The organism is Methylophaga frappieri (genome assembly GCF_000260965.1).
Classification (GTDB): domain Bacteria; phylum Pseudomonadota; class Gammaproteobacteria; order Nitrosococcales; family Methylophagaceae; genus Methylophaga; species Methylophaga frappieri.
This window is the reverse complement of sequence record NC_017856.1, coordinates 1,785,172-1,842,842: the sequence shown is the minus strand read 5'-3', so window position 1 is coordinate 1,842,842 and position 57,671 is coordinate 1,785,172. Positions and strand designations below refer to the sequence as shown.

The following is a 57,671-nucleotide window of genomic DNA, read 5'->3' as shown; positions in this document are numbered from 1 at the left end:
TGTCCAAAACCGGAAAAGGTCAGACCGGGTGAATGCAGTGCGATGCCTGCGCCTGGTTCGGTGGGCGTGGTTTCTAAATCAGGTTTTTTCAGAACGGTGACAGCGCGTGGTTGTTCTTGAAGATCTTCGCCGCGTCGGTCCGCATTAACTTCAATGGGGGGCAGTTTTATTTGGTTATTCTGAGCCGCGATCGGTCCAGGTAAGGCCATCGAAGACAGAATGAGAACAGGAAAAATCGACTGGCGAGACATTGGTGTTCCTCATAACAAGTGGGTCCCGACAGTCTATCGAGTGGCTTGAGAGGCAGCCTTTGCGTGATAGGGTTTTCTTTTGTCAAAATCAGGTTTATCTTCGATTTCTTGACTGGGAGAATGTCCAAACCGGCGCCGGTAAGCCGTTGCGAAAGCGGCGGGATTTGAAAACCCAACCCGCAGTCCGGTTTCAGTCACTGACACGCCCTCACATCTCAGAATTCGCCGCGCCGTATCCAGCCGCAGATCGCGAAAAAAAGCAAAAATAGTCTGGCCATAAGCGGCTTTGAAGTTATCAGCCAACGTGCTGGGGTTCACCCCTGCGATTTGTGATAGTTCGGTGAGAGAGGGGGTGTGATCGAGATTGTTTTGTAGATATTCGGTCACGCGTTTTACGCGGTTTCGTTCTCTTTGTTGCAGGTTTCCCCGAATACCGTCATGTTGTCTTACCTGCTCTACAGCGCGACAAATGTAAGCCATAAAGTTCATCAGCACGGCTTCCAGTTCAAGTTCACGAAAAGGGGTGTCCTGAGGAATTTGCAGTGCCTGCTCGACCAAGGCGTTCAGTGCCGGCAAGACCGGCAGTACCGTTAAATCTGCTTTACCCATAAAGTGTCTTTTCAGGAAAGCGATGGAAGCATTGAGGCTGTGTCCCAGTTCGGCAGGTAAAGCATCAAATTCAATATGCAGACCCACACCGGCACAAAACTCACCTGAGCGATAGGTGTTGGTGCACAGGGTCGGTTCTGAGAAACTGACAATAATGGGCCGACCTACGGGAATCTGGATACGGTGGTGGTGGCCACTTTGAATCGAATTTGACTGGCCAGACAGCATCAAGCCGATAAATAAACCCGGTAACTGCATCGACTTGATATGGGCATCAGCCGCATAAATCATATCGAATCCGCCAAATAGCAGCCCCTTACAAGGTTGATAAGAAAACGTGCGGTTACTTGTCCAGTTGTTGGCGGCGATGCTCATCATCTTCTCCTGCGTGGCTTGTGACGCGGGCGTGGTCATAAGGTAGATGTTAACTGATGTTAATGATAATTATTATCAGTTAAAAGATAAAGCTGTTTGGTGACAGAGATGAACAGGCCGATTATTTAGGCGACAAGGGATGGGTAATACGCAGGGTCCTTGGCACTGGAAAATACAAATAAATTCATAAATTTAATTCTTCTACCAAACGTTTCAATTGGGCAAAGTCTTGCGCTGATATCATGGCAGACTGACTGTAATCCAAGACACGTGCAGCGAGATATTGAGCTGATTGTGTCAATTGGGCGGGATGGTTTTCTGCTAACAGTGCCAGGGTTTTCAATAAACGAATCCCAACTTGGCAAACGGCGGCACCATCTCTGGCGATCGGCAAGAACAGATCTTCGAATAAGTCCTGAGTTGCCAGTGTTGACATAGATAACCGGGGGTAAAGGATGGTTAGATCCGCTTGATCCTGTTTGCCCAATGCCAATAACACGCGTCCGCCACGGCTAATAATGTCAATGGCCGTGCCAGGATCATTCACCGCAGGTGACAGTGCTCGGGATGCAATTTCTGCCATGACTGATAAGCCAAACCGGGGATCCTGATCAAAACTACGTTTATCTGCAATGCTGAAGGCATTCCGAATCGACTCAATACAGTCGGGTTCGCGACAATGACTTAGCCAGGCGAGTGGCGCGGCTGGATGACTGTATTTGCCGGCCGGAGCAAGGATCATTATTTCTGCTTGATACTGCTCGGCCAAGCAGGATAAAGATGCCATATCAACATGTTGAACATAGCCGGTTTGGTCAGTAAAAATACCAATGGCATCAACCGGCATGGTTACCTCAGTAAGGGGGTTGGCTCCCAGAGCCGGATGTGCAACCCAATCAGAAAGAGCCTTACTGGTGGCCTGTTCAACCCGCAGACTGGTTTCGCTCATGCGGCCAAGATGTGACAAATGTTCGATCCAACGTAACAACGCGATCACAATCAGGACGATCACGATGACAGTAGTGATGAACAGAATAAGGCGTCCGGTTTCGCCATAAATGTCGGTATTAAGCGCAATAATGCCAACCAGACTATAAATAAAGCTGCCCAAAAAAGTCGCCAAGACATTCTGCGAGGTGGCATCCTGTCTGAGCAGTAAGTTAGCCCTAGGAGAAATACCTGAGCTGGCACTGCCAAAGGCGGATACCATGACGCCCAATGAAAAGGTAGTGACGGCCAACATACTGGAGGCCAAAATATTGAGAATACGAATGATAGTTTCTGCGCTGATACTGAAAGGCAGCGGATTTTGAATAATATGTTCGAGTGGTACGGCCAGTAATGCGATGAGAATGGCTATCACGCCAAAGAGTGCCGATCTCACCCACATTTTGTGCAGAAACTGCACCACCAACCAGCGCCATTTAGAAAACATAAACCACTCCTTGCATAGATAACACAGCTTAGCCTAGGCAACGGCACGGTGGAAGTTGCTATTTTCAGGCACAAAAAAACCGGCCAGAGGCGCCGGTTCTTTTAGGGATATGAAATTTACGGTTTATGGTGAAAATGAGGATCCGCAACCACAGGTTGTCGTCGCATTCGGGTTACGAATAACAAATTGAGAACCTTCAATACCATCGGTGTAATCAATTTCTGCCCCGACAAGATATTGATAGCTCGCCGGATCAATCAGTAAAATCACACCGTCTTTTTCAACTTGGGTGTCTTCGTCGCTGATTTCTTCTTCAAACGTAAAGCCATATTGGAACCCTGAACAACCACCGCCGGTGATAAAGACGCGTAGTTTCAGTTGATCGTTACCTTCTTCGGCAATTAATTCACCGACTTTCGCCGCTGCCGCGTCAGTAAAAATAACTGGGCTGGGCATTTCACTGGTCATAGCTAGACTCCCTATAACACTTTAAATTATCTATGTTTTAGTATCTGATTTCTGACTAAATTAGTCAAGATTTTGGCGGTGTTTCTGGTGTATTGCCAAGGTGTAAGTTTTGCTCGTCATGGCTGTTGTCCTCATGACTCACGGTGAGGATATCGTCGTCTTGAGCGACATGAACTAGCTGCCCATTGACTTCCGCTCCCATTGCCATTTCCAACAGGTGGTAAAACACATCGCCGTTAATTTGCGCGGCCCCTGCCAACTCAATGTGCTCACTGGCATAGACATGACCACTGATACGACCATTAATGAGCTGATGTGGTACCCGAATTTCACCGGTGATCCGGCCTTTTTCACTGAGCGTCAATAATGAGGCTTCGTTTTCATCAGCGATAATATTCCCAGTTACCGCGCCATCAATGCGTAAGCCACCACTAAAATGAATATCACCTTGAATATGCGTATTTTCACCAATCAGCGTATCAATACGGGTGGCTTTAGCGGCTTTACGTTTTTTTTGTTTGCCAAACATGGCGATCCTCATCAATCAGTTGGGTTTATTTCCTGCCAGTTGAAGTCTTGGGAAAGCAGTGTTTTATCTTTTTGGGTCAGTTTAACCTGTAGTCTGGCGACGGCGGTAGCAGGCAGAGCAAAACTGCCTTCGATGATTTGCACATAACGCAAGTTTAAAGCATGTTCGCCAAGGTTAATGCTCTCGACATCGGTTGCTGCCGGTTGCAGTTGCAATAAAACCGTACCCGTCAGTGGCTCTGTCACATTACTGCCCTGCGTGATAACCAGACGATATCGTATCAACTGCGTATCGTCGTTATCCTGTCGAAGTTGTAATTCCCGTACCTGTAACGCACTGCTGACATTACCCTGAGTGATATTCTGATAAAACAGTAACTCTTTATTGAGATTAATAACGCGCGTTTGCAGTTGTTGCAATCGTGATTCAAGCTTTTCCGTTGTCGCTTTGTGCATCGCCTGTAATTGTTGCAGGTTAACGCTGGATGCAGTGACCTCCTGATATTGTTGCTGCAAGGTGTCCAAGGCGTCGTTTAAACGGACATTTTCTGTCTGCAATCGTATTTGTTGAGCACTGATGAATTGATGGTAATACCATTGCGCGGCACCGAGCAGCAAGGCGACCAAGACAATCCACAGCAGGCAGCGAAAAGGCCGTCGCTGACGAATTTCAAGATGGCCTAGTGGTGATGTCATCAGGGCAAAGCCGGAACCGTTTGTAGCCCGTAAAATTCAGGCAAGCCAAACATAATATTCATGCATTGAATTGCCTGACCAGAGGCACCTTTGACCAGATTATCAATGACCGATAAGACAACAACGGTGTCGTCGCCCTGTGGTTGATGGACGGCAAGGCGACAGGTATTTGCGCCACGCACTGTTCTGGTTTCCGGCATCGCGCCAGCTGGCATCACATCAACAAAAGGCTCATCAGCATAATGCTGCTCAAACAGCGTCTGTAAATCAGCCGATTTCAGCAACCTGCTGTAAAGCGTTGCATGGATGCCTCGGATCATGGGGGTCAGATGCGGAATGAAAGTCAGTGATACGTCGCTGCCGGCCATTTGATTCAGCGTTTGCCGAATTTCCGGTAAGTGGCGATGACCTGACACCGCATAGGCTTTCATATTTTCTGCCGATTCAGTCAGCAGGGTGCCAATAGCTGCTTTTCGACCGGCGCCGCTGGTGCCCGATTTGGCATCGGCAATCAATTGTTTTGTGTCAATCAGACCGGCTTTCAATAACGGATAAAATCCAAGTTGTATGGCAGTGGGATAACAACCCGCAACGGCGACTAATTGGGCTGTTGCGATTGCTTCACGATTTAATTCGGGCAGGCCATAAACGGCTTCTGCCGCATATTCAGGGCAAGTATGTGGTGTGTGATACCAGTCCGCCCAGGCATCGGTGTCTTTAAGACGAAAATCTGCCGACAGATCGATGACACGGACACCACGCTGCATTAGCCCGGGGACACTCTGCATAGCGACGGTATGCGGCGTCGCGAAAAATACCACATCACAAGCCGCTAATGCCGTCTCGTCAGGCTCGGTGAAGACTAAATCAACGTGACCACGTAAATTGGGATAAAGGTCCGCTACGGGTAAACCAGCCTCAGCCCGCGACGTAATAATTTGAACGTCAGCCTCAGGATGACTGGAAAGCAGCCGTAATAATTCGGCGCCGGTATAACCGGTGGCACCAACGATGGCGATTTTAATCATGGACTTTCCTGTATTGCTTTGCAGGGACATCATAAAAGAGCTGCCAGCAAAGCAAAAGGGGTAAGGTAAAACTTACCCCTCAGGAGTCCTATTCTCAATCGTGTTTAAAGCGTTTTCGCTTCGACTGACATTAATGACGGAAATGACGCATGCCGGTGAATACCATGGCAATACCGTGCTCATCGGCTGCGGCGATGACTTCGTCATCACGCATGGAACCGCCGGGTTGAATGACGGCTTTAATGCCAGCCTCGGCGGCGGCATCAAGCCCATCCCTGAATGGAAAAAAGGCATCCGATGCCATTACGGCTCCGGGTACAACAAGTCCGGCATCTTCGGCTTTGATGCCGGCAATACGACTGGAAACCACGCGGCTCATCTGGCCCGCGCCGATACCAACGGTTTGCAGATCTTTGGCATAAACAATCGCATTCGATTTCACGTACTTAGCCACGCGCCAGGCAAACAATAAGTCTTTCAATTGAGCGTCATCAGGCGCAACTTGGGTGACTACATTAAGCGCTGAGGGGCTGATGGTGGCAATATCGCGATCTTGCACCAGCAAGCCACCTGTTACCCGTTTGAAATCCCAACCAGCCGTTGGTGTTACGGGCAGTTCGCCACAAACAAGCAGGCGCACATTCGCTTTTGCCGCGATAATTTCTTTTACGCCATCGGCAACAGCGGGGGCGATAATTACTTCAACAAATTGCCTGTCGATGATGGTGCTGGCGGTTTTTTCATCAAGGATGCGGTTGAAAGCGATGATGCCGCCAAAGGCTGACGTAGGATCCGTCTGGAAGGCACGATCATAGGCTGACAGCAGGTCATCAGCACATGCCACACCACAGGGATTAGCATGTTTCACAATCACACAGGCTGGTGTGTCAAAAGCTTTGACGCATTCCAATGCGGCATCGGTATCGGCAATATTGTTATAAGAAAGTGCCTTACCTTGTAACTGCACAGCAGCGCCGATAGATCCTGACTCGGGCGTAGATTCGGTATAAAAAGCCGCAGTTTGGTGCGGGTTTTCACCATAGCGCATGTCCTGTTTTTTATGGAATTGGCTATTGAAAGTGCGAGGGAAACGCTGTTTACCCTCGCTAGCGACCGTACCCAGATAGTTAGCGATCATGCCATCGTAATTTGCCGTATGTTCAAACGTTTTCAGGGCAAGGGAGAATCGGGTGGCATCATCCGTACCGCCATGAGTTTTAATCTGGTCAATAACTGGGGCGTAATCCACTGGGTCAATTAACACCGTCACATCAGCATGGTTTTTGGCGGCAGCACGCAACATGGTGGGGCCACCGATATCAATATTTTCAATAGCATCTGGCAGAGTACAGTCTTCACGTGCGACAGTGGCTGCAAACGGGTAGAGATTCACAACAACTAAATCTATCGGGGCAATATCGTGCGTTGCCATCATCGCATCATCGGTACCACGCCGGCCAAGTAAACCGCCGTGAATTTTCGGGTGAAGCGTTTTGATACGGCCGGCCATCATTTCCGGAAACCCGGTGTGGTCAGAGACTTCCTTGACCGGTAAGCCAGCATCAGCCAGTAATTTAGCAGTGCCGCCGGTTGACAGGAGTTCAATATCAAGCGCGTGAAGCTGTTCGGCAAGGGCGACAATACCAGTTTTGTCAGAGACGCTTAATAAAGCGCGTTTAATCGGGTTCATGCAAATTCCAGAATATAGAGTGATTCAGCCGTTACAGGCCATATTGTTTAAGTTTTTTTCTAAGGGTGCCGCGGTTGATGCCAAGGATTTCTGCCGCTCGACTTTGGTTACCATGGGTATGTTGCAAAGTGGCTTTGAGTAGCGGAACTTCAACCTCGGTCATGAGCATTTCATAAAGGTTGGCCGCCGGCGCACCATTGAGTTGCTGAAAGTAATTTTTCAATGCGGTATCGACACACTCTTTCAACGGAGCCTGACGAACATCAGCTTGAACACCAAGTTCAGTACAGCCAGCCAATGATGAGTCAAGCGCTTTGTTCATGCCGCGAGCGTATCCTTTTGCTGTGCTTGTGCCAATTGCGTAAAAAACGCGGCCGTAAAGGCCAGTTGCTGTGCGGGGTCTTCCAGTTGATTCATTTCCTGCCGGAAAGCATTGCCATCACGTAAGCCCTTGCTGTACCAGGCAATATGCTTACGCGCCATGCGAACACCGGAATACTCACCATAGAAATCGTACAGTGTCTTGAGGTGTGTAATCAAGATGTCACGAACGTCATCGATGGCCGGAGCGGGTAGATGGGTACCGGTTTGCAGATAATGCAAAATTTGCTGAAAAATCCATGGATTACCTTGTGCAGCGCGGCCTATCATCAGGCCATCAGCGCCGGTTTTAGAGAGCACAAAGTGGGCTTTTTCAGGACAGTCAATATCGCCATTCGCAATCACCGGAATATGAATACGACTTTTAATTTCTGCAATCGTCTCGTATTCAGCGTCTCCTCGATACAGATCAGCACGCGTTCGGCCATGAACGGCCAATGCCTGGATACCCGCTTGTTCTGCAATCTGGGCAATGCGCACGCCATTTTTGTTTTCCCGATCTGAGCCGGTGCGAATTTTCAAGGTAACGGGCACGGATACCGCCGACACCACGGCTTCTAAAATATCTGCAACTAAGGTTTCATGAGCCAACAAAGCCGAGCCGGCCATGGCATTACAGACTTTTTTGGCGGGACAGCCCATATTGATATCGATAATATGCGCGCCTTGCGCGACATTATGCCGTGCGGCTTCAGCCATCATGTGCGGATCAGCGCCAGCGATTTGAACGCTGCGTGGTTCCGGCTCGCCATCATGGTTAGCGCGCAGTAAAGATTTTTTGCTGGTCCATAGTGCTTTATTGGCGGTAATCATTTCTGATACCGCCATGCCGGCACCTAATTTACGACACAGTTGTCGAAAAGGGCGATCCGTTACCCCGGCCATAGGTGCCAGGAATAAATTATTTGGCAGCGTATAAGGGCCGATTTGAATGGGGTTAATCACGTTGACGAACTCCGGTCAGACGCATCCACTCATCATGCTGCTGCGCGGCAAGTGTGCCAAATTTGGATTGATAAGTGGATTGGATGTCAGCCGTTTGTGTATCCAGAATACCGGACAATACCAGATCACTGCCGAGATGGGTTAGCCGGGAAAATAAGGGTGCCAGCGACATCAGTGGACCAGCCAAAATATTGGCGAGCAAGACATCAGCAGTGATATCAGGACAGGCATCGGGGAGAAAGGTCTGAATCGTGACGCCATTACGTTTGGCGTTTTCCTGCGTAGCTTCTAATGCTTGTGGATCGGTGTCGACGGCAATGATTTTGCTTGCGCCAAGCAGTGCCGCCGCAATTGCCAAAATGCCGCTGCCGCAGCCATAGTCAATCACGGTTTTCCCCGTCATTTCCTGCTTATCCAGCCAACGAAGACAAAGGGCGGTGGTGGGGTGGGTACCCGTACCAAAGGCCAAGCCGGGGTCTAATAAAATATTGACCGCTTCCGGCTGTGGTGGTGTATGCCAGCTTGGTACAATCCAGAGTCTTTCGCCAAAACATAAGGGCGAAAAATCATCCATCCAGGCTCGTTCCCAATCTTTATCTTCAACCGCTTCGATTTTAAAATCGGGTAAGGCGCCTGCATAAAATGGCTTTACCGCCAGTTGTAAGGCTTCGGCCGTTGTATTGGCATCAAATAATGCGACGACTTGTGTGGCTGACCACAATGGTGTTTCACCGATTGGCGGTTCATAGATAGGCTGATCCGCTTGATCCTGAAAGGTGACGGCTGCTGCCCCCGCATCAGTGAGCGCCTCAGAAAGAGACTCTGCCGCGTCAGGCGGCGTATTAAAAATAAATTGTACCCAAGCCATAAGAAGATCAGCCTACAGGCCGAGCTTTTTCTCTAAATAATGGATATTGGTGCCACCCGTCTGGAAATGGGTGTCATCCATAATGTCACGGTGTAACTCGACATTGGTTTGAATACCGTCGATACCAATTTCTTTAAGCGCGGTTTGCATTCGTTTGATGGCCGATTCCCGGTTATTGCCATAGGCGATCAATTTGCCAATCAAAGAGTCGTAATTCGGTGGCACGCGGTAACCGCTGTATAAATGTGAGTCCATACGAATCCCGGCACCACCCGGTGCATGGTAATGGCTGACAACACCGGGGCTTGGCATGAAAGTACGCGGGTTTTCGGCATTAATCCGGCATTCGATAGCATGGCCACGCATTTGAATGTCTTCTTGACGGACAGACAATTTATTGCCAGCAGCAATACGAATTTGTTCGGCGACTAAATCCATATCGGTCACTCTTTCGGTTACGGGATGTTCGACCTGAATACGCGTGTTCATTTCAATAAAGTAAAACTCGCCATCCTGGTACAGGAATTCGAAAGTGCCGGCCCCACGATAGCCGATACGAACACAGGCATCGGCACAGATTTTACCCATCCGATCACGCATCTCTTGGGTAATCCCTGGCGCGGGCGCTTCTTCAACCACTTTTTGATGGCGACGCTGCATAGAACAATCCCGTTCACCAAGGTGAATGGCATTACCATGCTGGTCGGCTAACACCTGAAATTCGATATGCCGCGGGTTTTCCAGGAATTTTTCCATATAAACCATATCGTTGCCGAAAGCGGCTTTAGCTTCTGACTTGGTCAGCGCAATGGCATTTAACAAGTGCGCCTCACTGTGCACTTCACGCATGCCACGGCCACCCCCGCCACCAGCGGCTTTAATGATGATCGGATAGCCAATCTCTCTTGCCAGACGCATGTTGGTTTCATCATTTGATCCAAGCGGCCCATCTGAACCCGGTACACAAGGCACACCAGCTTCTTTCATGGCCTTGATGGCAGATACTTTGTCGCCCATCAAACGGATAGTGTCTGCGCGAGGTCCGATGAAAATAAAGCCGCTTTGTTCAACACGCTCTGCAAAATCGGCATTTTCTGACAAAAAACCATAGCCAGGGTGAATCGCCGTGGCATCGGTTATCTCGGCAGCACTAATCAGCGCTGGAATATTCAGATAGCTTTGATTAGACGGGGCGGGACCAATACAAACCGTCTCATCCGCAAGCAAAACATGTTTTAAATCACGATCTACGTCGGAGTGAACGGCAACAGTCTTAATACCTAACTCCCAACAGGCTCGCAAAATACGCAGGGCGATTTCGCCCCGGTTGGCAATAACAATTTTATCAATCATGGTGTGTCCGCAATTAAATCAGCAGAAAATTATCCGGCATTTGCCGGCATAAATCAGGCAATAACGATTAACGGCTCGTCAAACTCGACTGGATGTCCATCATCAACCAGAATCGCTTTAACTGTGCCGCTGCGATCAGCTTCAATTTGATTAAACATTTTCATCGCTTCGATGATGCAGATCACATCCCCGGCACTGACCTGCTGACCAACTTCAACAAAGGGTGATGCCTCTGGTGAGGAGGAGCGATAAAACGTGCCAACCATAGGCGAGCGAACCGCATTGGCATCATGATTGGCGGACGGCGCAGCAGTGGGTGCCGGTGTCGTGTCCGCAGCGGCAGGTGGCGTTGATGGAATCGATACAGTGGTTGGTGCAGGTTGCGGCGCGTAATATGGTTGTGCGCTGCTTTGGCGGCTGATTCGGACGGATTCTTCGCCCTCGGAAATTTCAATTTCAGCGACATCCGATTCCTGAATCAGATCAATCAATTTTTTAATTTTACGAATATCCATGGATTAACCTTTATTTAAATGACTAATGGCGGCTTGCAATGCCAATTCATATCCTTGTGCACCCAACCCACAAATGACACCGACAGCCAGATCCGAAAAGTAGGAATGATGCCTAAACGTCTCACGACGATGCACATTGGAAAGATGTACTTCAATAAACGGAATGGCAACCGCCGCCAGCGCGTCACGCAGCGCCACACTGGTATGGGTAAATGCGGCTGGATTGATGATAATAAAATCGACGCTAGTACGGGCGTTATGGATCGCCTCAATCAACGCAGTCTCAGCATTGCTTTGCAATGTGGTCAGCTGGCAATCTGCGGCTTCTGCTTGTTGTGTCAGATACGCATTAATATCATTGAGCGTGGTCGCGCCATAGATGTCAGGCTCACGCTGTCCCAGTAAATTCAGATTGGGGCCATGTAGCACTAAAACATTCTTCATGGAGGCGGCTGCCTGTGTTCGGTGACTTGGTCAGCGATTTTGCACCAGACGCCGGTAAAAAGTCCAGTTTTTTAGAAAATAGCCACAAAATTACCGAAAATAACGTCCAAATAGGGTTTTTTTAATGGCATTTACAAACCAGGCGTCAGCGATTGATCTGGGCAAGATGGGTCTGCATCTCGGACGCGGATACATGGCCAATCAGTCGCTGCCCAGCATACTCTTGCCCATTAGCATCGTAGAAAACCAAGGTAGGTGGGCCGAACACTTTCAATTGTTTCAAAATAGCCTGATGGGCAGGGGTATTATCGGTCATATCTACCTTGAGCAAGGTGTAACCGGATAAAGCCTGTTGCACCGACTTATCACGAAAAGTGGTTTGTTCCATATTTTTACAGTCAGTACACCAGTCAGCATAAAAATCGAGCATCACAGGTTGTGCCGTGGTTGCCAGCATTTTTTGCAGGGATTCCGGACTGTCCACAAGCGTAAATTGCAGTGTTTTCGCTTCACTGCCTGTTTCTGTTGAAAACCAGTGTTGTAATGGTTTCAATACAGACTGCCCACCGCTGGCCACGCCCAGTAACAGAATAATGCCACTTGCCAAAACGAGCAGTCCAACGCCTTGCTTAAATTTTTGCCAACCTGATGCCAGTGGCGATAAAGTTTGCGCCGCCCCAAGATAGGCCGCACTGATGATCAGCAGTGCTGACCATAGTGCCATGGTGACCGGGGTCGGAATGACACGTGACAGCATCCAGATGGCAAGCCCGAGTAGCAAGACGCCAAACACAGCCTTGATACTGTCCATCCAGTTGCCGGCGCGCGGCAATAAATGTCCTGCAGATGTGCCCAGTATCATTAAAGGTATGCCCATGCCCAGACTCAGTGCAAACAGGGCTGCGCCGCCAAGAACAGGATCCGCCTGTTGACTGATAAACAATAATACGCCAGCCAGTGGGGGCGCCAGACAAGGTCCTACGATTAACCCGGACAGCAAACCCATGACGGCCACACTCAGCCATTTGCCACCACGTTGCTGTTGCCCTATCTGGTGCAGCTTTTGCTGGAGGCTGGCGGGTAGCTGCAGTGTGTAAAAGCCAAACATGGACAACGCCAGCCAAACTAAAATTAAACAAAATGCGCCAATGACCCAAGGATTTTGCAACCAGGCCTGCAGGTTCACCCCCAACATGCCGGTTAAGACACCGGCAATGGTATAGGTGACGGACATGGCGAGCACGTAAACCAGCGACAGACCAAAAGCTCGACGCGGTGAGATATTTGGCCCTTCGCCAACGATAATGCTTGACAGGATAGGGATCATCGGGAAAACACAGGGGGTCAATGACAACAATAAACCCAGCCCCAGAAATGCCAGCAGGATCTGCGGCAGATTGTTCGTCGCTAGCTTGTCAGCCAATGTTTGTTGGTCAGGCACAGGCTGAGAGCCAGAAGCAGCCACCGTCGCTTCCGGTTTGCTGGCGGTTTGACGTGTCGTCAGCACAGGCAACTGCAATGAAATCACTTTTGTTTCCGGTGGATAACAAATACCGAATGTTTCTGAACACCCCTGATAAGTCACTGCCAGCATGACCGATTGTGCTTCTGGTGGGCGTGTTACCGGCACATCGAGAAGCAGATCATGATGATAAACTTCGGTCAGGCCGAAATAGGCATCGTCTTTGTTTTCTCCCTCTGGCAGAGGTAAATCAGCGAGTGTGACGTCTGCATTGTCAGCGTCAAGTTGGGCGGCAATTTTATTTTTATAGAGGTAATTGCCTTCCGCAATCTGCCAACCAAGCAGAATGGTGTTTGCATCGCTGATTTCAGCACTGAAGCGAAAAGCTTCATCAACGGTTGGCGGCGCATTGCGATCGCCAAATCCCAATTGTTCTAGAATGCTTTCACGCGCCTGCGTCGGCGCAGTCAGCGATAGCAATAAAAAAATCCAGAAAAAACGTCTCATTTTTTTGTAAGCCAGCTAAGTCCCGTAATCACAGACAATTGTAACAGGGCAGGGTTGCATGAAGATCGGAGTGGGGTGCCATGTTGTCTTTAAACTGTAATAATTGGCGGAATTTTTACGGCAAACGGGTGACGTGTGGAAATTAAAACCATTCACAAGATCGAAAAACAGGCCTACAAAAAAAGTCATGCGGAAATAACCAGAATTGGCGCGGCCTTATTCTTTTTGGCAGCAGTACTGGCGTTCAGCTTTGCGACCAGTGGTGGTGTTCCTAATAATCTGTTTCTTGCCATTGCTGCGGTGTTTGGTGCCTATATGGCAATGAATATTGGGGCCAATGATGTGGCCAACAATGTGGGGCCAGCGGTCGGTTCCCGTGCGTTAACGATGGGGGGGGCCATTCTGATAGCGATGGTTTTTGAGGCGTCAGGGGCATTTATCGCCGGTGGTGAAGTGGTCTCAACCATTAAAAACGGCATTATTGATATCGAAGGCTTTGGTCAAAATACCGATGAGTTTGTCTGGGCTATGATGGCGGCTTTATTGGCTGCCGCATTGTGGTTAAATTTGGCCACTTTTGCTGGTGCACCTGTTTCTACCACCCACTCAATTGTTGGCGGTGTCATGGGGGCGGGGATTGCGGCTGCCGGCTTTACTATCGTTGACTGGGGAACCATGATCGCGATTGTCAGCTCATGGATTGTCTCGCCACTGATGGGCGGATTGATAGCGGCGGGCTTTTTGCTGGCGATAAAAAAAACCATCATTTTTCGTGACGATAAAATCGGTGCGTCCCATAAATGGGTCCCGGTTTATGTTGCCGTGATGGCCTGGGCTTTCGTGACTTATTTGATTTTAAAAGGCTTATCGAAAGTCTGGGGGAGTTTTGTTGGGGCATTGAACTGGTTGCCGCTGGTCAGTATTGAGGCGAGCAGTAAACCGGGGTTTGTTGGCGCCGCGCTGGCGGGATTGGTTGCGGCGGTACTGGTTTTTGCCTTGGTGAAACGTAACATTCGCCATAAATTGCCGCAGATGAATAATGATCGACACAGTGTTAATACGTTATTTACCATTCCCTTGATTTTCGCCGCTGCCTTACTGAGTTTTGCTCATGGCGCCAACGATGTGGCGAATGCAATCGGGCCACTGGCTGCGATTAATGATGCCATTATGACCGGTGGCATTTCGGCCGAGACTGGTATCCCCTTTTGGGTTATGGCCGTGGGGGCACTGGGTATTGCCTTGGGATTAGGTCTTTATGGGCCACGTCTGATTCGGACCGTGGGAGGGGAGATCACCGAGCTGGATCAAATGCGTGCGTATGCCATTGCCATGGCTGCCGCGATGACAGTGATTATTGCCAGTCAGTTGGGTTTGCCAATCTCTACCACACACGTCGCCATTGGTGGCGTATTTGGCGTGGGGTTTCTCCGCGAGTGGCTAGATGATTCCAATAAGCTGGAAAATACGATTCGTCAGGAAAAAACCGATCTGAAAGATGAAAAAAAGCAACTCAATGCATTACGTAAGGAGCTGAAAAGTCTGCAAAGCAAAAGCGGCAAGAGTGTCGATGAATATCAGCGTATTACAGAACTATACCGGCTGATTGATGAAGAGGAAGAGGCCATCAAAAAAGCCAAAAAGGTGTTGAAGAAAGAACAGAAAACGTTGTTTGTTAAACGTGATATGGTGAAAAAAATCGTCACGGCATGGGTGATTACCGTGCCATCTGCAGCCGTTATTGCGGCGATGGTGTTTTACATGATTCGCGGCATTATGGTTTAAGTCGCATCGTCATCCCATGTCATTATCTGACGAAACAAGATAACGCTTAACCCGTTTAAAAATGACGATTTTATGACAGAGTACACATAAAGACTGGGTGGTTTGCCGTCTTGTTATCAAATTGTCATATTTGCTCGGTAAGCTTTGCCCAAACCCTAATATTAGGATGGACTATATATGGCAACGACCGTCTTGCTGGTTGAGGATGATGCAGCGATCCGAGATATGCTCAGTTTTAGCCTCAAGCAGGCAGGTTTTAATTGCGAACCCACGCGAGATGCTGAGCAGGGCCTGGAATGGCTGAAAAATCAGCAACCCGACATGATTCTGTTGGACTGGATGCTGCCAGGTATTGATGGTATTGAGTTTATCCGTCGGCTGCGGGCGAATGAATTCTGGTCATCGATCCCTGTCATTATGCTGACCGCTAAAGGTGAAAGCGAAGATATGGTCAAAGGCCTGAGTGTTGGGGCTGATGACTATATTAATAAGCCATTTTCGCCACCAGAGCTGGTCGCTCGGATTAAAGCTGTGTTGCGCCGCTGTCGTACCCCAGATGATGATGGACAGAAATTACAATCAGGCACCCTGGTGCTGGATACAAAAAGCCACCGCGTCACGGTGAATAGCTCGCGAGTCGACTTGGGGCCAACCGAGTTTCGGCTATTGCACTTTTTCATGAAAAATCCTGACCGGGCATATAATCGTTCTCAATTACTGGATTTTGTCTGGGGCGATACGGTTTATATTGAAGAGCGCACGGTTGATGTTCATATTCGCCGGTTACGCAAGGCGCTCGAACCCACGGAACATGATGCGCTGATACAAACCGTGCGTGGTGTGGGCTACCGTTTTTCTGCCGATTAAGCGAGCCACGTTAGGATGTCATGGGATTACTGGCGCCTGATCACGCTGATCAGTCTAGCGGGTTTTTTGGGGCTGATTTTGGGTCACATGATGACCTTTTTATTTCTGGCCACCCTGGTTTATTTGCTCTGGCTGCAAGCCAAATGGCATAAACTCCTGAAGTGGTTACAAAAGCCAAAGAAAAACCTGCCACCGTCGAGTGAAGGAGTGATTGACGAAGTCTGTCGCAGTATTGAGCGAATGCGTGGCCAAAGTAGCAGCCGCAAAAAAAAGCTCGCAGCTTATTTGAAACGGTTTCAAAATGCGTCTGCTGCCTTACCCGATGCTATTGTTGTGCTAGGCGAGTTTGGCCAAGTGGATTGGGCCAATCAATCCGCTCGCCTGCTATTGGGTATTCACTGGCCGCGTGATGCGGGAGTGCGGGTAAATAACCTGATTCGAGATCCGGCTTTCCAGCAATTGCTGGATGATCCGCAAAATCAAAATGGCCTTGCCAATGTCGTCTCACCGGAAAATCCGGTCATGCAATTAGAGCTGAAGCTGGTCAATTATTCGAACAAAGATCGCTTACTGATCGCGCGAGATATTACGCAAACGATTAAGTTGCAACGTATGCGGCGTGACTTTGTCGCCAATGTTTCACACGAGTTACGCACGCCATTGACGGTGTTGCGAGGTTATCTGGAGAGCTTTACAGTAGAAAGTGAGCCAGAAATGTGGCGACAAGCATTGCCGGTGATGCAGGGACAGACCCAGCGAATGCATTACATGATTAAGGATTTGCTGGCACTGTCTCAACTGGAAACCGGTGAAAAACCGTTACAGCAGCGCCCAACCGATGTGGCCAAATTATTAAGCAGTATTGTTGCTGATGCCCAGCGACTAGAACATTTTCGAAACCATCAGATTACGCTGCACTGTGACTCTAAAAAGTGGTTGCTAGCCGATACCGATGAACTCCGAAGTGCGGTGTCCAACCTGGTATATAACGCGGTCAAGTACACCCCGGCAGAGACTGCTATCACAGTGCGTTGGTCAGTTGAGAATGCTGGCGGCATTATTGAAGTACAGGATGCAGGTGAGGGCATTGCCCAACATCATTTAGAAAGACTCACAGAACGTTTTTATCGAGTTGATAGTGGTCGTGCCCGGGAAACGGGGGGGACTGGATTGGGGCTGGCTATCGTCAAACACGTTTTACAACGACATCAAGCCGAATTGGTCATTGATAGTGAATTGGGGGTGGGAACCCGTTTTCGCTGTGTGTTCACTAATAATAGTTTGATGGACAAAATCGATGTGTAGCGGCGTTAGGCCGGTTACCGGTGCATGTCATAAAATTGAAATATAGATTTCATACCCTTGTCACAGTTTGTCGTGATACTGCCTCAGGAGTTCAGCGTAGACAGCGTTGAAACGTTTTCATTTAACCTAGGGAGTTCAACCCAGTATGTTCACCAAAAAAATCGCTCGGCTCGGCGCGGCGCTGGCAATGGCTTTTTCTGCGACCACCTTTGCAGATGTTGATCCCAATTTGCCGACCTACGAAAAAACCAGTGGCGTTTCTGGCAGTTTGTCCAGTGTGGGCTCCGATACACTGGCTAATCTGATGACCTTATGGGCAGAAGAATTCAAACGTGAATACCCAAATGTGACCATTCAGATTCAGGCGGCTGGTTCATCAACGGCACCTCCTGCCTTGACTGAAGGTACTTCAAATGTTGGTCCAATGAGCCGTAAGATGAAAGATGGCGAGGAAGCGGCGTTTGAAAAGAAATATGGATACAAACCAACGGCGATTCCAGTTGCTATCGATGCACTTGCTGTGTTCGCGCACAAAGATAACCCCATTGAAGGGCTGACGATGGCGCAGGTCGATGCCATTTTTTCAGCGACGCGCAAATGTGGTTATAACGAAGATATTACCAACTGGTCACAAGTAGGTGTGGCGGATCTAGGTAGTATTCAGTTGTACGGGCGTAATTCTGTGTCGGGCACTTACGGTTACTTCAAAGACAATGCATTATGCAAAGGTGACTTTAAAAACAGTGTCAATGAGCAACCCGGCTCGGCGTCAGTCGTGCAAGGTGTCACCAAGTCTCCAAACGGTATTGGTTACTCCGGCATTGGCTACAAAACCTCAGGCGTTAAAACTGTCCCGTTAGCCAAAGAAGCGGGCCAGCCATTTATTGACGCGACCGCAGAAAATGCCGCAGATGGTTCATTCCCGCTGTCACGTTTTCTTTGGGTCTATGTTAATAAAGCCCCTAACGAAGGTATGTCACCTATTGACCGTGAATTCATGAAAATGATTCTGTCAAAAGTGGGCCAGGAAGTGGTGGTGAAAGACGGTTACGTTCCTTTGCCAGAAAAAGTCGCTAAAAAATATCGCGATATGCTGAAATAGATCATAGATAACCGGTGCCCCGCCCGAGCTTCGCTTGGGCGGGGTATTTTATTCCGGGTCAGTGTTAAGGTATTTGCTGGTTCAGATGCCTTAGCAGTGTCCTGGCTGCCCCCATAGGCAAGTTAGCTTTAATTTGAGTGATTATCGTCTTATGTCGCAAAAAACAATGTCAGACAGCATCTTGCCTGCGCCAGATTCATCGGTCGCACGGCGTCGCCGACACTACCGTCAATTAAAAGATCGACTGGCAAAATGGATGGTCACCTCGGGTGGTCTGATGGTGATTGTGGCCATCGTATTGATTTTCTTTTACTTACTGTATGTGGTGATCCCACTGTTTGGTGGCGCTGATGTGCGTTCAGAGCAGCAGTTTACACAACCTGCCGATAACTACAGTCACTTGACCCTTGATGAATATAATGAAGTCGCCTTATCGCTGACGATGAATGGTGAACTTCGTTTTTTTGATGCCCATAGTGGGGCGTTGCTGCAAAGTCCTGAATTACCTCTCCCTGAGAATGCCACGATAGTCAGCTTCGCTGCAGGCAGTCAGCATACCGGTGTATTTAGCTATGGCTTTAGTGATGGTCAGGCTTTGTTGTTTCAGGAAGCATTCAATATCAGCTACCCGGAGGGCACAACACGGCTGATCTCACCCGAAATTCGTTATCCACTAGGCGACACCCCGGTTTCTGTGGATCCGGCTGGGCAGGCGCTGTCAATTTTAACGGCGCAATATGCCGATGATATGGCCACCTTTGCGGCGCTGACTGCAGATGGTCGTCTGGTGCTGACTCGTGTAAAAAAAGCGGTTAATTTTCTCGACGAAACCCAGTTTGATTTGGACACCGAGCAATGGATGCTGGCCACTGACAGCAGCGCGCCGGTGGCCGACCTGAAGATGGATGTGGATCAGCGCGAACTCTATGTCATATACGAAAACGGTGATATTGCCTTCTTTGATATTCAGCGTCAGGAACAGAGTCGTCTGGTTGATCGGGTTAACGCCGTACCAGAAGGCGTGAAGGTGACCGCGACCGAGTTTCTGGCAGGGGGGATTTCGCTGATCGTAGGTCGTAGTGACGGGCAGATCGATCAGTGGTTTCCGGTACGTGATGATGATAATCAGTACAGCCTGAAACGAATTCGCAGCTTCCACGAACAGCAGGCTGCGATTCACAAAATTGAGGTTGAGCAGAGCCGTAAAGGCTTTATGGCGCTTGATGCTGATGGCCGGTTAGGTGTTTATCACACGACAGCCCATCGCACGTTATTGGTTATGGATGCTCTGGATAATGCCGATGCTGTGATAGCTATTTCGCCACGTGCCAATGGCTTACTCAGTCTTGACCGCAGTGGTAGTGCTCGTTTTTTTGAGGTGGATAATGAGCATCCGGAAATATCCTGGCATTCATTGTGGGAAAAGGTCTGGTACGAGAGTCGCAGTGAGCCTGAATACCTTTGGCAATCGACTTCGGCAAGCAATGATTTTGAACCAAAACTCAGCTTAACGCCGCTGACTTTCGGCACATTGAAAGCCGCATTCTACGCCATGGTCGTGGCGATTCCGCTGGCTATTATGGGCGCTATCTATACCGCTTACTTCATGTCGTCACGAATGCGCGGTGTGGTTAAACCAACTATTGAGATCATGGAAGCCTTGCCGACGGTTATTCTGGGCTTTCTGGCAGGGTTATGGTTGGCGCCATTAATTGAAAACAACTTACCTGGTGCGTTAAGCATTGTGCTGTTTATGCCGCTGGTCATGTTGCTGGTGGCCTGGCTCTGGACGCGGCTGCCGAAGCGGTTTCGTCATGCTATTCCGGCGGGCTGGGAGGCGGCGATTCTGATTCCTTTCATTCTTCTTACCGGTTATGTCTGTTTACAGATGAGTGTGCCGGTGGAGCAGTTTTTGTTTGCTGGAGATATGCCGAGATGGCTGGAATCAGTTGGTATTGGTTATGACCAGCGCAATTCATTTGTGGTCGGTTTGATGATGGGGTTTGCGGTTATTCCCACTATTTTCTCGATTACCGAAGATGCCATTTTTAATGTCCCTAAACAATTGACGATCGGGTCACTTGCTTTGGGTGCAACACCTTGGCAAACCATGATGCGCGTGGTGTTACTGACCGCAAGTCCGGGGATTTTTTCTGCGGTAATGATTGGGCTTGGTCGGGCAGTAGGGGAAACCATGATCGTCCTGATGGCGACAGGGAATACACCTATTATGGATTTCAATATTTTCGAAGGGTTTCGTGCGCTCTCCGCCAATATTGCGGTTGAAATGCCTGAGTCAGAAGTGGGTAGTACGCATTTCCGGGTATTGTTTTTGGCGGCACTGGTGTTGTTTGTCGCCACCTTTATTTTCAACACACTGGCAGAGCTGGTTCGGCAACGCCTGCGTAAAAAATACAGCAGTCTGTAGAAGAGAGCCGTATGTCCAACCCAAATACATTTAAACAATGGTTTCAGAGCGGTCAGCCTTGGATCTGGCTGAATGCCGGTGCTTTAAGTTTGAGTTTAGTCGCTGTTATTGGACTGGTGCTGTTAATTGCGATACGTGGTTTGAGTCACTTCTGGCCTGCAGATGTCATGGCATTTGACTATGTTGAATCAGATCTAGAGACCGTTCAGTTAATGGGCGAGCAAATAGATACGGAGATGGTGCCAGCAGAACGTCTTGGCGATGAGTATTCCCTGCCGCCTGAACAAACTACGGCGCTACGTTATTTGATTAAAACCGGCAATCGGGATCAGTTTGGCCTGGATTTTCGTTGGGTCAATCAGGTGGGCATGGGGACGGTCAGCTATCCTGAAGATATCGTCGTCATTGAGCGTCGCGAGTGGGGCAATTTTTACGGTTATCTGACGCAGGTCAAGCAAGCCGGTTCCGTTGTTGCTGAAGGGGATGCTGCATGGTCTGCACTGCAGGATAGATTGGTGCGAAGTAAAGCGCTGATAGATCAGATTCACGACATTGAACGATCAGAAATCGGCAAAATCAATCAGATTCTTGAAAAGCAACGGCTGGCAGAACGACGTTTACAAATGGATGAAGTGCCGGCCCAGTCTCCAGCCTATGCCGAGATTGAAGCAGAAAGACAGCGCCAACGCATTGTCTATGAAAAGTTGATGGAGAAATTGGGGGCATTAAATACGGAACTCAGCCGCGATAGCATCGTTATGACAATGGCTGATGGACGCGAGGTAGAGGTTGCCCTGGCAAAAATCGTTGATGTATTTAAACCGAATGCGATGAGTCGGCTGGACAAGCTGCAACATTATTTCGGTGAGATGTGGAAGTTTGTTTCTGGTGAGCCACGAGAAGCGAATACCGAAGGCGGTATCTTTCCTGCAATTTTTGGTACGGTCATGATGGTACTTATCATGTCGGTACTGGTAACGCCGTTTGGCGTTATCGCGGCACTGTATCTTAAAGAGTATGCAAAGCAAGGGGTTGTGACGCGGACAATTCGTATTGCAGTGAATAATCTCGCCGGCGTGCCATCGATTGTTTATGGTGTGTTTGGTCTGGGATTTTTTGTTTATTTTCTGGGTGGCAATATTGATGACATTTTCTTTCAAGCGAAATTGCCGTCGCCAACTTTTGGTCAGCCAGGTCTGATGTGGGCATCTCTGACCTTGGCCATTTTGACGGTACCGGTTGTGATTGTTGCCACCGAAGAAGGACTGTCCCGGATACCACGTGCCATCCGCGAAGGCAGTCTTGCGCTTGGCGCGACCAAGGCTGAGACGTTATGGCGCACGGTTGTGCCAATGGCTGCCCCTGCAATGATGACCGGTTTGATTCTGGCCGTTGCCCGCGCAGCGGGTGAAGTGGCGCCATTAATGATGGTTGGCGTGGTCAAGTTGGCGCCAGCACTGGCCGTTGATTCAGTGGCGCCTTATCTGCATTTGGATCGGCAATTTATGCATCTGGGGTTTCATATTTATGATGTCGGATTCCAAAGTCCAAACGTTGAAGCAGCGCGGCCATTGGTCTACGCAACCGCATTTTTATTATTGTTAATTATTGTTGTGCTGAACCTGACGGCAATCAGTATTCGAAATCGTCTGCGTGAAAATTTTAAAGCGAGTGATAACTAATGGAAGCAGCCAAAACTGAAAAAGCCACGCCGCCCGGCATTCATGTGGAATCCATGCAGCGTGGTCCCAAAATGAATCTGGCTGAAGAAACGCCATGTATTGAAGTGCGGGATTTTAATTTATTCTACGGTGAGACGCAGGCACTCAAAAATATCAATGTCATGATTCCGCAGAATCGTGTCACGGCTTTCATTGGCCCGAGTGGCTGTGGTAAATCGACATTCTTACGTTGCTTTAACCGTATGAATGATTTGATCGACTCGGTTTCCGTTCAGGGGCAAATGTTATTGGATGGTGAAGATGTCAATTCGCCTGCCGTCAATGTGGCGGATTTGCGGCGTAAAGTTGGCATGGTCTTTCAAAAGCCTAACCCGTTTCCTAAGAGTATCTATGAAAATGTTGCTTATGGCCTGCGTTTGCAAGGTATTAATGATCGACAGACTTTAGACAAAGTCGTCGAAAAATCGCTGAAAGGCGCGGCACTATGGGATGAAGTCAAAGATCGCTTGCAGCAGTCGGCAATGGGCTTGTCTGGCGGCCAGCAGCAACGATTGGTCATTGCCCGTGCTATCGCCATCGAGCCGGAAGTGTTGTTACTGGATGAGCCTGCTTCAGCATTGGATCCCCTGTCGACTTTGAAAGTGGAAGAGCTGATTTATGAGCTGAAAGAGAAATACACGATTGTGATTGTTACCCATAATATGCAACAGGCGGCCCGGGTATCTGATTACACCGCCTTTTTATACATGGGGGAACTGATTGAGTTTGGGGCTACGGATGAGTTGTTTACCAATCCGGCCAAAAAACAAACTGAAGATTATATTACCGGCCGTTACGGTTAAACGCCTTTCAGGAGTATCACTATGGCAACAAACCAGTCGCAACATATTTCCCAGCAATTTGAAAAAGAATTGCAGGATATCCGCAGCCGGGTTCTGGCAATGGGGGGCTTGGTAGAGCAACAGGTCACACAAGCAATGGAGGCCTTGGTAACGGGGGATGCGGAGTTAGCCAGACAAGTCATCGGCAACGATGACAATGTCAATAAAATGGATGTTCTGATAGATGAAGAGTGCATTCAGATTATTGCCTTACGCCAACCTGCAGCGAGCGATCTGCGTCTGGTAACGGGCATATTAAAAACCATCACCGATATTGAGCGGATGGGTGATGAGGCCGTGCGCATCGCCAGAATGGCTCTTAATCTGAGTGACAAGGACCGGCCCAAAAAAAATTACCGGGAGTTACACTCTCTTGGGGTACATGTCCGTAAAATGCTCCATGATGCGCTGGATGCCTTTGCAAGATTTGATGTCGACAGCGCCCTCGCGGTTGCGCATGAGGATGCTGATGTCGACAGTGAATATGAAAGTATTTTGCGGCAGCTGATGACTTACATGATGGAAGATCCCCGCATGATCAGTCGAGTGGTTGACATGATGTGGTCAGCGCGATCTCTGGAACGGATTGGCGATCATGCCAGAAATGTTGCCGAGCACATTATCTATCTGGTTGAAGGTAAAGATGTGCGTCACTTGTCGGTTGAGAAAATTGAGCAAGTGGTGAAAGGCGAATAAATTCAGGCATTGCGTAACGAGAGAGTGTTGCCCGGTGCATCTGGTTTTAGAACGAAGCAGTTTGTGGACATGACAGTCATAGGCCTGCTCAGGCAGAATGCACTTATCTGTCTAATTGAGTGACTACATGCAATCCGATCTAGAAACCGAAGAAGTGCTCGCGGCCGTTGATCTCGGATCCAACAGTTTTCATATGATTATTGCCCGGTTACGTGACGGGCAATTCCAAATCATGGATCGACTGCGTGAGATGGTGCAGTTACGCGCGGGTCTGGACAAACATAATATGTTGTCTGATGCGGCGCAGAAACGTGCGGTTGCTTGTCTGGAACGATTTGGTCAGCGCATTCGCGAATTGCCACATAGTAAAGTTCGCATCGTCGGCACCAACACTTTGCGTAACGCGGAAAATAGCCGTGACTTTCTCCGGCTGGCGCGACAAGCGCTTGGTCATCCAATCGAAATTGTTACCGGGGAAGAAGAAGCACGCCTGATTTATCTGGGGGTGGCACGATCGCTGGCCTTTGATAATCAACGCCGACTGGTCATGGATATTGGGGGTGGCAGCACCGAGTTTATTATCGGTGAAGGTGTGTCAGGTCAGATGCGTGAAAGCCTGGAAATGGGCTGTGTCAGTTTCACCCAGCAATTTTTTTCAGATGGACACATCTCTGCGATTCAGATGCATTCTGCCATTTTGGCAGCCGCCATTCGGTTGCGTTCGATTCAACGTCCTTATCAGAGAATGGGCTGGGTGGAGGCCGTCGGTGCCTCGGGAACCATTCGCTGTGTTGCCGATATTGTCACCGCGCAAGGCTGGACGGAAAATGGTGTGATAACAACCACTTCATTAGAAAAGCTTATCGAAGCTTTACTGACCGCCGGACATCAGGAAAAAATTGATCTGCAAGGCCTGAGTGATGAACGAAAATCGGTATTACCGGCTGGTGTTGCTATTCTGAAAGCGGCTTTTGATCGATTGAAAATTGATCGCATGGTGGTGTCTGATGGGGCATTGCGTGAGGGCTTGCTCTATGACTTGCAAGGCCGGATACAGCATGATGATGAGCGCGATCGTACGGTACAGGCTCTGATACGACGTTATCAGGTCGATGAAGCGCATGCGAGGCGCGTCAGCGAGATGGCGGGGCAGCTGTTTCAGCAAGTGGCGGCAGACTGGCAGCTCAATCAGGATGAGCATCTGTGCAAGTTACAATGGGCGGCACAGCTCCATGAGGTTGGGCTTGCTATTTCACATTATCAGTATCACAAGCATGCTGCTTATCTAGTGGCACATTCTGATATGCCGGGTTTTTCGCGTGAAGAACAATATGCTTTGTCTGCGATGATGCGAGGGCAACGTCGCTCGATACCGTCGAAACAAATTAATCAGCTTTCCGAAGAGTTACAGTTGCCAACGCTACGATTAATGGTGCTGTTGCGACTGTCTCTGGTTTTCAATCGTGGCCGCAGTGAACAAACGGATACCTACGTCAAGCTGATGGTAACTGAAAAAGGGTTAAAATTAACGCTGCCACCGGACTGGCTGAGTGATCATCCTCTGACAGAGGCCGACTTGAAGCAGGAAAAACACTACCTCAAGTCGGCAGATATTCGTTTGAAAATAGACACCTAACCAAGTTTTGTATCCGCCCTTAAAGGCTGGTGGCAATGATAAAGTTAAGCCATCAAAAGCTAAACGTGACGCCGGCATACACGGAGCGCCCCATGCCGGGCACTGTCACGCCCCAAGGAATGCTTGTCCCCATTGTTGCGCCTTGGCCAAGATAAGCGCCGCTGAGTGGATGGCTATAATCCTTATCGAATAAATTCTCAACGCCTAACTCAAATTGTGCCTGTTTGTAACGGTAACTTGTTCGCAGATGTAGTAAGCCATAACCTGACGTTTTGATTTCATTGCGTTCTTTATTAACGCGATCTTTACTGTCAACGAGTTGCCACTCAATGCTGTTTTGCCAATTGTTTTTCTCATGAGCCAGCACAACGCGTGCATTCAGCGGCATCATGTTGTAAAGATCATCATTCGTTTCTCGGTTTTCACCGCGGACAAAGCTTAGCGTGGCGCGGACATCAAAGCGTCCCCAATCTTGATGGTGGCCCAGGTGTTTATAACCAGCCAGATCCGCACCATAAAGCCGCGCATTAACATTGGTATATTGCAGATAGACAAAATCATTCTGACGCGTCAGATTGTCGGCGGTACAGACTGCGCCCATCATCATGCCCATTGCCCCAGCACAGCGACCTGCATCGATAAAGTCGTCGACGTAGCTAATGTAGGGGGTAAAGGTAATTTGCCAGCTTTCTTGCGCCGCATCATGCCAGTTGGCGGTCAAACTGAAGGTATGTGCAATCTCTGGGTCCAGTTCGGTGTTACCAACATAGCCATTACCGTCACCCACTAAGTTAACCATCCGCATTGCCATGCCATGTTGTGACCAGGCAAACCGTTCATAAAGGTTTGGTGAACGTGTCTTACGAGCATAACCAAATTCATAGGATGCCGTTTTATCAGGAGTAAAGCGTGCGAGTAAGGTGAAATCAAAATTGCTGTCGGTCTGATTGCGATCAGATGCATTAAAGACAGCGGCATCAGCACCGTACATCATTTCGTTGTAACCCTGAACTGTGTCAGCATCCATGTTTACTGTTTCATGGCGAATGCCGGCCAGCGTTAGCCATTTTTTATTCCACTGAGCTTCCCATTCAGTATAAATACCGTATCGATCACGCTCGCCGTTATTGATATTCCAAAACGTGTTGGGTGCCATCATCATGCCTCCTGATGCTTCCCAGAAGTCATCCAGCCGATAACGTTGAATATCTCCACCGACACGGATGAGATCGCGTTGATTTAACGGGATTTCAGTTTTGACAGACAGGCCAGTGTTGCTTCCTTCCGTCTCCATCGGCATACCGGCTGCAACGCCGTACATAAACTGTTTATCCTCACCAAACTGCATTTTATGATGGGTTTTTTCGTGGAATAAATTAGCCTCCAACAGCCCCCAGTCAAACGCCCCACTGTAAATCAGGTTAAGTTGGTTGCTGCGATTTTCCACCATATCCATCCGCTGATTAGGCCAACCCTGATAAGGAATATCTTGGTGAGCAAATTTGAGTTGTAAAAGTTGAGTATTCGTCAGTTTGAAACCCAGATTAAGCGCATGATTGCGTGTTTCATAGGCGGTCGAGCCAACTTCATCGGCATCCAGTGCGCCTCGATCAACGGCAGTATTGCCAGCGGGTTTGAAGCCGGCCCCTGCATCATAATTATTGGCCTTGGCAATGGCGCCATCGTAGCGGAAGCTGAATCGCTCAGATGCCAGTGTTGCAGAAACACTGCCGCCTCGGGCATCACCATTACTGCGGTAGTAAGTACTTAATTCTCCTTTTTGCAGAATTTCTTCTGCATTATCAGCAAACTCGGGGTCAGCTGAATTTGCAATGATAGTGCCGCCAATGCTATCGCCACCCAAGCTAACCGGGGCGATACCAGAGTAGACCCGAATTTCCGATACACGGGTTGGGCTGATATAGGATAACGGGGGATTCATATGATTTGCGCAAGCGGAGATCAGATCCATACCATCTACCTTGATACGTAACCTGTCGTCGGCAAAGCCACGTAAGAAGGGAAGGCTGGCTGCGCCACCACCTTGGTAGACCGACATGCCGGCAACCGCATTTAGTAAACTGGCCGTATCACTGGTTCGTGCCTGATGTGCCTTTATCGCATCTTTATCAAGACGGCTATCAACAACAGGGGTACTCAGGGGCGCGGTAACCAGCATTTTGCTTAAAGCATCGGTATGATGGTGTTCGTGTTGGGCGTGACTCTGACCTGCGATAACCAGACCAGAAAAAGTAAGGACGTGTCTGAGTTTGCCTTTCATCATGATTCTTAAAATAATTAAAAAAAGAGACAAATTAGTCGAAAAAAGTGACTGAGTTATCGGTTATTTGCTTGGCAGTGTGTGAAATCCCGCAAATTTGTTGCTTTATATTGCGATAGATTACCGCGGCTTAGAGAGTTGCTCAGGATTGATAGATGGATATCGTTACCAGTTCGCTTGTCAGCGCATTTTTACTGGGCTTATTTAGCTCAGCGCATTGTGTTGCCATGTGTGGTTCTGTAATTGGTGCGCTGACTCTAAGTCTGCCAGCCACGGTACGCAATAACCCTGTGCGAATGTTGCCATTTGTATTTAACTACAACCTTGGTCGTATTATTAGCTATAGCCTTGCAGGGGGAATTGTTGGTGCAATTACGTCACCACTGGTTGATTTGGGCGGGCTGCAATGGCTAAGGGGCGCATCTATTTTGATTATGGTGGGTATGGGGTTGTATCTCGCTGGTTGGTGGCCTCAGTTTGCCCGTATCGAAAAAATTGGTACACCAGTATGGCGATGGCTACAGCCACTTAGCCAGAAGTTATTACCGGTAACCTCGAAATTGCAGGCCTTTTGCTTTGGAGCAGTTTGGGGCTGGCTACCATGTGGTTTAGTCTACGCTGCGCTAATAACCGCTGCTGCAACTGGTGATCCGCTTACGGCGAGTGCCTCAATGCTGGCATTTGGTTTAGGGACGCTGCCTGCCGTTATGGGGACAGGATTTTTGGTTGGATTTTTAAGTAAAACAGCCAGGACGAGGTGGTTTCGACGTTTAGCTGGAATACTGATTATGATGATGGCGATTATCATGCTGATCTCACCTCTCATCATGCACGATGGCCATGATAATCACTCGCATCAGCAGCATGAGCATGATAGTGGGGCGCAGTCATGACATCACTGCCCGCATTAATTGGTCATACCCCGGAGATGATGCATATTCAACGTTTGTTGCCAATGATCGCGACAAGCGATGCCAGTGTGTTAATCAGTGGCGAGACGGGGACGGGCAAAGAGCTGGTCGCACGGACGCTGCATCAGCTCAGTCGTCGACGTGAAACAACCATGGTTGTCTTGAACTGTGCTGCGTTACCAACCCAAGACGTTGAAGTTGATTTATTTGGTCGAGCAAATACTTCGGGCCAAATTTTGGAAACAGGGCGTTTGTTGGCCGCAGATAATGGTACGGTCTTTCTTGATGAGGTTGATGCACTGCCATTGGCGTTGCAAGCCAAAGTATTACGCTTTCTTGAAGCGGGGGAGTGCCAACTGCCTGGCAGTCATAAATTACACATCATTAATGCGCGAGTGATTGCTGCAACCAGTGCGGACCTGCCCGATCTTGTTAAGAATGGGCAATTCAGGGCTGATTTATATTATCGATTGCAGGTTGTGCCTATCGAGCTGCTGCCGCTTCGTGAACGGCGTGACGATATTTCATTGCTTGTTCAAGCTTTTTGTCGGCAATTTGCCGGCAATAATAGCCCCGTTCGTTTTGAGAAAAGCGTATTACAGCAACTGCAGCACTACGCTTTTCCCGGAAATGTTCGGGAATTAGCCAATCTTTGCCAACGGCTGAGTTTGATCCAGCCAGGGAGTGTTATAAAGCTGGTGGATTTGCCCTCTGAAATGCAAGACATCTCACCTGAAACCCCAACGTTTACCTTGCCTGATTCGGGCATTGACCTCGCCGCACTCGAGCTCGATATGATTGAGCAGGCTTTAGCCAAAGCAGCAGGGAATCGGTCTAAAGCGGCAAGATTGCTGGGCATTAGTCGCGATACCTTGCTGTATCGAATGCAAAAGTATGGTTTGACCGAATAGCCAGACTCGGGTGTTTTTAGGGCTATTTCTGGTTACACTATTCATCTATGTTTTTGTGAGTAAAAATCATGCAACCTTATTTGGCATTATTGCGCGACGTTATGGAAAACGGCGTCGACAAAAGTGATCGCACTGGTACGGGCACACGCAGTGTGTTTGGACGGCAGCTTCGATATGACTTGCGTGCCGGGTTTCCGTTGTTAACCACAAAAAAACTGCATATCCGCAGTATTTTGCATGAGCTGCTCTGGTTTTTAAGTGGTGAGACGAATATTCGCTATTTACAGGAAAACGGCGTGTCTATTTGGGATGAATGGGCAACGCCTGATGGTGAGCTTGGCCCGGTTTATGGGGCACAATGGCGACGTTGGCAAGGCGCAGATGGCCAGGTTTATGATCAGGTGACAGACCTGGTTGAAGGGCTTAAAAATAATCCAGACAGCCGTCGCCACATTATTAATGGCTGGAATGTAGCCGAGTTACCAATTGAAAGTGACAAACCTTGGGAAAATGCCGCAGCGGGGCGTATGGCTTTACCGCCTTGCCATTTGTTGTACCAGTTTTATGTGGCAGACAAAACCTTAAGTGCCTCGTTGTATATTCGCAGTAATGACCTGTTTTTGGGCAATCCTTACAATACGGCCTCGCTGGCTTTTCTGACACATATGTTGGCCCAACAATGTGATTATGATGTCGGTGATATTGTGATCAGCATTGGTGATGCACATATTTATCGCAATCATTTTGAGCAGGTGCAAACCCAGTTACAGCGTGAGCCTGGCCCTCTACCACAGTTACGCATTCGACGTCGGCCAGCGTCTATCTTTGACTATCGATTTGAGGATTTTGAAATCGTCAATTATGAGGCGCAACCGCATATCAAAGCGCCGATTGCGGTATGAGCATCGCTGAAGCGACATGCTGATGACGTTGTCAATTTCACGGAACACACTCACGCAACTTCCGCGTGATCTGTTAAGCCTTTTAGCTAGCGTCTTATGATTGATATTTTGGCACTGCAATTGGCCTGGTTTGCCTGTGTGCCGGTGTATTGTGCCGCGAGACAGCAAAAAATACGGGATTTGCCTTTGGCAAAGTCAGTGGCGTGGCCGTTATTTCTCGTTGGTAGTGTCTTGGCAACGATACTGCTAATGCAGAGTTATCATTGGCTTACCGCCGTTGTGCTGGTTTTATTGGTGGTGATGCTGGGCTGGATTTTGCTTGCAATCGTGACACCTTATTTTGTCCATGCATGGCGTGTGTTACCAGCGATTTCTTTGTTGGTGTTGATTGTGTCATTAATTGGGTATGGCGATGTGGGCTAAAACACTGATTGGATTTGTGGTCAGTCTGGTTCTCAACCTCAGCCTGATGGTGAATATTGCTTATTTGTTGCCTTTGTCCAGGCAGGTTTATCTGCTCATTGGTTTTGTCGGCGGAATTTTGTTGTGGGCAGCCATTATGACTGTGTTTTATTGTCATGACAGGCTTGCTCAACCATTGAAATATTGCTTGCCTTTGTTGGTTGTCTCGGCGGCAGTGAATGCCTTGTTCGTCACTGGAATACTGGTATGAAGACAGGTACAGTCAAGAATGCACTTGAGGCGCATGGCTGGGTTGGATTGTTCATTTCGGTGCCACTTTTTATTGTCTTCTGGGCAGGCGCCGTTACGCTGTTTTATCCAGAAGTGCAACGCTGGTCAGCAATGCCACACTTTCCACTGACACAACAAAATGAGCGCATTGACTTATCGACACTGCTGGAGAAAAAAATAGCAGAACATGACGTTGATCCCACTCACCCCATATCAATTTATTTGCCCAGTGATCACTCACCCTATCTCAACCTTGAGTTGCCGGTGCATCCGACGCATGAAGGTGATGACACGGGGGATGAAGATCACCATCACCGACATCTGATGATCGATCCTGTCAGTGGTGAAACGCTCTCACAGTCCGAACCTTTTCAACTGGCCAACTTCCTCAATCGTTTGCATTTCTCATTGAAATTGCCGCAAGGGCTTTACCTGGTCGGCATTGTCACATTCTTTTTCCTAGTGTTGGTTTTTACCGGCATCTTGATTCAGCTGCGAAATCTGGTTAAGAATTTTTTTCTGTATCGCCACCAAAAACCGATTCGTCCCAAAATGAATGACTTACATACTGTAGTCGGTGTGATCAGCCTGCCCTATGGTTTGATGTATGCCCTGACAGGCGTGATGTTTAATCTGAGTATTATTTTTCAGATCACAACGGTCATGATGTTATATCAAGGCGATATGCAGACCATGATGCAAGATGCCGGCTTTGACAGACCAACATCCAGTCGAGTTGAAGTTATCCATGAGATGCCGGATTTGGATACGTTGTTGCAACAGGTGGCAACAGAAAATAACCTGACTGTCAGGTCGGTACATCTAGAAAATTATGGTGATGCGGGGGCATTGATCGGTTTTTCGGGCCTGGAGAACGGCAGCTTTTCACGTTCAGTGGATCGTTACTATCAAGTCGCCAGTGATACCTTTCCTGACGCTCTCAACCCGGATCAGCCAAACTTGTTTATGGATGGGGTGACTTTGTTATTCAGTTTGCATATGGCGAACTTTGCTGGCGTTGATTTACGACTGCTGTATTTTTTATTGGCGATTGGGGTTTGTGCCATGATTGTGGCCGGCAATGTACTTTGGATGGCTAAGCGTCAGCAGGCATCTTACTCGCGAATAAACGCAGTGATGCGTGGTCTGACGCTGGGTGGGACGATGGGTGCGGTGGTTGCGACTGCCGTCGCTTTTTTTCTCGAACGTGCGTTGCCGGTGGATTTACTTGCGCGCGCTGACTGGATGATGTCTGGTTTTGGTATTACGCTACTGCTAGCGGTCCTCCTTGCCTATGTTAATCCCGATTATAAACGGTATCTGGCGAACAGTTGTCTTTTGACAGCTGCAGTATTGTTGCTGACCGTGAGCCTGGATGTGTTCAATTTCAGCACGGTTATCGTGGCGCTTTGGCAATCAGGTTATGTGCAGGTGGCTGCCGTTAGTATGGGCCTTTTCCTAAGTGCCGTTTTGATGGCTTGGCTTGGCTTGAGGCTATTAAAAACCTCTCAATCCGCCGCTACAGCACATAATTAAATTTTGCCAAGTTGCGCGAGTGAACGCGTGTCACCATCGCCAATAATAATATGATCCAACACCCGAACATCAATTAACGACAATGCTTGTTGCAGGCGCTGTGTTATCTGAATATCCGCCTGACTGGGCTCAGCGATACCAGACGGGTGATTATGTGCAAAGATAACCGCCGCTGCATGATGTTTTAACGCGGCTTTAACGACTTCCCTTGGATAGACGCTGGCACTATCAATCGTGCCGTGAAATAAAGGGTCAAAACTAATCAGACGATGACGTGTGTCCAAAAACAAGCAGGCAAACACTTCATGATTGAAGTGTCTCAGTTGGCGCTGTAAATATTGGCGGGTGGTGGCGGCATCGGTAAAAGCATCGCCGCGACTCAATGTCGATTCTAAATGACGACGCCCCATTTCCAGTACCGCTTGAAGCTGCACAAATTTTGCTTTACCTAACCCATGATGTTGGCAAAATGTTGGTTGATCCGCTTCCAGCAAGGCCCGCAAGCTGCCAAAATCAGATAATAATTTACGCGCCAGATCGACCGCAGATAAACCGGCAACGCCAGTACGTAAAAAAATCGCCAGCAACTCCGCATCGGAAAGAGTGCCTGCCCCGGATAACAATAATTTTTCCCGCGGCCGCTCATTGGCCGGCCAGTCCCTGATAGCCATCTGTCGCTCCCTGCGTCAGTTATGAGCTGACTTTAGCGGGCTGGCGGTAAGACGGCAAGTCTTGTCTCTTGTTTGATAAGCAATTTATCGTTACTGTCGCTGAAGAGCGAGGCAGGAGTGGCATCATGTTGGTTAAATTTCATACAAAAGCCTATGCGGATATCACCATGTTGGGTGATGTGGCATTGACCATGCTAAAAATAATGGGCCATAGCGGTACCGTTCCGGGCGCGATAGTGGCTGCGGATTTACCCGCAGCGCTGACCAGATTGCAGACGGCTGTTCAGGCTGATAAAAAACATACGGCGCCCGACGATCCCGATGCCGAATTTCAGCCTGGTCTCGCACAACGTGCACTGCCCCTGATTGAGTTAATCTCCGCTGCAATCTCTGCTGATGCGGATGTGATGTGGGATACACCCTGAGGAAAAACGATGTTCAAAAAAACGGGTATTGCTCTGCTTGCCAGCCTGGTTATCCTGACCGGCTGTGGTCTAAAGACTTCTGGTGTCCAGCCGCTTGGCAAAGACACTTATGTCGTCTCCAGTGAAGCGATGAATGAACCTGAAGCCAAAGGATCGGCATTATCACAGGCGCAGGCGCATTGTGCCGAACGCAGTCGGCAAGTGCTGGTTACTAAACAATACAAACGCCATAAGGTTCGTTATTACTATGATGTGACCTTCATGTGTTTGCCTTCAGGAGATGAACGATTGGTCGATCCTGAGTACGAGGCGGTTCCCCTTTCCCATTAAACCGGCAAAGCAAGTCTTTAGTGCCGTTGGTTATCGCTTTTCTTGTCACCTGAATGGCCTGAGTTTGGCCTGAGTCAAGCGTTGAGATTTATTCAAATCAGTCCTTTTTTCGCGTGTTCATCTGGGAATCTCTGACGGTTAATCGTTAACTTTTCCGGCGTTATTTAGCCATTTTTGGGCTTGGCCTGCCTAGTTTGGATTGCACCTGCAAAAACAATCACTTGTCTGTACTATTGTCTTGAAAAAGCGTATCCTTACGGCCCTTTGCAACTCAAAAAACAATATGGCCGGAAAACTTTTTATCAGAACCTTTGGCTGCCAGATGAACGAGTACGACTCGAACAAAATGGCGGAAGTCTTGGGTGCTTCACATCAGCTAGAGCCAACAGAAATTGCCGAAGAGGCCGATGTGCTGCTGTTGAATACCTGTTCGATTAGGGAAAAAGCGCAGGAAAAAGTCTTTCATCAGTTAGGTCGTTGGAAACGTTGGAAAGATCAGAAACCTGGCTTGGTTATTGGCGTCGGCGGCTGTGTCGCCAGCCAGGAAGGTGAAGCAATTCGCAAGCGTGCGCCATGGGTAGATTTGATTTTTGGCCCACAAACACTGCACCGATTGCCCGAAATGCTCAGTGATGTGCGTCGAAACCATCGACCAGAAATTGATATTTCTTTCCCCGAAATAGAAAAGTTTGATCATCTGCCGGCACCACGTGCTGATGGGCCGACCGCGTTTGTGTCGATTATGGAAGGCTGCAGTAAATATTGTACGTTTTGTGTCGTCCCCTACACCCGTGGTGAGGAAGTCAGTCGCCCCGTGGGCAGTATTTTGCGAGAGATTCGACAACTGGCGGCACAAGGTGTCCGTGAAGTCAATTTGCTTGGGCAAAATGTGAATGCCTATCAGGGTATTATTGAAGATGATGAAACGGCAGATTTGGCGTTGCTGATTCACTATGTCGCGGCAATTGACGGCATTGAGCGGATTCGTTTTACCACGTCGCATCCGGTGGAGTTTTCCGACAGCCTGATAGCGGCGTTTGCTGAAGTGCCAGAGCTTGTCAGTCATCTGCATCTGCCCGTGCAGTCGGGATCTAACCGCATTCTCGCGATGATGAAGCGAGGTCATACGGTTGCGCAATACATTGAAAAAATTGACCGATTAAAACAAATCCGTCCCAATTTGAGCATGTCTAGCGATTTTATTGTTGGCTTTCCTAATGAGGGTGAACAGGACTTTAATGACACCATGGATTTGATTAATCAGATTGGTTTCGATCATTCATTCAGCTTTATTTATAGTGCTCGGCCCGGCACCCCTGCGGCCATGTTTGTTGATGATGTCAGTGAAGAATTGAAGAAACAACGCCTGCAAATCATGCAGGATCGACTGCGTGAGTTGGAAATGGGGATCAGTGAGTCAATGGTTGGCTCCACGCAACGTATTCTCGTTGAGCGTCCTGCCCAGCGTGGCCAAGGAGAAGTCGCCGGACGTACAGAAAATAACCGGGTGGTGAATTTTCCGGGTGATCCAACGTTGATCGGCAAATTCGTTGATGTACGTATTACCGGTGCGTTTAGTAACTCCTTGCGGGGTGAACTGCTTGCTGATAGCGTTATCCATTAAGTATCTCTGGACAGTTTTTTGTGAGCGATAGTATTTCTTCTGTAGACAGTATTGGTTTTGAGCTAAGCCCAGCTGACAATCCGCGACTTGCCAACCTTTGTGGGCATCTTGATGAACATTTGCGCATGATGGAGCGTGGCTTTGGTGTTGAGATAAATAATCGTGGCGGTAAGTTTCAGATTATTGGCCATCCTGACAAACTGGCAGATATTCAGGATGTCATTCATCGTCTGTATGCCGAAACGGCCCAGAATGCATTGACGCCTGAGCAGGTGCATCTGGCTATTCGCGAGACGGGTGGCGATGACAGCACAGGTTTTGAGCCGGAAAAAGAAGTCACCATCAAAACCAAGCGGGGACTGGTGAAGGCGCGAGGTGAAAATCAGCAAGCCTATCTGCGTCGCATCATCACTCACGATATTAATTTTGGCATTGGTCCGGCGGGAACAGGTAAGACATATCTGGCCGTTGCCTGTGCAGTTGAGGCGTTGGAGCGCGACTTTGCACGCCGTATTGTGCTGGTTAGACCTGCTGTTGAAGCGGGAGAGCGTCTGGGTTTTTTGCCTGGGGATTTAGCGCAAAAAGTGGATCCGTATTTACGTCCTTTGTTTGATGCGCTTTATGAAATGCTGGGTTTTGAGCGAGTTGCCAAACTCATCGAACGCAATGTGATTGAAGTTGCCCCGCTCGCTTATATGCGAGGACGAACGCTTAATGAAGCGTTTATTATTCTTGATGAAGCGCAGAACACAACTTGTGAACAGATGAAGATGTTTTTGACGCGGCTTGGCTATAACTCTACCGCTGTTATTACCGGCGATATTACCCAGATTGACCTTCCTGTCGCTCAGCGAAGTGGTTTGCGCCATGCTATCGAAGTGCTGAAAGAAGTCGAGGGTATCGGATTTACTTTTTTCCAAGCCAAGGATGTGGTGCGCCACTCGCTGGTACAAAAGGTCATTCTGGCCTACGACAAGGCTGAGCAAAAGCGGTGAAAACCGTCTTGATTGATTTGCAGCATGCGGTTGCAGATCCTTTACCTGCAGATGACGATTTCCAACGTTGGGCAGAGGCCGCATTGACGCTGGTTGATGTCGATTGTGAGTTGTGTATTCGCATTGTTGATGTGGCAGAAAGTCAGCAGCTCAATCATCAGTATCGCCAAAAAGATTATCCAACCAATGTGCTGTCTTTTCCGTTTGACGCGCCAATTGCGCTAGAGCCTCGTCTGCTGGGCGATCTGGTCATGTGCGCACCTGTTGTCAAGAAAGAGGCGTCAGAACAAGGTAAACCGGAACAACATCATTGGGCACATTTAACGATTCACGGTTGTTTGCATTTATTAGGCTATGATCACCTTAACGATGAGGAAGCCGAAGAAATGGAAGCGCTGGAAATCCAGATTTTGCAAACTTTAGACATTGCTAACCCCTACCTTGAACCGAGGTTATGATCATGAATGAGGGCCGATCGAGTCGCTCAACTCCACCCAAGTCGTGGCTGAAACGCCTACGAAATGTATTTCTTCAGCCTAAGGATCAATCGCAACTGATTGAAGTCATCCGGCAGGCATCCGAGCAAAATATTCTTGATGCGGAAGCGCTTTCCATTGTTGAAGGAGCGCTGAGTGTATCGCAAATGCAGGCCCGAGATATCATGATTCCGCGGTCTCAAGTGGTGATGATTTCACGTGATGCGCCGGCGGCTGAAATTTTGAAGTTGGTAACAGATGCAACGCATTCTCGGTTTCCGGTTATCGATGATGATCGTGATGATGTTATCGGAATATTGCTGGCCAAGGATTTATTGTCATCGGTGGTGGCAGCTGGTGAGTTTGATTTCGAATTGAGAGAGTTGTTGCGTCCGGCGGTATTTATCCCGGAAAGCAAGCGCTTGAATGTGTTGTTGAGAGAGTTTCGGGCTCGCCGTAATCATATGGCAATCGTTGTCGATGAATATGGAGGTGTGGCAGGCATCGTTACTATCGAAAATGTATTGGAACAGATTGTCGGTGAAATCGAGGATGAACATGATTTTGATGACGATACGCCAATCCTGCAGCGTGATGAGCATACCTATACCATCAAGGCACTGACACCAGTAGAAGATTTTAATGAATACTTTGGCACAGACTGGGACGAAGATGATTTTGATACCGTGGGTGGTCATGTTGTGAATCAGTTCGGACATCTTCCTGGTCGTGGTGAACAAATTACCATTGGCCGCTTTGAGTTTTCTATTTTGCGGGCAGATAACCGTCGAGTCCATTTACTGAGGATGTCGATTATAGCTGAACCGAGCGATGAAGAGACTGAATCTGACTGATGTTTAGCGAATCGCGACAGGGAGTGCGGGGGGCTTGGGGTAGCTGGCTGGCATTGTTAGCTGGCGCTATCATGCCTTTAGGGTTTGCGCCCTTTTATGCTTTTCCTGTTTGTATTTTCAGTTTGCTGTTACTGTTTTTAAGTTGGCGAGATGTGCCTGCATCGCGTGCTTTTTGGCGGGGCTGGTTGTTTGGGGTTGGCTTATTTACCGTTGGGATCTCGTGGATTTATGTGGCGATCCATGTTTTTGGACAAGCAAGCTGGCCACTTGCCGGTGGCTTGACCGCGGGTTTTATTGCGTTTCTAGCATTAATGCCGGCTATGTTGGGGTGGCTGGTCAAAAAAAGTCAACATCGGCGATTTGGTACGGCAGAGTATGTCGTTTTACTGCCCATTGCCTGGGTTGCTTTTGAAGTTTTCAAAAGTGTCTTTTTGTCTGGCTTTCCTTGGCTGGAAGTCGGTACAGCGCAGATTGATAGTCCGCTGGCAGGATGGATACCATTGTTGGGCGTGTACGGTGCATCCTGGCTGGTTGCGCTGACCGCGGGGTTGCTATTGGTTGCATGGCAGTCACGACAGTTTTTGTGGCTGTTGCCCGCCTTATCTCTTTGGGCATTGGGGCCCGTATTAAATCAAATAGATTGGACCGCTGAAGCGGGTAATCCGATTCGATTCAGTCTGATTCAGGGCAATATCGATCAGGCGATTAAATGGGATGCGGCGCAGTTAAACCGCACGCTTTCGCTTTATGCCGAATTGACTGCCGATAATTGGGATAGTGATCTGGTTATCTGGCCTGAAAATGCGGCAACCGCGTTTTTTCATCAAATTGATGACGCCTTTCTAACCCCCCTCGCTGCAGAGGCCGCCAGGCATGATACCGAGTTGCTGATTGGTTTGCCTGTGCTGGATGCAGATGGTGAGCAGTATTACAACAGTATGGCCATGCTGGGCGAAGAACCGATGTTTTATCACAAAAAACAGTTGGTGCCTTTTGGCGATTACATGCCATTTGAATGGCTGCGGGGTTTGATCGCGTTTTTTGATTTGCCGATGTCTGGATTTGTGCCGGGCCAAGCAACGCAACCGCTGATTAAAGCGACGGGCCAAACACTGGGGATTACCATCTGTTACGAAGATGCGTTTACGGAAGAGGTCCGGCAAACCCTTCCAGAAGCAACCTTGCTGGTCAATGCAACCAATAATGCGTGGTATGGAGATTCTTTTGCACCACATCAGCATTTACAAATTTCGCGAAGCCGTGCGCTAGAGTCCGGGCGGCCCTTGTTGCGGGTGACGACTAATGGCATCTCAGCGCAGGTTGATCATCAGGGGAAAATCGTACAGCAAAGTCCACAATTTGCGACATCGGTGCTGTCTGGTGAGATTCAGCCCCGGCAGGGAATGACACCATACGTCCAGTTTGGTCAATGGCCGTTTCGACTTGGACTTTTGCTGTTATTGGCCGGCTGGGCGTATTATCGGATTTTTTACCAGCGCGACGAGTTCTGAGCCCAGCATGCAGCTTTTAACCATTCAGCGGATTTTAGGCATTTTGCTGGCCTTGTTCAGTCTCACGATGCTGCCGCCGATTTTTGTTTCCTGGTTATTTGAAGATGGTGAAGCGCAGGCGTTTATTAGTGCTTTGTTTTTATTACTGGCGTTTGGACTGGCACTGTGGCTACCCGCCAGAAAACATCGCAAAGAATTGAAGATACGCGATGGGTTTATCGTTGTTGTGATGTTCTGGCTAGCGCTGGGATTATCTGGATCTTTGCCATTTTTTCTCTCGACAAATCCGTTAATGAGCTTTACGGATGCGGTTTTTGAGTCGATGTCAGGGCTGACCACAACAGGCTCAACGGTGTTGACCGGATTGGATGAGCTGCCACAGTCCATTTTGTTTTATCGACAGTTTTTGCAATGGCTCGGCGGCATGGGGATCGTCGTCTTGGCCGTAGCGATTTTGCCTTTGTTAGGCGTCGGTGGTATGCAATTGTATCGAGCAGAAACGCCGGGGCCGATGAAAGATGCCAAACTGACACCGCGAATTACTGAAACCGCGAAAGCACTTTGGTATATCTACATGAGTTTAACGATTGCTTGCGCGATTGCCTATCATTGGGCCGGCATGACATGGTTTGACGCGATATGCCATAGCTTTTCTACCGTTGCGATAGGTGGGTTTTCTACTCACGATGCCAGTATCGGCCACTTTAACAGCGGGCTTATCGAAATGATTGCTGTGTTGTTTATGCTGATTTCAGCATTGAATTTCTCATTACATTTTTTAGCTTGGCGCGGTCGCAGTGTTAAGCACTATTGGCAAGATTCCGAGCTCCGCGTCTTTTTCGGCATTATGCTTGTTGTATCGCTGGTCACGTTTGCCTACCTAATGTTAACTGCAACGGTCGAAGGTATTGGTTTAACAGCCAGGCAAGCGATTTTTCAGACGGTATCCATAGGCACGACGGCTGGGTTTGCAACGGCAGATTTTGCTTATTGGCCAGGTTTTTTGCCCATCTTGCTGCTATTTTGCAGTTACATCGGCGGTTGTGCCTTTTCGACTGCGGGGGGGATGAAAGTGATCCGGGTCATGCTGTTATTTAAACAGGGTTACCGGGAAGTACTACGGCTTATTCACCCGAATGGTGTGTTTGCCATACGGGTAAATGGAAAAGCCTTGCCAGCAAAAGTGGTTGGTGCAGTGTGGGGGTTTTTTGCCCTGTATGTTTTTTGTTTCACCATTATGCATCTGGCCTTAATGTCGACTGGATTGGATGTGGTTACGGCCTTCTCCGCAGTAACCGCCTGTTTGAATAATCTGGGCCCGGGGTTGGGCGATGTATCCGCTAATTTTGGCACGATAAACGATACCTCCAAATGGATATTGTGTGTCGCCATGTTATTGGGGCGGTTGGAGATTTTCACCTTATTGGTATTGTTAACACCGGCTTTTTGGCGGCGTTAATTGGATGATCGATCAGGCCGACAAATGGAATCGGCGATATCGCGATGAGGCAGATGACCTAAAATTCGGCGCCGCGACGGTACTCGCAGATAATCTGTATTTGCTACCCGATAGGGGCCTGGCGCTGGATCTCGCTTGTGGTCGAGGCGGTAATGCCGAACTGCTTGCCAGACAAGGTTTGACGGTTGATGCAGTCGATATCTCCTCAGTTGTGATTCAGCAATTACAACATCGTGCAGAGGCGGCGGGTTTGCCAGTGAGGGCATACCTCGCTGAGGCATCAACTTGGCTAAAACAATCCGTGCGCTACGATGTGATAGTCGTCAGTCATTTCTTGCAGCGGACGCTGTGTCCAGTCATTACTGAGGCATTGGCTCCGGGAGGTTTGCTGTTTTATCAAACCTGGTGTCAGCAGCGGGTTGATGAAATCGGTCCGCGCAACCCGGATTATTTATTACGCGAAAATGAATTGTTAAGGCTGTTTCAATCGCTGCGGTTGCGTTACTATCAGGAATTGGGAACGCTCGGAGATACACAGTGTGGTAAACGCAATGTTGCGATGTTTATCGGGCAGACGCGTGATGGTAATGCAGTGTGAACAAAAAATTAAAACTTGCTGGCGGTGCTGTTGATCAGTAGAATAATGCGGTTCAGAGACAGGAAAACGCTTGGCGTTTTTAGCAAACCACCTATTTACGAGTATTAAAATGAAAGCGGATATCCACCCAGAATATAGCGAAATCAATGTCACTTGCAGCTGTGGCAGCACATTTAAAACCCGTTCAACCCGTGGCGGTGACTTAACTCTGGACGTTTGTTCAGATTGTCATCCATTCTACACGGGTAAGCAAAAAATGCTGGATAGCGCGGGTCGTGTTGATAAATTCCGTCAAAAATACGGAAAATAAACTCGGGGGGCATGCCCGATATGTTAGCCATCTATCAAAGCACCTTGTTGCTTAGCTTGCCGAAACAGAAATTACAAAGCCTCTGCTGCTTAGCGGGGGCTTTGTTGTTTTTGGGCCTAGCCGGCTGCGCGAAAAATCCAGTGACTGGCGAACAGAACTTTGTGATGTTCAGTGAGGACAAGGAGCTTCAACTTGGCCGGGAATATCATCCGCAGATTATGTCGCAATATGGGCGCTATGAAGATGAGGCCCTACAGACCTACGTGCAACAGGTCGGCGAACGAGTCGCCAATATCAGTCATCGGCAGGAGCTGGTTTACCGTTTTACAGTGCTAGACTCCCCTGTCGTTAATGCGTTTGCGCTGCCTGGCGGCTATATCTACATTACCCGCGGCCTGATGGCTTACCTGAATTCTGAAGCGGAGTTGGCAGCGGTGCTGGGTCATGAGGTGGGTCATGTGACGGCACGACATGGTGTGCGTCAACAAAGTGCTTCTCAGGCAGCGAATCTAGGATATACCGTTGGTGCCTTGTTGTTGCCTGAATTACGTACTGCGGGTGCCCAAAATGCGTTCAATATGCTGGGTGGAGCATTATTGAGTGGCTATGGTCGCGAACATGAGCTTGAGTCAGATCGGCTTGGCGCAGAATATCTGGCTAAAAGTAACTATGATCCGCAAGCAATGCTTGAAGTGATTGGGGTGCTTAAGGATCAATCTGTTTTTGCTGAAGCACAGGCCAAAAAGCAAGGACAGGATTATCAGGGCTATCATGGCCTGTTTGCGTCACATCCTGATAATGACACGCGTTTGCGTGAAGTGGTGAACTCGGCTGACCAGTATTTGAATGGGCCTCGTGGTGAAGTGGGTGAACAAGCTTATTTGTCACGAATTGATGGCATGGTGTTTGGTGATAGCGAATCTCAGGGTATTCGCTCAGGACGGGATTTCTATCACGCCGACATGCAATTTGCCTTACGTTTTCCGGAAAACTGGTTTGTTCAAAACAATCCAAGCAGCTTACAGGCGATGGCACCAGAAGGGCGTGCTTTCCTAGAAATTGGGGCAAGTGATATTAACCGTCGCCAAGATCCGGCAACCTTTATCCGAGAAAGACTAGGTATTTCAACGCTTCGAAATGGTCAGCCACTCAATAATCATGGCTTGCAAGGCTATACCGGCGTCACTCAGCAACAGGGTAAATTGCTCCGTGTTGCGGTGGTCTATTTGAATAATCAGGCATTCGTTTTTATTGGCGGTGCCAAGCAGGATCAGCAGTTTGCCGAGTTTGACCGCTTGATTTTGGAGACGGCATCAAGCCTGCATGCGTTGCGGCCGGATGAGCGCGAATTGGCGAAAGCACAACGAATCGAAGTCGTTAAAGTCAGCTCAAACGACAGTTATGCGCGCTGGGCGGCGCAAAGCCGAATTACCAACAGTCCACTGGAACAATTGCAATTACTTAATGGCGATTTTCCGGGTGGCGAATTACAAGCCGGCCAATTAAAAAAGCGCGTTCGCTGATTTTAAAATAACTCAATCAACGCATCATCGGTCTGCTCTGATTCGCCAGTTTCATTGGTGGAGCGTTGGCTGCTGGTTTGCGGAACTTCTCCCGTGCGGAAAGTTTCAAATAGACCATCATCACTACCGGGCCTTGCCAATAATCCCGTTTCAGGATCAATGCGAACGGTTACCATATCGACAGGCGGGCGAAAGGGTTCTTCCGGGACATTGGCGAGGGCTTCCCGCATAAAGTCAATCCACATCGGCAGGGCGGCTCGGCCACCAGTTTCAAAGTGCCCCAACGACCGTGGTGTATCAAAACCCACCCAACTAACAGCAACTAATTCTGGGGTGAAACCATTGAACCAGGCATCCACCTGGTCATTTGTGGTCCCCGTTTTTCCGGCTAAATCATTACGTCCCAGTGTAAGTGCTTGGCGGCCAGTGCCAAACTTGACGACATCGCGTAGCATACTACTCATTAGATAGGCATTCTGTGCACTAATAATGCGCGGCGCCGGTTTAAACCCCATCCATTGTTGAACCAATTGCTGCTCTGGATCCGCATCAACCTGCTCTGGCGCCTCAATGGGTGTTATGCAGGTTTCGCAGACAGTAGCCGGTTCGGCCTGCTGTAAAATGTTGCCATCACTATCTTCAACACGCTTTATCAGATACGGCTCAATTAAATATCCCCCATTGGCAAACACAGCATAGGCACGAGCCATATCGATCGGCGCAGCACTCCCGCTGCCAAGTGCCAGCGATAAATTACGTGGCAATTGGTCGGGGTCAAAGCCAAATTGTTTAGCATAATCAACAACGTAATTAATACCAATATCACGCATCAGACGAATTGAAACCAGATTGCGAGAATGGGTCAGTGCCTCGCGTAATCGCGTTGGACCGTAAAATTGGCCACTGTAATTTTCCGGCCGCCAGACATTTTCCAAGCCGACATCATCAAATACCACGGGTGCGTCATTGATGATACTCGCTGCGGTATAACCGCGTTCAAGTGCAGCGGAGTAAATAATGGGTTTAAATCCTGAGCCCGGTTGACGTTTGGTCTGGGTCACGCGATTAAATTTGTTATGAAAAAAATCAAATCCCCCCTGCAGTGCAGTGATGCCGCCATCATAAGGTGATAAGGCAACCATTGCTGCTTCCGCTTCTGGTATTTGCGCCAGCTGCCAGTCATTATCTTGGTTTTGCTTGAGATAGATGACATCACCGGCGGTAATAACCTCACTGAGTTTTTTTGGTTTTTTGCCAAGCCGGTTGGTACTGATTTTCGGTTGTGCCCAGCTTACCGCATCAAATGTCAGGCTGGCGTTACCGGTGCGACGAATATAAACGTCTGCAAGTGTGTCCGCCTCATTGAGGCTGAGTACTAATGCGGGTTGCAGCCCGCCAATAGCTTGAAAGGGATCTAATAATGATTCAGCCTGTTCGGCATCCGGGAGGCTACTCCACTCTAATTGTTGGATCGCACCGCGATAGCCATGACGGCGGTCATAAGCCGATAATGCTTCTTGTAATGCGCTTGTCGCCGCTTGTTGATGAACCTTATTAATGGTCGTGTGAACCTTGATGCCATCAGTGTAAAGTTGCTCGCCATAGGTTTCAAAAAGCGTGGTGCGAATCATTTCGGCAACATAAGGCGCATAAACCTCGACGTCACGATTGTGATATCGGGCTGATACTGGCTCGGCAACCGCTGCTTGATAGGCTGCTTTATCAATGAATCCAACGCTTAGCATGCGGCTCAAAACATAATTTCGACGTTGCAAGGCTCGCTCTGGATTGGCTATCGGGTTTGAAGCTGATGGGGCTTTCGGCAAACCAGCAATCATGGCCATTTCAGCTAGCGTTAGTTCAGATAGCGCTTTCCCGTAATAAACTTCGGCAGCAGCACCAACCCCGTAGGCGCGGCTACCGAGATAAATTTTATTGAGATACAAAGCCAGGATTTCTTCCTTGCTTAGTGTTTGTTCAATTTTTAACGCCAGAATAATCTCATTGAGTTTACGTAAATACGTTTTTTCACGACTTAGAAAGAAGTTACGCGCAACCTGCATGGTAATGGTGCTGCCACCTTGGGTTTTTTCACCGGTTACCAGTAAACTGTAGGCTGCACGGAGGATACCTTGATAATCTACGCCGGGATGCTCAAAAAACCGATCATCTTCGGCAGCCAAAAAGGCTTCTATTAATGTTCCCGGAATCGCATCATATCCCGCGGGAATACGCCTTTTTTCGCCAAACTCTGCGATCATCAAGCCTTCACTACTGTAAATACGCAGTGGAATTTGCAGCCGAACTTCGCGGAGTGAGGCAGTATCCGGCAGCTTGGGCGCCAGAAAATAATAAACGGCGGCAAGGCTGAGCATACCGATAATGGCCAGTGCAAACAGGCTTTGCAGCAGGCGAAGCAGGAATCGAGGCATGAAATATAATGAGATCGCAAAAAATAGTGTATTAAAGTATATCTAAACAGCGGCAGAAAATCAGTGTCACGGCTAACGTGTTGTTAATTGAGTTTTTTTATTGACATCTCGTTAATTGTTAATAAACTACTTTAAGTAGGTAAGCTAACTTTTTCTCATAAGGTAAAACGTCAGACATCGAGGCTCGGCATGTTTGGAAGGAAGAAGTCCCCCTTGCTGGGGATAGACATCAGCTCATCAGTAGTGAAAATACTGGAGTTGCAACAGAAAGGAGATCGCTATTTAGTCGAATCTTATGGCGTTGAGCCGTTGCCGGTAAATGCGGTGATTGAGGGGCGGATCGAAAATAGTGATGAAGTGGCGGGCGCGATCAAACGTGCGATAAAGCGCGCAAATTCCAAAGCCAAAGAAGCTGCTGTGGCCGTTTCGGCGAATGCGGCAATCACGAAAGTAGTCTCTTTCCCTGCCTCACTGAGTGGTCGTGAGCTCGAAGAGAGTGTGATGCTGGAGGCAGAAAATTACATCCCTTACCCCTTAGAGGAAATTCGTTTAGATTTTGAAGTATTGGGTACCTCGGCGCTAGATGCTGAAGCGGTTGATGTGTTACTCGCCGCCTCGCGTCGGGAAAATGTCGATGCCCGGACTGCGGTTTTGGAAAAAGCGGGCTTAAAACCTAAATTGGTTGATGTTGAAGCCTATACTATCGAGAATGCTTTCATACTCATTGCCAATCAATTACCGGGGCAAGGCGAAGGAATGACGATTGCTGTGGCGGATGTGGGAGCAACAGTGACGACACTGTATGTCTTGGTTGATGGCAAAATTGTCTTTACGCGTGAACAAGCTTTTGGCGGCAGAATGCTCACAGAAGATATCGAGCGTCACTATGGGATGTCTTATCAGGAAGCAGGCCGAGCAAAGAAAGATCCCGCCAGTTTGCCTGATGATTATCAAAGCAAAGTGTTAGAACCCTTTAAACGCTCAATGACAATGACGGTTACCCGGGCGTTACAATTCTTTTTTTCGGCCTCCAGTCAGTATCAGTCCATTGATCATATTTTACTCGCCGGGGGATGCGCTTCGATTGAAGGCATTGCCGAGAAAATTGAGGGCGAGACGGGCACGCCGACCTCGGTCGCTAACCCATTTGCAGATATGGTTATTGCCTCCCGCATCAAAGTGCAGGCATTAAGTAATGATGCGCCATCGATGATGATTGCCAGTGGACTCGCCATGAGGAGCTTTGACTAATGGCACACATAAATCTGCTGCCTTGGCGTGAGGAGCGTCGTCAGGAGCGCCAACAACAATTTTATATTGCCCTTTTTATCACGGTCTTGTTTGCCTTGGGCGTGATGTATTTTGTCACTAATTTTGCGAATGGCTTGCTGGATGAGCAGAAACAACGGAATGCGTTTCTGCAGCAGGAAATTACCAAGGTCGATAAGATTATTAAAGACATTCAGGATCTGGAAAAGAAACGGGCAAGACTCATTGCGCGTATGGAAGTGATTCAGGAATTACAACAAAGCCGACCAAAGGTTGTAAAAGTATTGGATGCCTTGGTTCGAGATTTGCCAGAAGGGACACACTTGGAAACCATTTCAAGAACGGGAGATACGCTAACGCTGCAAGGAGTTGCCCAAACCAATGCGCGTGTCTCGGTGTTAATGCGTCAATTGGATGAAGATGCCGAATTTAAAGAATCCAAGCTGCGGGTTGTGCAACGGACTTCGACACGTGATGATGCAATACGAAAATTCACGCTGGATGTGGACGAAAGTAAACCCGGACAGGATGAGGGGGCAGAGTAATGGAACTCGGGGCATTATCAAACCTGGACTTTGAAGAAAGCGGTGAGTGGCCATTTGTCGTTAAAGTAGCCGCACTGATCCTGATTTGTGCTTTAGTCTGGGGAGCGGGCTATTACTTCATCATTAAGGATAAGCGGGCTGAGTTGGAAAAACTCGAACAAAAAGAAACGGAGCTCCGGCAGGTATTTGAAACCAAGCAAGCCAAGGCCGTGAATTTGGATGCTTACAAAGAGCAAATGAAAGAAATGGAAGTGTTGTTTGCCTCCATGTTGCAACAATTACCACGAAAAAATGAAGTCGCTGATTTGCTGGTCGATATTTCGCGTACCGGACTGGAAAATGGGCTGGAATTTGAGTTGTTCAAACCGGAAGGTGAGCGTCCAATCGACTTCTATGCGGAGTTACCAATAACGATGAAACTGACTGGCAAATATCATCAATTTGGTCAGTTTGCCAGTGGCATTGCCGCTTTGCCGCGGATCGTAACCTTGCACAATATCAAAATGGGACCCATGACGGATGCCGGCGTGATGACCATTGATCTGTCAGCGAAAACCTATCGTTATTTTGACGAGCAAGAAAAATGATCGCGTTAATTCACCCTATTTTCTATCATCGCCGTCTCACGGTTTGGCTTTTGGCTTTGCTTGGGGCCGTCTCGTTAAGTGGTTGCCAGTCTGAAAAAGATGATTTGGATGCCTACGTGAAAGAGGTAAAACAACGTTCTCAAGCCGATATTCCGCCTATTCCTGTGATGCAGCCATATCAAAAATTTGAATATGCGGCGACAGAACTGCGAGATCCATTTGTGCCAACCGTTGTCGATGTGCCTGAGGCCTTAGTGGAAACAGGGCCAGATAATGGTATTGCACCTGATACCAATCGGCGCAAAGAGGCACTCGAATTCTTCCAATTATCAGAACTACGATTTGTCGGCACGCTTGAACAAGAAACTTTATGGGCTTTGGTTCGCGCACCAGATAGCGTAATTCATAAAGTGCGTGTCGGGAATTATATGGGCATGAACTACGGCGAAGTAACCGCGATAAGTGAGAGTGATATTAAGCTGACGGAAATTGTGCCAGATGGCAATGGTTACAAAGAGCGGGAAGCGGCGCTTTCAGTGGTTGAGATTAATTAAAGGCCAGCTGACATGACTAATAGAGACGTAATGACAATGGACAGAAAAAAAATCACAGCAAACCGGTTTAGTGGAGCAGCTAAAAAGCGTCTCAAAGTCGGACTTAGTGGCATCTTGTTAATGTGGCTGAGTACCAATCAGGCGCAGGCCGCTGATTTACAGGACTTGGAGTTCGCGGCACTTCCCGGCGATAAAGCACAAGTCACGCTGACTTTTTCAGAGTCCGTAGTGAAACCGGAAAGTTTTGCCACGGATGATCCGGCGCGGATTGTGCTGGATTTTCATGGTGTCAAAAATAAATTAGCTGAGCGAACCAAGCAGGTTAATAATGGTGACACACGCAGTATTGCCACAGTCGAAGCGGGAGAGCGTACCCGCATGGTCATTAACTTGTTACGTAAAATTCCTTATGAAATTACGACGCAGGGCAATACAGTTAAAGTGATGCTGTCTAGCCGCTCGCAAGGCATGGCAGCCGATGAGCGTCGCAGTATTCCACGTGACTTATCTGCAAACCAGGTGACGAATGTCGATTTTCGTCGCGGTGAGTCCGGAGAAGGTCGGTTGATATTAAATCTGGCGGCACCGGGTGCGGCGATTGATGTCCGCCAAGAACGGGATACGGTCGTGGTGGAATTACCGGGCGTGAGTTTGCCTGAAAACCTGCACCGCCGATTAGATGTGGTGGATTTTGCTACACCAGTGACGATGATTGATGCCGAACAGCAGCGTGACGGGACGCGAATCATCTTATCAACAAACCAGGATTTTCAGCATTTAGCTTACCAATCGGATGATCAGCTGGTCGTTGAAGTGAAATCACGGGCGAGTGCCGAATCGGAGCGGGATGCGCGTGGTGAACAACAAGTCTACTCTGGTGAAAAGCTGTCATTGAATTTTCAGAATATCGAGGTGCGTGCGGTATTGCAGTTGTTGGCTGACTTTAACGGGATGAACTTGGTTACCAGTGATACCGTCAGTGGTAACCTGACACTGCGATTGAAGAATGTGCCTTGGGATCAAGCGCTGGATATTATTCTCAAAACCAAAGGTCTGGCGATGCGCCAAAATGGCAACGTTATGTTGATTGCGCCCGCCGCCGAGATTGCGGCTCGTGAAAAACAGGAGCTGGAAGCCCGAAAACAGTTAGTTGAGCTCGAACCTTTATATTCTGAAATTATAGAAGTCAATTTTGCCAAAGCGTCTGAAATTGCCACGATTCTGACTACCACACAAGGTAAGTCTGCCGATGGTCAAGGTGGCTTCTTATCAGAACGCGGCAGCGTCGTGGTTGATGAACGAACCAACTCCCTACTGCTAAGAGATACCGCAGATGGTTTGCTTGAAGTACGTCGTTTAATTGAAAGCCTGGATATCCCAGTCCGACAAGTCTTAATTGAGTCGCGTATTGTCATTGCGAATAACGACTTTGGTAAAGAGTTAGGCGTCAGGTTTGGTACTTCAGCACAAAGTAACACACTCGGTGCGGGGACATCTGGTAGTCTCAATGGCCTGGATTTAAATACGAATAATAGTGATCAGGTTCGAGCTATTAACTCTGTTGGTAGTGATTTAAATGTGAATTTGCCGGTCGCTAATCCAGCTGGTTCCATAGCGCTTGCGCTTGCCAAATTACCATTGGGGATGATTTTGGAGTTGGAATTGTCAGCAATGCAGGAAGAGGGCCGCGGTGAGGTGATTTCCAGCCCACGCGTCATTACTTCTAACCAGAAGCAAGCAACCATTGAACAAGGTACAGAGATCCCATATCAAGAAGCCTCATCAAGTGGCGCGACCTCGGTTTCTTTCAAAGAAGCCGTGCTAAAACTGGACGTCACCCCGCAAATTACACCAGATGATCGTATTGTGATGGATCTGGAGGTTAACAAAGACGAAGTGGGCGAAATTTTCTTGAATGTACCCAGTATCGATACGCGGAGCGTTAAAACCCAAGTCCTTGTTGATAATGGAGAAACTGTGGTGCTTGGCGGTATCTATGAACAAACCAAAAATAATCAGGTCACCAGGGTGCCATTTTTTGGTGACTTGCCTTACGTAGGGGCACTATTCCGAAGTACGCTCAATGAAGACCGGCAACGTGAGCTTCTCGTTTTTGTAACCCCAAAAATTGTTAAAGAAGGCTTAACTTACTAAGTCTTGAGAGACTGTTAAAATAGAAGCCGGGTCGGCTATGTTCGACCCGGCTTTTTTGTCACAGGACTAAAATAAAGTTAAGAGATCGGGCGCATCGTGATTACAGGTAATCTTTTTCTGGTTGGGCCGATGGGCGCAGGGAAGTCGACAATTGGTCGACATCTGGCGAAACGGTTGCGCCGAACCTTTCTTGATAGTGATCGTGAGATTGAGCAACGAACGGGTGTGTCTATCTCTTGGATATTTGAAATGGAAGGGGAAGCCGGTTTTCGGGAACGAGAGCAGAAAATGATCGAAGCTCTGACCGAGATGGATAATATTGTGCTCGCTACCGGAGGGGGAGCGGTTTTAGCTGAAATGAATCGACAATATCTGTCTGAACGAGGCACAGTGATTTATTTAGCAGCGAGTGCGGAACAGCTGTTTCGGCGAATGGCACGTGATAAATCCAGGCCTTTGCTGCAAACCGGAGATAAAAAGAAGCAGATTAAATCGTTATTGACCAAGCGAGATCCGCTGTATCGTGAGATAGCCGATATTGTGGTTCTGACTGGCGAGCAATCTGTACAACGTACCGTGACAGAAGTGATTCGCAAACTCGAACAAAAACAGAAAGAAACCAAGCTATGATGAAAACCTTGCAGGTAGCCCTAGGGGCGCGAAGTTATCCAATTTATATTGGACAGAATATTCTGACTGAAAGTAGCCTGTTTGCCAGCCATATCAAAAGCAGAGAAGTGTTGGTGGTGACCAATGAGACCGTGGCACCACTGTACCTGGATGTCGTTATGACCTCTTTACAGGACTATCGAACGGAAAAGATCATCTTGCCCGATGGCGAACAGTACAAAACACTGGAAATCATGTCACGGGTTTTTGACCATATGTTGAAGGCCCGCTTTTCGCGGCAGGCAACTATTGTTGCGCTGGGCGGCGGCGTGATAGGTGACATGGCCGGGTTTGCTGCTGCCTGTTACCAGCGCGGTGTGCCATTTATTCAGGTACCAACCACCTTACTATCACAGGTTGACTCTTCTGTTGGTGGCAAAACAGCAGTCAATCATCCGTTGGGGAAAAACATGATAGGCGCGTTTTATCAGCCACAATGTGTGTTTGCTGATACGGCAACGCTCAATACCCTTGATGATCGACAGTTTTCGGCCGGTATGGCGGAAGTCATCAAATATGGATTGATCAATGATATCGAGTTCTTCTCATGGCTGGAGGAGAATATGACAAAACTGATGGATCGGGATCCGGAGCTATTGGCCCAGGCTATCGCTCGTTCTTGCCAAGACAAAGCTGATATTGTTGCTGCGGATGAATATGAAACCGGCCTGCGAGCATTACTAAATTTGGGGCATACTTTTGGCCATGCGATTGAGACAGGCTGTGGTTATGGTCAAGTCTTGCATGGTGAAGCGATAGCAATAGGTATGGTTATGGCGGCGTGGATGTCGCAATGCTTAGGCTGGATTAGCGCCGATGATGTCAAACGCGTTCAGGCGATTTTAAATGCGGCCAGATTACCCATAACGGTGCCGGAAACGATGACCCCTGATCAGTTTATGTCATTGATGGCGGTGGATAAAAAAGTGCAGGATGGTGCGATTCGGCTTATTTTGCTGACAGCGATTGGCAAAGCTGTATTAAGCGATGACTATGAACCGTCTGCATTGGATGCTACCTTGACGCATTTTTGCCAATAACAGGTACCCGAGATGACGGAGTTACATGCGACTGCCGAACCTGTCTACCTGGACAGACTGGCATTACATAGTAATCCGTTCAGTGCCCGTCTATTGAACGGCGCAATATACATGGGCCAGCAATTCGAGCAAAACCTGAATTTGTGTTTGCACCTGTTGAGAAGTACGACGCAGATTCCGGTTATTGTCGCACCGGCTGGATATGGTAAAACAACCCTGTTGACGGCGCTGAATCAGAAAGCTGCGGAAGATCTGCGCTGTTGCGTGATTCGGGCGCAAGAGATCACCAGCCCGCAATTACTTCTGGATAAATGCTTACGAACGTTTGGGTCGAGTGGTGACTGGGAACTGCCCACTGATTTGCAACAGCTACTACGGCAACGATTGCAACAATTAAAGCAGGCCAATGTGACCCCGGTTCTTTTGATAGATGATGTGGATCAGCTTTCCGCTGAGATGCAACAACAATTGGGGCATTGGCTGCAATGGCAAGAATCAGAACAGTTCCTTTGGCGTGCTGTTTTGACGACATCCCATGTCAGTGCCATTCAGCCAATGCAAAGTGACCGTTTGCAGGTTCTGTCTTTGGGGGGGCTTGTCGAAAAAGAAATTTCGGGTTATCTGCTGCAACGTTTACAAGCTGCTGGCTGGCAAGACAGTCTGCCATTTACCGAAAAACAGTTAAATCGAATTCAGCGACGTAGCAAAGGTATTCCCAGCGAAGCCAATCATCAGGCACACCAGACGCTGATGGGCTTTGAAGGTCGGTGGTCATTGCCAGCATTGCCAACCTGGAATCCCCCTCGCTGGATGAAATGGCTGCCGATGATCCCGGTGATTATCGCTGGTATTTTACTGCTTGTTTTTCAACAAACGATCAATAGCTGGCTAAGCACATCAACCGACGATCACGAGACCAATGTCATTGAGATTGAGGCACCTGCTGAGATACCGACGATCACCGTAGAGTCTGACAAAGTGACCAGTAATGAGGAGGCAGAAAAGCAAGAGCTGATTAATTTACTGGACGACCTTGAAGCAGATCAGCTCACTCGGGACAGGGAGCCCGTCTCCGTAGCACAGCCAGACTTGGTAGAAGTTGACGACATTGAGGAAACTGATTCTGAAGCGGGCCTTGAAGAGGTTGATGAGGTTGTGGCATCAAGTCCCCGTGTTTCTGAGCCCCAGCAGCAAATGTCAGAGCCACAATCTAAGCCGATAACGCCAACGAAAGATGCGAACTGGGTAATGCAACAAAATGCGGTTCATTACACGTTTCAGCTGATGGGCTCTTGGGATCGCACTGAAATTGATCGTTTTGTGCAACACCATGATCTGCAAGAAGATTATGCAATATTTGCCAGTTTGCGCGAGGGAAAAAACTGGTATGCCCTTATTTATGGCGTGTATCCAAACAAGCGTGCCGCAGTTCAAGCAAGTAAAAACTGGGCTGCCCCGTTGAGTGGCATCTCAACTTGGTTACGTCGCTTTCAAGGTGTCCAACAGCAAATTAAAGATAAGCCGCCAATTGATTAATGACCGCGGATGCCTGACAGGTCCTGTCAGCAAAAACCAACCGATACCACAACTGTTGATTAATCAGCGTTGCAGAGATGATGCCTGTTTGGACTAAGGCCTGTAAATCAACCGAGGTCTGAAAACACACCAAAGCTGTTGGCGAATCGAGCACCTTGACACCACGTTGAGTGAGCCAATCATGTAATACTCGGGCATTGTGCAGATTTTTTTTCAGATCAGTTTGTATCTGTTGCAGTCCATGCTGTTTTAAGGTTAGCCATAATGGCAGGAAATATTCGGCGCCATAAGATCCAGGTAGTCGTGAGTCTGGCTGAGCACAAAGATAATCTGCTTGTATCGGTAATGGCGCCAATGGTTGCCGATAAAATAGTGTGCCGCAAGGCCTTGGTTGCCCTAGCGCTTTATGTGGGTCAAAGCAAAGTGAGTCAGCAAGCGCGCTAAGCTGCTTAAGCTGTGGATCGACCAAAAAGGCTTTAAAACCGCCCCATGCAGCGTCAATATGCCACCAAAAATCCTTATCTGGCATGAGTGTGGTTAACTCAAATGAAGGACTGATTTGACCGCTGCTGGTGGTGCCAAACGTTTGAATCATTGCCACAGGCGGCACTTCACAGGCTTGTTGCCAAAGCGAAAAATCATCCGGAAAAAGCTGTAGGGACAGCCCGAGTGTTTGACAGGCTTTTGCTACCGAGTAGTGTGCATCCTGCCCGGCATAAACCCAATGCCTGTTTGGGTAGCGTTGTTTTGCCATCGACAGCGCTTCGACATTACTGTAGCTGCCACCCGGCGTAAAATGCATATCTGGAAAATGAAATAGTCGACAAAGCTGCGTTTTAACTTCTTGTTCAGCCTGAGCCAGTTTTGGTGATAGCGATGGAGAAAGCAGATTGCCCTGATGCAAACCAGCAAGTATCTGTCCGGCCAGTGCGGCAGGGTAAAGATGACCGCGCATGTGTGCGGCGGAGTACGTTCCGCTATATTGTGTAGCCTCATTCAACAAATCGAGGCATTGTGATTGCAGTTCGGCAGGCAGCGTTAATGCCAGTTGCGCGAGAATTTCAGTAAAGTTGGCAGAAGTCTGACTCATCGCAACGGAATTTTTTTACTGAGGAAGTCTTCGAAATCTGCCGCATGGGTCACACTGCAAGGTATCGAAAAATGTTCAAAAAAACGGCCAAAGTAACCATCTATTATGCCGCTGGCGGTGAGTTGTTCGACATGATCGGAATCAATGGCAGCCGATTTGACCAGAAGCAATTCTTTCAATCCTTGTGCTGCGGTTAACCATAACGCCAGGCTATCGGAGGTCAACTGCCAGCTATGCGGCAAATCGGTTTGTAATAATGCCTCATCATCCGGGAGCCAAATAAATAAACCCGTGGCGGGTAACTTTTGGTTGCTGTCGGTAAAGGTTTCGGCTGCTGCGGTCAGATCGTTTAATAACAGGCCATATTGACGCATGGCCAGCAGTGCCATTCGGTGTGCAGCCGTTTGCGAGAGCATTGGGTAATCTGTTTGGGCGGTTCGGACTGTATTTGCGAAAGGGCCGCCACCGGGAACGATAATGATCTGTTGGGTCTGCGCAGATCCGGTAAGTGTTTTTAGCCATGCTGCTAAAAAACCATCGCGGTAAAGGCTGCCACCGAGTTTGACGACAACACTCATGATCGCAATAACGTCACCAGATCCAACATGGCGGCAGCCTTATCAAGCACTTCCTGATGCTCAGCTTCACAATCAGAGTCGGCAACAATGCCGCCACCAGCCCAAAACCGTAAGCGCTGCTGGTTAAATACCAGAGTTCGAATGGTAATGCTGCTATCCATATTGCCATCAAAGCCAAGATAGGCGATGCTGCCACAATAGACCCCACGCCGATGTGGTTCGAGTTCTTCGATGATTTGCATGGCGCGCAGTTTGGGCGCGCCGGTGATAGAGCCGCCAGGAAAACAGGCGCGTAATAAAGCGGCCGCAGACTGATTTTTGGCCAATTTCCCCGTAATGGTACTGACAAGGTGGTGAACGGTTGCAAAGCTTTCCAGTTGAAATGCTTTGGGGACGGCAATGCTGCCCGGCATACAAACCTTGCCCAAATCGTTGCGAAGTAAATCAACGATCATCAGATTCTCCGCTTGATCTTTGGCACTGTTCATCAGTGCTTTCGCTTGTTTTTCGTCGTTTTCCGGGTTGGTCAAATCACGAGGCCGGGTGCCTTTTATCGGTTTGGTTTCAATGTGTCCTGCACGGACTTGTAAGAGCCTTTCCGGTGAGGAACTCAAGATAGCAGCTTCGGGGATAGCAAAAAAAGCCGAGAAGGGTGCCGCGTTACGCTGACGCAGTTGACGGTAGGCTTGCCAAGGATCGCCTGATGCGGCAATTTCAAAACGTTTAGCGAGGTTAACCTGATAGCAGTCACCTTCGCGAATATAGTGCTGAATTTTTGAAAATGCTTGCTGATAGGCGGCTTTATCAAGATTACAACGTAATTCGCCACTGACCTGAAAAGAAGGAACCGTCTTTTTGGGCTGAGCAAGACGCTGTTGAATATCAGCCAGATTTTGTGCGCGAAGTGGATCAAAGCCATGACTATACAAATGGCAAAGCTGTTGTTGATGATCAACAACCAAGGCCCAGTCATAGAGGCCTACTGCCATTTCGGGTAAATTTTCTTCAGCGCGTGCAAGGCTGGGTAAATGCTCAATCCGCCGAGCCAAATCATAGGCAAAATACCCCATGGCACCGCCGGTAAAAGGTGCTGACTTCGATGCCACAGGGTAACGTTGCAAGTGGCTTTGCAGTATCCAGAAAGGGTCATCCTGATACGTTTTCGCTGGCTGGTGGCGGTGTTGCACAACAGTCTGTTCACCAGTCGTTTTCAGCGTGATAAACGGATCGGCACTGAGAATATCGTAACGGCCGCCATAATGTTGCACAC

55 protein-coding genes (2 of these 55 only partly in view) are annotated in these 57,671 nt (G+C 48.5%); 34 read left to right on the top strand and 21 right to left on the bottom strand.

The features are described from left to right. The 15 genes from Q7C_RS08835 to dsbD all read right to left on the bottom strand — a co-directional run. A protein-coding gene (locus Q7C_RS08835; RefSeq protein ID WP_014704394.1) for a TonB-dependent receptor crosses the window boundary here: on the bottom strand, positions 1-251 show its 5' portion. Its footprint begins 1,891 nt before the window's first position; 251 of the gene's 2,142 nt are visible here — the first part of the coding sequence; its start codon is at positions 249-251; its stop codon lies beyond the left edge, outside the window. Positions 252-284: 33 nt separating this feature from the next. Then, the gene (locus tag Q7C_RS13340; RefSeq protein ID WP_187287364.1) at positions 285-1,238 is read right to left on the bottom strand and encodes an AraC family transcriptional regulator; all 954 of its coding nucleotides are present in this window, start codon (positions 1,236-1,238) and stop codon (positions 285-287) included. Positions 1,239-1,419: 181 nt separating this feature from the next. Beyond that, positions 1,420-2,670: a DUF2254 domain-containing protein gene (locus Q7C_RS08825; RefSeq protein WP_014704392.1), complete on the bottom strand. Its 1,251-nt coding sequence runs from the start codon at positions 2,668-2,670 to the stop codon at positions 1,420-1,422. Positions 2,671-2,793: 123 nt separating this feature from the next. Further along, positions 2,794-3,138 carry an iron-sulfur cluster insertion protein ErpA gene (gene erpA / locus Q7C_RS08820; protein ID WP_014704391.1) on the bottom strand — a complete coding sequence of 115 codons (345 nt, stop codon included), beginning with the start codon at positions 3,136-3,138 and terminating at the stop codon, positions 2,794-2,796. Between the two features lie 64 nt (positions 3,139-3,202). Continuing rightward, positions 3,203-3,667, bottom strand: coding sequence for a bactofilin family protein (locus Q7C_RS08815; protein WP_014704390.1), 465 nt, complete (start codon positions 3,665-3,667; stop codon positions 3,203-3,205). A gap of 11 nt (positions 3,668-3,678) precedes the next feature. Beyond that, positions 3,679-4,362, bottom strand: a complete 684-nt coding sequence (locus Q7C_RS13335) for a DUF6776 family protein (RefSeq protein ID WP_014704389.1) — start codon at positions 4,360-4,362, stop codon at positions 3,679-3,681. Beyond that, positions 4,362-5,390 carry an N-acetyl-gamma-glutamyl-phosphate reductase gene (gene argC / locus Q7C_RS08805; protein WP_014704388.1) on the bottom strand — a complete coding sequence of 343 codons (1,029 nt, stop codon included), beginning with the start codon at positions 5,388-5,390 and terminating at the stop codon, positions 4,362-4,364. Before argC ends, Q7C_RS13335 begins: the two co-directional genes overlap by 1 nt. 130 nt (positions 5,391-5,520) lie before the next feature. Beyond that, complete coding sequence (gene purH / locus Q7C_RS08800) at positions 5,521-7,080, bottom strand: bifunctional phosphoribosylaminoimidazolecarboxamide formyltransferase/IMP cyclohydrolase (RefSeq protein WP_014704387.1); 1,560 nt, start codon at positions 7,078-7,080, stop codon at positions 5,521-5,523. A gap of 31 nt (positions 7,081-7,111) precedes the next feature. After that, positions 7,112-7,402, bottom strand: a complete 291-nt coding sequence (gene fis, locus Q7C_RS08795; RefSeq protein WP_014704386.1) for a DNA-binding transcriptional regulator Fis — start codon at positions 7,400-7,402, stop codon at positions 7,112-7,114. Then, positions 7,399-8,406, bottom strand: a complete 1,008-nt coding sequence (gene dusB, locus Q7C_RS08790; RefSeq protein ID WP_014704385.1) for a tRNA dihydrouridine synthase DusB — start codon at positions 8,404-8,406, stop codon at positions 7,399-7,401. The genes fis and dusB overlap by 4 nt, the downstream gene beginning before the upstream one ends. Then, positions 8,399-9,274: a 50S ribosomal protein L11 methyltransferase gene (prmA, locus tag Q7C_RS08785; protein ID WP_014704384.1), complete on the bottom strand. Its 876-nt coding sequence runs from the start codon at positions 9,272-9,274 to the stop codon at positions 8,399-8,401. Before prmA ends, dusB begins: the two co-directional genes overlap by 8 nt. A 12-nt stretch (positions 9,275-9,286) precedes the next feature. Next, positions 9,287-10,627 carry an acetyl-CoA carboxylase biotin carboxylase subunit gene (accC, locus tag Q7C_RS08780; RefSeq protein WP_014704383.1) on the bottom strand — a complete coding sequence of 447 codons (1,341 nt, stop codon included), beginning with the start codon at positions 10,625-10,627 and terminating at the stop codon, positions 9,287-9,289. Positions 10,628-10,680: 53 nt separating this feature from the next. Then, on the bottom strand, positions 10,681-11,142 hold the full coding sequence (gene accB, locus Q7C_RS08775) for an acetyl-CoA carboxylase biotin carboxyl carrier protein (protein ID WP_014704382.1): 462 nt from the start codon (positions 11,140-11,142) through the stop codon (positions 10,681-10,683). A gap of 3 nt (positions 11,143-11,145) precedes the next feature. Then, positions 11,146-11,586, bottom strand: a complete 441-nt coding sequence (gene aroQ, locus Q7C_RS08770; RefSeq protein ID WP_014704381.1) for a type II 3-dehydroquinate dehydratase — start codon at positions 11,584-11,586, stop codon at positions 11,146-11,148. A 145-nt stretch (positions 11,587-11,731) separates the two neighbouring features. Beyond that, positions 11,732-13,555 carry a protein-disulfide reductase DsbD gene (dsbD, locus tag Q7C_RS08765; RefSeq protein ID WP_014704380.1) on the bottom strand — a complete coding sequence of 608 codons (1,824 nt, stop codon included), beginning with the start codon at positions 13,553-13,555 and terminating at the stop codon, positions 11,732-11,734. Positions 13,556-13,690: 135 nt separating this feature from the next. Here dsbD and Q7C_RS08760 point away from each other — a divergent pair, with 135 nt between their 5' ends. The 9 genes from Q7C_RS08760 (at position 13,691) to ppx (ending at position 25,937) form a co-directional block, all read left to right on the top strand. Continuing rightward, entirely contained in the window at positions 13,691-15,340 is a 1,650-nt protein-coding gene (locus Q7C_RS08760) for an inorganic phosphate transporter (RefSeq protein ID WP_014704379.1), read from the top strand. A gap of 177 nt (positions 15,341-15,517) precedes the next feature. Next, positions 15,518-16,207, top strand: coding sequence for a phosphate regulon transcriptional regulator PhoB (gene phoB, locus Q7C_RS08755; RefSeq protein WP_014704378.1), 690 nt, complete (start codon positions 15,518-15,520; stop codon positions 16,205-16,207). Positions 16,208-16,222: 15 nt separating this feature from the next. Next, positions 16,223-17,512 carry a phosphate regulon sensor histidine kinase PhoR gene (gene phoR, locus Q7C_RS08750; RefSeq protein ID WP_014704377.1) on the top strand — a complete coding sequence of 430 codons (1,290 nt, stop codon included), beginning with the start codon at positions 16,223-16,225 and terminating at the stop codon, positions 17,510-17,512. 145 nt (positions 17,513-17,657) lie between these two features. Next, complete coding sequence (locus Q7C_RS08745) at positions 17,658-18,614, top strand: PstS family phosphate ABC transporter substrate-binding protein (protein ID WP_014704376.1); 957 nt, start codon at positions 17,658-17,660, stop codon at positions 18,612-18,614. A gap of 166 nt (positions 18,615-18,780) precedes the next feature. After that, positions 18,781-21,042, top strand: a complete 2,262-nt coding sequence (locus Q7C_RS08740; RefSeq protein WP_014704375.1) for an ABC transporter permease subunit — start codon at positions 18,781-18,783, stop codon at positions 21,040-21,042. Between the two features lie 11 nt (positions 21,043-21,053). After that, entirely contained in the window at positions 21,054-22,724 is a 1,671-nt protein-coding gene (gene pstA, locus Q7C_RS08735) for a phosphate ABC transporter permease PstA (RefSeq protein WP_014704374.1), read from the top strand. Then, positions 22,724-23,566, top strand: coding sequence for a phosphate ABC transporter ATP-binding protein PstB (gene pstB / locus Q7C_RS08730; RefSeq protein ID WP_014704373.1), 843 nt, complete (start codon positions 22,724-22,726; stop codon positions 23,564-23,566). The genes pstA and pstB overlap by 1 nt, the downstream gene beginning before the upstream one ends. 21 nt (positions 23,567-23,587) lie before the next feature. Further along, positions 23,588-24,301, top strand: coding sequence for a phosphate signaling complex protein PhoU (gene phoU / locus Q7C_RS08725; RefSeq protein ID WP_014704372.1), 714 nt, complete (start codon positions 23,588-23,590; stop codon positions 24,299-24,301). Between the two features lie 127 nt (positions 24,302-24,428). Beyond that, a complete protein-coding gene (gene ppx / locus Q7C_RS08720) occupies positions 24,429-25,937 on the top strand; it encodes an exopolyphosphatase (RefSeq protein WP_014704371.1) in 1,509 nt (502 codons plus the stop codon). A 52-nt stretch (positions 25,938-25,989) separates the two neighbouring features. Here the strand turns inward: ppx and Q7C_RS08715 are convergent, their stop codons facing one another. Further along, positions 25,990-28,221, bottom strand: a complete 2,232-nt coding sequence (locus tag Q7C_RS08715) for a TonB-dependent receptor (protein WP_238532301.1) — start codon at positions 28,219-28,221, stop codon at positions 25,990-25,992. Positions 28,222-28,373: 152 nt separating this feature from the next. On the opposite strand from Q7C_RS08715, the gene Q7C_RS08710 reads away from it, so the two are divergent. The 6 genes from Q7C_RS08710 to Q7C_RS08685 all read left to right on the top strand — a co-directional run bounded on the left by Q7C_RS08710 (position 28,374) and on the right by Q7C_RS08685 (position 33,171). Continuing rightward, positions 28,374-29,111, top strand: coding sequence for a sulfite exporter TauE/SafE family protein (locus tag Q7C_RS08710; RefSeq protein ID WP_014704369.1), 738 nt, complete (start codon positions 28,374-28,376; stop codon positions 29,109-29,111). Next, entirely contained in the window at positions 29,108-30,040 is a 933-nt protein-coding gene (locus Q7C_RS08705) for a sigma 54-interacting transcriptional regulator (RefSeq protein WP_014704368.1), read from the top strand. Before Q7C_RS08710 ends, Q7C_RS08705 begins: the two co-directional genes overlap by 4 nt. A gap of 68 nt (positions 30,041-30,108) precedes the next feature. Beyond that, the gene (locus Q7C_RS08700; RefSeq protein WP_014704367.1) at positions 30,109-30,942 is read left to right on the top strand and encodes a thymidylate synthase; all 834 of its coding nucleotides are present in this window, start codon (positions 30,109-30,111) and stop codon (positions 30,940-30,942) included. A 96-nt stretch (positions 30,943-31,038) separates the two neighbouring features. Further along, complete coding sequence (locus tag Q7C_RS08695) at positions 31,039-31,365, top strand: hypothetical protein (RefSeq protein ID WP_014704366.1); 327 nt, start codon at positions 31,039-31,041, stop codon at positions 31,363-31,365. After that, a complete protein-coding gene (locus Q7C_RS08690) occupies positions 31,355-31,615 on the top strand; it encodes a hypothetical protein (RefSeq protein WP_014704365.1) in 261 nt (86 codons plus the stop codon). The genes Q7C_RS08695 and Q7C_RS08690 overlap by 11 nt, the downstream gene beginning before the upstream one ends. Next, entirely contained in the window at positions 31,612-33,171 is a 1,560-nt protein-coding gene (locus Q7C_RS08685; RefSeq protein WP_014704364.1) for a PepSY-associated TM helix domain-containing protein, read from the top strand. Before Q7C_RS08690 ends, Q7C_RS08685 begins: the two co-directional genes overlap by 4 nt. Here Q7C_RS08685 and radC read toward each other — a convergent pair. Continuing rightward, entirely contained in the window at positions 33,168-33,842 is a 675-nt protein-coding gene (radC, locus tag Q7C_RS08680; RefSeq protein ID WP_014704363.1) for a RadC family protein, read from the bottom strand. The two genes, Q7C_RS08685 and radC, sit on opposite strands and share 4 nt — an antisense overlap. Positions 33,843-33,967: 125 nt before the next feature. On the opposite strand from radC, the gene Q7C_RS08675 reads away from it, so the two are divergent. From Q7C_RS08675 to Q7C_RS08625, 11 genes are all read left to right on the top strand, one after another. Beyond that, on the top strand, positions 33,968-34,267 hold the full coding sequence (locus Q7C_RS08675) for a DUF1840 domain-containing protein (RefSeq protein WP_014704362.1): 300 nt from the start codon (positions 33,968-33,970) through the stop codon (positions 34,265-34,267). Between the two features lie 9 nt (positions 34,268-34,276). Further along, on the top strand, positions 34,277-34,597 hold the full coding sequence (locus tag Q7C_RS08670; RefSeq protein WP_014704361.1) for a hypothetical protein: 321 nt from the start codon (positions 34,277-34,279) through the stop codon (positions 34,595-34,597). 283 nt (positions 34,598-34,880) lie between these two features. Further along, positions 34,881-36,221, top strand: coding sequence for a tRNA (N6-isopentenyl adenosine(37)-C2)-methylthiotransferase MiaB (gene miaB, locus Q7C_RS08665; protein WP_014704360.1), 1,341 nt, complete (start codon positions 34,881-34,883; stop codon positions 36,219-36,221). Positions 36,222-36,241: 20 nt separating this feature from the next. Next, complete coding sequence (locus Q7C_RS08660) at positions 36,242-37,216, top strand: PhoH family protein (protein ID WP_014704359.1); 975 nt, start codon at positions 36,242-36,244, stop codon at positions 37,214-37,216. Next, positions 37,213-37,674, top strand: a complete 462-nt coding sequence (gene ybeY / locus Q7C_RS08655; RefSeq protein ID WP_014704358.1) for an rRNA maturation RNase YbeY — start codon at positions 37,213-37,215, stop codon at positions 37,672-37,674. Before Q7C_RS08660 ends, ybeY begins: the two co-directional genes overlap by 4 nt. Before the next feature lie 2 nt (positions 37,675-37,676). Continuing rightward, on the top strand, positions 37,677-38,546 hold the full coding sequence (locus Q7C_RS08650; RefSeq protein WP_014704357.1) for an HlyC/CorC family transporter: 870 nt from the start codon (positions 37,677-37,679) through the stop codon (positions 38,544-38,546). Beyond that, positions 38,546-40,057 (top strand): apolipoprotein N-acyltransferase, encoded by a 1,512-nt coding sequence (gene lnt / locus Q7C_RS08645; protein WP_014704356.1) that lies wholly within the window; start codon positions 38,546-38,548, stop codon positions 40,055-40,057. Before Q7C_RS08650 ends, lnt begins: the two co-directional genes overlap by 1 nt. Positions 40,058-40,064: 7 nt before the next feature. Further along, positions 40,065-41,516 carry a TrkH family potassium uptake protein gene (locus tag Q7C_RS08640; RefSeq protein ID WP_014704355.1) on the top strand — a complete coding sequence of 484 codons (1,452 nt, stop codon included), beginning with the start codon at positions 40,065-40,067 and terminating at the stop codon, positions 41,514-41,516. Between the two features lie 4 nt (positions 41,517-41,520). Then, a complete protein-coding gene (locus Q7C_RS08635; protein WP_014704354.1) occupies positions 41,521-42,114 on the top strand; it encodes a class I SAM-dependent methyltransferase in 594 nt (197 codons plus the stop codon). Positions 42,115-42,223: 109 nt separating this feature from the next. Further along, on the top strand, positions 42,224-42,424 hold the full coding sequence (gene rpmE, locus Q7C_RS08630) for a 50S ribosomal protein L31 (protein WP_041367055.1): 201 nt from the start codon (positions 42,224-42,226) through the stop codon (positions 42,422-42,424). Between the two features lie 20 nt (positions 42,425-42,444). Then, positions 42,445-43,947, top strand: a complete 1,503-nt coding sequence (locus Q7C_RS08625) for a M48 family metalloprotease (protein WP_014704352.1) — start codon at positions 42,445-42,447, stop codon at positions 43,945-43,947. 2 nt (positions 43,948-43,949) lie between these two features. On the opposite strand, the gene Q7C_RS08620 is transcribed toward Q7C_RS08625, so the two are convergent. Then, the gene (locus Q7C_RS08620) at positions 43,950-46,379 is read right to left on the bottom strand and encodes a penicillin-binding protein 1A (RefSeq protein ID WP_014704351.1); all 2,430 of its coding nucleotides are present in this window, start codon (positions 46,377-46,379) and stop codon (positions 43,950-43,952) included. A 189-nt stretch (positions 46,380-46,568) separates the two neighbouring features. Between Q7C_RS08620 and Q7C_RS08615 the strand changes: the two genes are divergently transcribed. From Q7C_RS08615 to Q7C_RS08580, 8 genes are all read left to right on the top strand, one after another. After that, positions 46,569-47,630 carry a pilus assembly protein PilM gene (locus tag Q7C_RS08615; protein WP_041366681.1) on the top strand — a complete coding sequence of 354 codons (1,062 nt, stop codon included), beginning with the start codon at positions 46,569-46,571 and terminating at the stop codon, positions 47,628-47,630. Then, positions 47,630-48,193, top strand: a complete 564-nt coding sequence (locus Q7C_RS08610) for a PilN domain-containing protein (protein ID WP_014704349.1) — start codon at positions 47,630-47,632, stop codon at positions 48,191-48,193. The genes Q7C_RS08615 and Q7C_RS08610 overlap by 1 nt, the downstream gene beginning before the upstream one ends. Continuing rightward, entirely contained in the window at positions 48,193-48,780 is a 588-nt protein-coding gene (locus Q7C_RS08605) for a type IV pilus inner membrane component PilO (protein ID WP_014704348.1), read from the top strand. Before Q7C_RS08610 ends, Q7C_RS08605 begins: the two co-directional genes overlap by 1 nt. Then, on the top strand, positions 48,777-49,334 hold the full coding sequence (locus Q7C_RS08600) for a pilus assembly protein PilP (protein ID WP_014704347.1): 558 nt from the start codon (positions 48,777-48,779) through the stop codon (positions 49,332-49,334). The genes Q7C_RS08605 and Q7C_RS08600 overlap by 4 nt, the downstream gene beginning before the upstream one ends. 36 nt (positions 49,335-49,370) lie before the next feature. Further along, on the top strand, positions 49,371-51,488 hold the full coding sequence (locus Q7C_RS08595; RefSeq protein WP_014704346.1) for a type IV pilus secretin PilQ: 2,118 nt from the start codon (positions 49,371-49,373) through the stop codon (positions 51,486-51,488). 93 nt (positions 51,489-51,581) lie between these two features. Next, positions 51,582-52,118, top strand: a complete 537-nt coding sequence (gene aroK / locus Q7C_RS08590; RefSeq protein ID WP_202946533.1) for a shikimate kinase AroK — start codon at positions 51,582-51,584, stop codon at positions 52,116-52,118. Continuing rightward, the gene (aroB, locus tag Q7C_RS08585) at positions 52,118-53,197 is read left to right on the top strand and encodes a 3-dehydroquinate synthase (protein WP_041367049.1); all 1,080 of its coding nucleotides are present in this window, start codon (positions 52,118-52,120) and stop codon (positions 53,195-53,197) included. The genes aroK and aroB overlap by 1 nt, the downstream gene beginning before the upstream one ends. A gap of 12 nt (positions 53,198-53,209) precedes the next feature. Next, the gene (locus Q7C_RS08580; protein WP_041366680.1) at positions 53,210-54,733 is read left to right on the top strand and encodes an SPOR domain-containing protein; all 1,524 of its coding nucleotides are present in this window, start codon (positions 53,210-53,212) and stop codon (positions 54,731-54,733) included. On the opposite strand, the gene Q7C_RS08575 is transcribed toward Q7C_RS08580, so the two are convergent. The 3 genes in view from Q7C_RS08575 to pabB are tightly spaced (each overlapping or abutting the next) and all read right to left on the bottom strand, a layout consistent with a single transcriptional unit that may run on beyond the window. Then, positions 54,708-55,823: a pyridoxal phosphate-dependent decarboxylase family protein gene (locus Q7C_RS08575; RefSeq protein ID WP_014704342.1), complete on the bottom strand. Its 1,116-nt coding sequence runs from the start codon at positions 55,821-55,823 to the stop codon at positions 54,708-54,710. The genes Q7C_RS08580 and Q7C_RS08575 overlap by 26 nt on opposite strands. Further along, positions 55,820-56,401 (bottom strand): amino acid kinase family protein, encoded by a 582-nt coding sequence (locus Q7C_RS08570; RefSeq protein WP_014704341.1) that lies wholly within the window; start codon positions 56,399-56,401, stop codon positions 55,820-55,822. Before Q7C_RS08570 ends, Q7C_RS08575 begins: the two co-directional genes overlap by 4 nt. Continuing rightward, a protein-coding gene (gene pabB / locus Q7C_RS08565; RefSeq protein WP_014704340.1) for an aminodeoxychorismate synthase component I crosses the window boundary here: on the bottom strand, positions 56,398-57,671 show its 3' portion. The gene runs 109 nt beyond the window's last position; only the last 1,274 of its 1,383 coding nucleotides appear in the window; its start codon lies off the right edge, out of view; its stop codon occupies positions 56,398-56,400. The genes Q7C_RS08570 and pabB overlap by 4 nt, the downstream gene beginning before the upstream one ends.

What these genes read in the sequence shown, in the direction of transcription:
- Q7C_RS13340 (WP_187287364.1), bottom strand. Translation starts at nt 1,238, where the DNA reads ATGATGAGCATCGCCGCCAACAACTGGACAAGTAACCGCACGTTTTCT.
- Q7C_RS08825 (WP_014704392.1), bottom strand. Translation starts at nt 2,670, where the DNA reads ATGTTTTCTAAATGGCGCTGGTTGGTGGTGCAGTTTCTGCACAAAATG.
- erpA (WP_014704391.1), bottom strand. Translation starts at nt 3,138, where the DNA reads ATGACCAGTGAAATGCCCAGCCCAGTTATTTTTACTGACGCGGCAGCG.
- Q7C_RS08815 (WP_014704390.1), bottom strand. Translation starts at nt 3,667, where the DNA reads ATGTTTGGCAAACAAAAAAAACGTAAAGCCGCTAAAGCCACCCGTATT.
- Q7C_RS13335 (WP_014704389.1), bottom strand. Translation starts at nt 4,362, where the DNA reads ATGACATCACCACTAGGCCATCTTGAAATTCGTCAGCGACGGCCTTTT.
- argC (WP_014704388.1), bottom strand. Translation starts at nt 5,390, where the DNA reads ATGATTAAAATCGCCATCGTTGGTGCCACCGGTTATACCGGCGCCGAA.
- purH (WP_014704387.1), bottom strand. Translation starts at nt 7,080, where the DNA reads ATGAACCCGATTAAACGCGCTTTATTAAGCGTCTCTGACAAAACTGGT.
- fis (WP_014704386.1), bottom strand. Translation starts at nt 7,402, where the DNA reads ATGAACAAAGCGCTTGACTCATCATTGGCTGGCTGTACTGAACTTGGT.
- prmA (WP_014704384.1), bottom strand. Translation starts at nt 9,274, where the DNA reads ATGGCTTGGGTACAATTTATTTTTAATACGCCGCCTGACGCGGCAGAG.
- accC (WP_014704383.1), bottom strand. Translation starts at nt 10,627, where the DNA reads ATGATTGATAAAATTGTTATTGCCAACCGGGGCGAAATCGCCCTGCGT.
- accB (WP_014704382.1), bottom strand. Translation starts at nt 11,142, where the DNA reads ATGGATATTCGTAAAATTAAAAAATTGATTGATCTGATTCAGGAATCG.
- aroQ (WP_014704381.1), bottom strand. Translation starts at nt 11,586, where the DNA reads ATGAAGAATGTTTTAGTGCTACATGGCCCCAATCTGAATTTACTGGGA.
- dsbD (WP_014704380.1), bottom strand. Translation starts at nt 13,555, where the DNA reads ATGAGACGTTTTTTCTGGATTTTTTTATTGCTATCGCTGACTGCGCCG.
- phoB (WP_014704378.1), top strand. Translation starts at nt 15,518, where the DNA reads ATGGCAACGACCGTCTTGCTGGTTGAGGATGATGCAGCGATCCGAGAT.
- phoR (WP_014704377.1), top strand. Translation starts at nt 16,223, where the DNA reads ATGTCATGGGATTACTGGCGCCTGATCACGCTGATCAGTCTAGCGGGT.
- Q7C_RS08745 (WP_014704376.1), top strand. Translation starts at nt 17,658, where the DNA reads ATGTTCACCAAAAAAATCGCTCGGCTCGGCGCGGCGCTGGCAATGGCT.
- Q7C_RS08740 (WP_014704375.1), top strand. Translation starts at nt 18,781, where the DNA reads ATGTCAGACAGCATCTTGCCTGCGCCAGATTCATCGGTCGCACGGCGT.
- pstA (WP_014704374.1), top strand. Translation starts at nt 21,054, where the DNA reads ATGTCCAACCCAAATACATTTAAACAATGGTTTCAGAGCGGTCAGCCT.
- pstB (WP_014704373.1), top strand. Translation starts at nt 22,724, where the DNA reads ATGGAAGCAGCCAAAACTGAAAAAGCCACGCCGCCCGGCATTCATGTG.
- phoU (WP_014704372.1), top strand. Translation starts at nt 23,588, where the DNA reads ATGGCAACAAACCAGTCGCAACATATTTCCCAGCAATTTGAAAAAGAA.
- ppx (WP_014704371.1), top strand. Translation starts at nt 24,429, where the DNA reads ATGCAATCCGATCTAGAAACCGAAGAAGTGCTCGCGGCCGTTGATCTC.
- Q7C_RS08715 (WP_238532301.1), bottom strand. Translation starts at nt 28,221, where the DNA reads ATGATGAAAGGCAAACTCAGACACGTCCTTACTTTTTCTGGTCTGGTT.
- Q7C_RS08710 (WP_014704369.1), top strand. Translation starts at nt 28,374, where the DNA reads ATGGATATCGTTACCAGTTCGCTTGTCAGCGCATTTTTACTGGGCTTA.
- Q7C_RS08705 (WP_014704368.1), top strand. Translation starts at nt 29,108, where the DNA reads ATGACATCACTGCCCGCATTAATTGGTCATACCCCGGAGATGATGCAT.
- Q7C_RS08700 (WP_014704367.1), top strand. Translation starts at nt 30,109, where the DNA reads ATGCAACCTTATTTGGCATTATTGCGCGACGTTATGGAAAACGGCGTC.
- Q7C_RS08695 (WP_014704366.1), top strand. Translation starts at nt 31,039, where the DNA reads ATGATTGATATTTTGGCACTGCAATTGGCCTGGTTTGCCTGTGTGCCG.
- Q7C_RS08690 (WP_014704365.1), top strand. Translation starts at nt 31,355, where the DNA reads ATGTGGGCTAAAACACTGATTGGATTTGTGGTCAGTCTGGTTCTCAAC.
- Q7C_RS08685 (WP_014704364.1), top strand. Translation starts at nt 31,612, where the DNA reads ATGAAGACAGGTACAGTCAAGAATGCACTTGAGGCGCATGGCTGGGTT.
- radC (WP_014704363.1), bottom strand. Translation starts at nt 33,842, where the DNA reads ATGGCTATCAGGGACTGGCCGGCCAATGAGCGGCCGCGGGAAAAATTA.
- Q7C_RS08675 (WP_014704362.1), top strand. Translation starts at nt 33,968, where the DNA reads ATGTTGGTTAAATTTCATACAAAAGCCTATGCGGATATCACCATGTTG.
- Q7C_RS08670 (WP_014704361.1), top strand. Translation starts at nt 34,277, where the DNA reads ATGTTCAAAAAAACGGGTATTGCTCTGCTTGCCAGCCTGGTTATCCTG.
- miaB (WP_014704360.1), top strand. Translation starts at nt 34,881, where the DNA reads ATGGCCGGAAAACTTTTTATCAGAACCTTTGGCTGCCAGATGAACGAG.
- Q7C_RS08650 (WP_014704357.1), top strand. Translation starts at nt 37,677, where the DNA reads ATGAATGAGGGCCGATCGAGTCGCTCAACTCCACCCAAGTCGTGGCTG.
- lnt (WP_014704356.1), top strand. Translation starts at nt 38,546, where the DNA reads ATGTTTAGCGAATCGCGACAGGGAGTGCGGGGGGCTTGGGGTAGCTGG.
- Q7C_RS08640 (WP_014704355.1), top strand. Translation starts at nt 40,065, where the DNA reads ATGCAGCTTTTAACCATTCAGCGGATTTTAGGCATTTTGCTGGCCTTG.
- Q7C_RS08635 (WP_014704354.1), top strand. Translation starts at nt 41,521, where the DNA reads ATGATCGATCAGGCCGACAAATGGAATCGGCGATATCGCGATGAGGCA.
- rpmE (WP_041367055.1), top strand. Translation starts at nt 42,224, where the DNA reads ATGAAAGCGGATATCCACCCAGAATATAGCGAAATCAATGTCACTTGC.
- Q7C_RS08625 (WP_014704352.1), top strand. Translation starts at nt 42,445, where the DNA reads ATGTTAGCCATCTATCAAAGCACCTTGTTGCTTAGCTTGCCGAAACAG.
- Q7C_RS08620 (WP_014704351.1), bottom strand. Translation starts at nt 46,379, where the DNA reads ATGCCTCGATTCCTGCTTCGCCTGCTGCAAAGCCTGTTTGCACTGGCC.
- Q7C_RS08615 (WP_041366681.1), top strand. Translation starts at nt 46,569, where the DNA reads ATGTTTGGAAGGAAGAAGTCCCCCTTGCTGGGGATAGACATCAGCTCA.
- Q7C_RS08610 (WP_014704349.1), top strand. Translation starts at nt 47,630, where the DNA reads ATGGCACACATAAATCTGCTGCCTTGGCGTGAGGAGCGTCGTCAGGAG.
- Q7C_RS08605 (WP_014704348.1), top strand. Translation starts at nt 48,193, where the DNA reads ATGGAACTCGGGGCATTATCAAACCTGGACTTTGAAGAAAGCGGTGAG.
- Q7C_RS08600 (WP_014704347.1), top strand. Translation starts at nt 48,777, where the DNA reads ATGATCGCGTTAATTCACCCTATTTTCTATCATCGCCGTCTCACGGTT.
- Q7C_RS08595 (WP_014704346.1), top strand. Translation starts at nt 49,371, where the DNA reads ATGGACAGAAAAAAAATCACAGCAAACCGGTTTAGTGGAGCAGCTAAA.
- aroB (WP_041367049.1), top strand. Translation starts at nt 52,118, where the DNA reads ATGAAAACCTTGCAGGTAGCCCTAGGGGCGCGAAGTTATCCAATTTAT.
- Q7C_RS08580 (WP_041366680.1), top strand. Translation starts at nt 53,210, where the DNA reads ATGACGGAGTTACATGCGACTGCCGAACCTGTCTACCTGGACAGACTG.
- Q7C_RS08575 (WP_014704342.1), bottom strand. Translation starts at nt 55,823, where the DNA reads ATGAGTCAGACTTCTGCCAACTTTACTGAAATTCTCGCGCAACTGGCA.
- Q7C_RS08570 (WP_014704341.1), bottom strand. Translation starts at nt 56,401, where the DNA reads ATGAGTGTTGTCGTCAAACTCGGTGGCAGCCTTTACCGCGATGGTTTT.